A 54,451-nucleotide genomic window follows, 5' to 3' on the forward strand; every position below is an offset into this window, starting at 1 on the left:
GTCCGGGCACGACATCGACGCCGCGGCCACCATGGGCCAGCTGCGCACCCTGCTGCGCACCACCGCCCACGACCGCACCCGCACCGACCCCGCCGACGTGCTGGCCCGAGTCGATGAACAGATGACCGCCCTGGGCATCTCGGGGCTGGCCACCGTCGCCCACGCCCACGCCCACCCACCCGATGCCGCCTACCCCCACGGCAGCGGGCACTGGCGGCTGGACGTCGCCTCCGCCGGCCATCCCCCGCTGCTGCTGCGCGCCCCCACCGGGGAGGTGCGGCTGCTCACCGAGGCCCACGGCCGGCTGCTGGGTGTCGGGGAGCCGGTGACCCGCACCACCACCACGGTGACCGTGCCCCGCGGAACGATCCTGGTCGCCTACACCGACGGGCTCATCGAACGCTCCGGTCACGACCTCGATGAGGGCTTGGACCGGCTCAGCGCCGCGGTGGCGGCCCAGCCACGCAACGCCACCCCCGAGGGCATCTGCCGGGCACTGCTGCCCCTGGCCACCGGCCAGCCCGACGACGTCGCCCTGATGGTGATCGGCTTGACGTGACCCTCCCCGGACCGTCCCGCCACAGTCCACGGTGGCTGCTGGGCGCACTCACCAGCAGCCCGCACGGAGCCTGGCCCACCCGAGGGACACGCCTGGGCTCCCGGACCCGCTCCACTCACCCCACCGCCGCCTGCACCGCCGTCCGTCATCGGCCCCACCCGGGTGACCGTCGACGGCGACCCGATGACGGGCCGTGCCCGCGGCACAACGGCCCGGGACCTGCGTGACCTCAGCACCGGCACCCACCAGCACAGCGACCCAACCGCACAGCGACCACGCGACCGCCGGCATCACCCGGCCTCGACAGGCCCCGGCGACCGGTGACCCTTAAGGTCAACCGTTGCCGGACTACCGCATCGTCTCCGATCACGGGCACACCGGGCAGACCTTCCAGGCACCCGATGACCAGACGGCGGAGAAGATCGGGCGGGAGCAGTCGCTGGGTCTGGCGACGGCGAAGAAGACCGGCTACCGCCTGGAACGCCACCCGGAAGGCGACGGCGATCAGGTGCAGTGGGTCGTCGTGGTGGCCTGGATGCCGCGCCGCGTGCACGACCACCCCGGTGGTCTGGAGACCACCGTGCCACCGACGACGACCCACCCTGGCCCCCCGGAGGCACGCTGACCGACCGCCGACGCGGGCTGGTCACCACTCGCCCGAGAATATGATCTCCCCGCTGACCCGTCCCTGGCCTAACCGGCGGCAAGCCCCAAGGCCGCAGGGCCCCATTCTCGCAGGCGTCAGCCCCTCAGCGCCCGTCCCCTGATCGGGGGACGGGCCCGGGTCAACGAGAGCCGACCCTGCCCGTCGCTTGTCCCCAGGGAGCCGTCGCCGACCGGCCGTCTGCTGGCCGCTCCGTGACCGCCTGGTGAGACCGGCCAGGGTCACAGCTGTCCGGGCAGGGAAGTCGATCCCGGACCGGCCAGGTGCTTGGCGCTGCGCTCCTGAGGATCGGCCGCGGTGGGCGCTGCGGCGTCGTGGGCCTGGAGCAGGTCACGGATCTGCACCAGCAGCTCCACCTGGGTCGGGGCGACCGGGCCGGTCTCCTCTCCTCGTCTGCGCCGGTCCATGATCGCCTTCATGGGCAGCACGACCGCGAAGTAGACCACCGCGGCGGTGAGCGCGAAGGTGATGACCTGGTTGATGAACCGGCCGTAGGTGAACACCTGCCCACTGACGGAGAAAGTTCCCCCTTCGCTGCCCCCTCCGCCGATCAAGCCGATCAGGGGCAGCAGGAACGACTCGGTGAAGGCTGTCACCACCGCGGTGAACGCGGCACCGATGACCACTGCGACGGCCAGGTCCACCACGTTGCCCCGTAGCAGGAAGTCCTTGAAACCCTTGATCATCCCGTCCTCCTCGCTGGTCGCATCCCCCCGGGTGCTCCCGGAGGGGAACGGATGGTAGCGACTCGCCTGCCCACGGTCACCTCTAACTCCTCTCCGCCACACTCCGCACACAAGCGGCCAGGTGCGTCCATCGACCACGTTGGTCCATCGACGCCGAACTGTGCAGTCGTCTGCGCCGGTGGGTGCTTCGTGGGTGTGGCAACATCCCGGACCCCACACCGTCGACCGGGGACCCGAGATGACCACCTGCGGCAGCGTTGCCCTACTGACCCCTGAGCTCGTCATCGAGCTGGATCAGCTGCAGGCCGACTGGCCCGGCGATGAAGTGTGGGGGTGCGACTTCGACGCCGAGCACCCGGGCAAGCACTGCACCATCGCGGCCTACGCGGCTGAAGGTGAGGAACTCGACCACTGGCTGCTGTGGTCTGCGGCCTTGAGACCTGCACAGCTCCTGCGAGCCCGGTGTTGCGAGGCCACCCTGACCGCCGCCGCAGAGGTTCCGGTCCTGTGCTGCTGGATCAGTGGTCACCCGGGTCAGCATGCAGCTGACACGACCCGCTGGTAGCTCACCGCCCCACCAGCGCCGGGGCCATGCGGGCTCAAAGCCACGCACTCACCGCGCAGTCCAAGGTCCACAGTCGAGGATCCGCCGGCGCGGCGGGCCCGCCGACAGCCGGGGGCGCTGAAACCCGTCGGCGAGCCGGGCGCGTGCCGCGACGGGCACGCGGTGCCAGCGATGGACGCGCCTGCCGGCACACCCTCCATGGAAGGAGATGCTGCTGGATCCATCCAGTTCCCCTCCCCGCCGCCGATCCTCCCCCGGTGAGGAGGACGTCACCGCGAGGCCGTGGAGGGACACCACTGTGGCTGCACCTGGCCACGCTGGTCATCATCCCCTTGATCGGGGCCTCGCTGCTGGGTGCGGTCGGTGTGCGAGCACGGGTGCTGGAAGTCGACAGCGCGCTGCAGGTAGAGGTCGCCGTTGCGGCGGTGGCCGCCTTGGATGAGGCTCGCGGCGCTGTACAGCGCGAGGTCTTGCCCGCACTGTCCTCCGTTGCCCTGGCCAACACCACCTTGTCCGACACCCTGGGCATCAGCCCCGCCCTGCAAGCCCAGATCGGAGTGCAGGTCCAAGCTGCAGCCACGGAGTCCAGGTCATCGACCGATACCGCGCTGGCGCACCTGCAGACGGTCAGCGGCCAGGCAGAAGTCGGTCACGACGCCACCGAGCGGATCCGTGCCCTCCGCGAGGCCGCCGACAGCGGTGGCAACGACGTCCAGGCCATGTTCGACGGCTACCTCAGCGTCATCGCCGACCTCAGTGCCGCCCAACAGCAGGCGGTCGCAGCGGCCGGCTCCCGGCAACTGTCACCCACCGCCCAGCGCGCCGTGCACGACGTCCAACTCGCGGCCGGCCTGGCCCAGGCCGCCTCCCAGCAGATGCCTCTGTTCCTCGGCGGCCAGCTGCCCATACCCGGCGCCGACACCTCCCGCTGGCAGTGGCTGATCAGCTGGGAGGACTACCGTCTGGCCAGCCGCGCGATGCGGGAGCTCTCCCAGCCCGCGGCCATCCAGGCATGGACCGCGGTGCAAGACGTCGAGGACGTCACCGCCATCGACAGTGTCTTCGCAGCCCAGGCCGCGGCCGAGCAGCGCAGCGGACTCCCCGACCTGGGTGGGGCGGTGCCGTCCACCGGGCTGACGGCACCCCGCCCCGCCGGCGCGCAACCGTCCGGCGCGCAGGAGCCGTCGGGAGAGGTGGAGCCGTCGGGTCCCTCGGGAGGGCAGCAGGCGGCGGCGCTGAGCTTGCCGGTGGCCCAGCTGATCGACCTGTCGAGTCGGAGTCAGGCCCGTGATGAGGTCTTCGCTGACCTGGTGTCCACGGTCGTCACCCAAGCCCAGGCGGCGGTTGCCCGGGACCGGGCGACCGCCGTTGGACAACGCAACAGCACCCTGGCCGGGGTGCTGGCCTTGGTCCTGGCCACCCTGACCATCACCATGTTCCGGGCCAGGCAGGTCTCCCGCTGCCTGCAGGACCTGGCCGGTCAGGCCGAGCAGATCAGCCGCGGGCAGTTGGTGCAGGTACGCCCACAAGGACCCCGGGAGGTCCAGACGGTCTCCACCGCCCTGGATGCGGCAGTGAGCGGCCTGCGGCGACTGCAGGCACAGGCCACCGCCGTGGCCCACGGCGACCTGCACGACCCGGTGCTGGAGGACCCACTGCCCGGGCCCCTGGGTGAGGTGCTGCACGGATCGATGACCCAGCTGGTCCGCGCCGTCCGGCAACGGGAGGAGCTCAAAGATGCCCTCGCGCAGCAGGCGGCACACGACCCTCTCACGGGACTGGCCAACCGAGCCCGGGCCACGACGCTGATCACCTCCGCCCTGCACCGGGGCCAGCGGACGGGCTCGATGACCGGTGTGCTGTTCATCGACCTGGACGGCTTCAAGACCGTCAACGACTCCTTCGGCCACGCCGTCGGGGACCGTGTGCTGCACACGGTCGCCCGGCGCCTGGAGACGGTGGTCCGCGCCGGGGACGTGGTGTGCCGGTTGGGTGGTGATGAGTTCATCGTCGTCGCCGAGCACCTGCACGACGAGGCCACGCTCACCGTCTTGGCCGGGCGCGTCATCGCAGCGGTCAGCGAACCCTTCGACGGCGCCGACACCCCGGTCAGGATCGGGGCGAGCGTCGGCATCGGTGTCTCACGCGATGGCCGAACTGACCCCGACCAGCTCCTCGGGGAGGCCGACGCCGCCGCCTACCGGGCCAAGGCCAACGGCCGTGGCCGAGTCGAGATCTTCGACGAGGAGCTGCGCACCCAGCTACGTGCCCACAGCGACCTGGAGAGGGCGCTGCGCGCCGCCTTGGCCACCGGTGGCCTGGCGGTGCACTACCAGCCGGTCGTGGACACCCGCGACGGGCGGCTGACCGGCTATGAGGCGCTACTGCGGTGGAACCGGCCAGGACAGGGATGGATCCCACCTGATGTCTTCATCCCCGTCGCCGAGGGCAGCCGGCTGATCAACGAGGTGGACCGCTGGGTGTTGCAGGAGGCCACCGGCCAGCTGGCCCGGTGGCGACGGGAGGGCACCGCAGACCAGCACCTGACGATGGCGATCAACATCTCCGGTCGCCATCTCACCGAGTCCCGGATCGTCGATGACGTACACACCGTGCTCACCGAGGCCGGGCTCCCAGCCGCCTGCCTGATCGTGGAGGTCACCGAGACGGTACTGGTGGACAGCCCAGCCGCCCTGGAGCACTTGAGGCAGCTACGTGAGCTCGGTGTACAGATCGCGATCGATGACTTCGGCACCGGCTACACCTCCATCGGACAGCTACGATCCGTCCCTGCCGACGTCATCAAGATCGACCGCAGCTTCACCTCCTCCACCCAGAGCGCCGAGTCCACCCTGGTGGGCTTGATGATCCAGGCCGCGCACGCGTTCGGGCTGCGTGTCATCGCCGAGGGCGTCGAGCACCCCGAGCAGCTGGCCAAGCTGCGCGCCGCCGGCTGCGATGAGATCCAGGGGTGGGTCATCTCCCCCGCCCTCACCGCAGTCCAGGCCACCGCACGCCGCACGATGACCGGCCGCCTGCAGGACGACCCGGTCCCACCAGCAGACCCCGCCGGTTGGCGGGGTCCACCGTGAGCTGCGCGTCCTCAGCCCAGCCGCCCGCACCTCGCAACGGCGCCTGCTGCCTGAACGGGTGCGGAGCAGGCACGCAAGGTCGGGCCGGGGGCTTAGCGGCGCCTGTCCCAGCGGCAGCCCAGTGAGCAAACGGCAGTACCGCGGTGGGTGACGTAGGTTGCTCCGGTGACCTCGCTGCCCGGGCGTGCGCCCGAGAGTGGGGCCTGGACTCTGCTCACCCTGGCTGAAGCGCTGGTGGAGGCGACCAGCGCTACCCAGGTCGCCGCTGCGATAACCGAGCTAACTGCGCAGGCGCTGGGCACCCGGAGCTGCCAGGTCGGGTTGCTCGACCAGCGACGCCAGCGCATACGACTGGTCCCGGCCAGCAGCGGCCCAGGGTTCGAGGACGACACGTGGACGTGGCTGGCGCTGGCAGAGGACCACCCACAGTGCGTTGCGTTACGGACCCAGCAGCCGCTATACCTCACCGACGCTCGAGCCGCCGAGGGTCCTGCGGCCATCGCGCCCCCTGGCGACGGCTTTGACCCCTCCCACGCCTCCGCGTACCTGCCCCTGCGCGCACGTGGCCGGCTGATCGGCACCCTCACCTGCATCTGGGACACTCCCCAGGTCTTCGACACCCAGCAGCGCCGACTGCTGCAACAGCTGGCCCGTCTCACCGGCCAGGCCATGACCCGAGTGCAGCTGATCGAAGCCCAGCGGTCCACCGCGGAAACCCTGCAGCGGGCCCTGCTCACCGACCTGCCCGAACCAGACCACCTCCAGCTCACCGCCCGCTACGCGGCCAGCAACTCCCACGGGCTGGTCGGCGGCGACTGGTACGACGCCTTCCTGACCCAAGACGGGGCCACCATCCTCGTCATGGGCGACGTGACCGGACACGACGTCGGTGCCGCCGCTGTCATGGGTCAGCTCCGATCCCTCCTGCGGGGGCTGGCATTCGAGAACCAGACCGCACCGGCCCGAACGCTGCAGCGACTCGACCGGGCCATGACCGGCCTGCTCATCAACCAACTGGCCACCATCGTGCTGGTCCGCATCGAACAGCCAGCCGACGCCGCCGGCACCGGTGACCGAGTGCTGCGGTGGAGCAACGCAGGACACCCCCCACCCCTGCTACTGCACGCAGACGGTCGCACAGAACTGCTGCCCAGCAGCGGGGACCTGCTCCTCGGCGTCGACCACAACAGTGCCCGGCACGACCAGACCGTCACCATCGAACCCGACGCCACCCTGCTCCTCTACACCGATGGACTGATCGAGGACCCGACCCGAGACATCGACGAGGGCATCACACAGCTCAGCGACCGGTTGACCACCCTGGGACACCTTCCCCTGGACGATCTCCTCGACCAGCTGATGAGCGAGCTGAGCGCCCGCAACGACGACACCACCGTCCTCGCCGTGCGCTTCCATCCCGAAGACCGCCCCCGCCCCGCCACCGCCGGCCCTCGACACCTGCCCGCCGACACCATCGATCGGCCAACCTGCTCCCCAACACGGTGATGAGTCGCCCGCCAGACGCGACTCGTCATGATGGAGGCGGCACCTCCTCACCCGGTCCTGCCGCGCCTGGTCAAAGGTCGGGCGGCTCCGCAGCTCGGTGGGGCGCCACGATCACCCTTGCCGCTCCTGCCAAGCGTGGTACACCCCAGCAGCGGCATCTCTGTTCTTGAACACCATGGGTAACCGACGCTGCTGCGGAGGCAAGCCGTACTCGGTGTAGAAGGTCTCCATGCGGACCCAGCGACCGTCGTCACGGTAGTGCTTGGCCTCCTGCTCCCTGGTCACCAGGTACACGAAGCTATCGGGGGCGGAGTAATAGGGCTCATCGCAGATGAGGGTGTAGAGCCGGGCGGCGGGGCCGGCTGCGGATAGAGGTCGAGGCCTCCCGAGGATGGAAGTTCTCACACTGCCCGTCCGGAAGACCTCGACGTGCTTGACGCTACCTTCGCTGCCCTTGACCTGACGACGTTCACCCGGCTCGATGAGCTCGGTCTGGAGGTCACCGGGCAGCTGCTGGAACCTTTATCGTGCGGTGCTGGCCTGCCGGGTCGTGGCGCCCGACCCGTGGTGCCGGCGCTGCGGCTGCGAAGGCGCCGCCCGCGACACCGTGACCCGTCGGCTGGCCCACGAACCGCTGGGCTGGCGGCCCCACCACGCTGATGGTCACCGTCCGCCGCTACCGCTGCACCGGCTGCGGGCACGTGTGGCGCCAAGACACCACCCGGGCCGCAGCACCGCGGGCGAAGTTGTCCCGCGCCGGCCTGCGGTGGGCGTTGGCCGGGATCGTGGTCCAGCACCTCACCGTCGCCCGGGTCGCCGAAGGCCTCGGCGTGGCCTGGGGCACCGCCAACGACGCCGTCCTCACCGAGGGCAAGCAGGTCCTGATCGACGATCCCGGGCGCTTCGACGGGGTCACCGTCATCGGCGTGGATGAGCACGTGTGGCGACACACCCGCCGCGGCGACAAGTACGTCATCGTGGTCATCGACCTCACCGCCGTCCGGGCCGGCACCGGCCCCGCCCGGCTGCTGGACATGGTCGAAGGCCGCTCCAAGCAGGTCTTCAAGACCTGGCTGGCCGCCCGCCCCAAGGCCTGGCGCGACGCGATCGAGGTGGTCGCGATGGACGGGTTCACCGGGTTCAAGACCGCCGCCACCGAGGAACTCCCCGCCGCGGTGACGGTGATGGACCCCTTCCACGTCGTCCGCCTCACCGGCGACGCCCTGGACCGCTGCCGCCGTCGGGTGCAGCAGGACCTGCACGGGCACCGCGGCTGCGCCGCCGATCCGCTCTACCGCGCCCGCCGGACCCTGCACACCGGTGCCGACCTGCTCACCGACCGCCAGCACGCTCGACTCACGGCCCTGTTCGCCGGCGACGCGCACGTCCAGGTCCAAGCCGCCTGGAGCGTCTACCAGAAGATGATCAACGCCTACCGCGACCCCGACCGGGCCCGCGGCAAGGCCACCATGACCGCACTGATCGCATCGCTGCGCTCCGGCGTGCCAGCCGCACTCGTCGAGCTCCGCCGCCTTGGCCGGACCCTCACCCAGCGAGCCGCTGACGTGCTCGCCTACTTCGATCGCCCCGGCACCAGCAACGGCCCCACCGAAGCACTCAACGGACGACTCGAACACCCCCGCGGCTCCGCCCTCGGCTTCCGCAACCTCACCAACTACATCGCCCGATCCCTACTCGAAACCGGCGGATTCAGGAACGAACTACACCCTCGAATGCGATGAGCCGCTTTGCTCTTCCGTGGCAACGCTGGTCGGGCTGGGCGCTGTTGGCCTTCCCCGTCGTGTCCATGGCCGCACTGGTGGTCGTCACTCGGGCGGTTCCCGAGCTGGCCGGCGTGCTCGTCGGCTTCTTTGTGCTCTGCTTCGCCTACGCCGGACTGTTCCTGCCCCGTTACGGCGGCCTGGTCCTCCTGCCGCCGGCGCTGGTCGCTTACTTCGGCACGCTCGGCACCGTCACCTCCGCCCGCGTGGTCCGCACGCTGTTCGTGGCGTTGGCGTGGCTGGTACTCGCCGAGCTGCTGCACCGGCTGCAGACCCGGCAGGTCGCCCTGATCGCCCAGCTGCGCACCGACAACCTCATCGACCCCCTCACCGGGCTGGCCAACCGCCGCGGTCAGGCACGCTTTCTCACCGAGGCTGAGCCGGCGACGTCCTGATCGTGATCGACCTCGACCACTTCAAGCGGGTCAACGACGAGCTGGGCCACGGCGTGGGCGACCACGTGCTGGCCACCTTCGGCGCCCTGCTGCTGCAGCAGCTGCGCACTCGCGACCGGGCCGCCCGCTCCGGTGGTGAGGAGATGCTCGTGCTGCTGCGCTGTGGGGAGGCCCGGTGTGGAGAGCAGCTGGTCCGGCGGCTGCGCGAGGCGGTCGCCCGGGAGGAGCTCGGTATCACCTTCTCCGCTGGCCGGGCCCTCCTGCGCGTCGACCAGACCACCGACCAGGCCATCGCCGACGCCGACCGGGCGACCTACTGCGCCAAGCACGCCGGCCGCGACCAGGCGTGGATCGCCGGCGACCCGCGCAATGGCATCCCCGACGCCCGCATGGCGTGGGAGGCCATCAAGTCCACCGGATCCGTTGGCACTTGGTGACCGCCGCCGCCAGTCACACGGTGACTAGGCAGGACTTCCAGAAGCTGTCCCCCCTGCCCGTTATGACACGACTCAGACCCTCCACGGGCCTGGCATGTGCGGCCGTGAAGCCAAAGGGTGTCGCGCGACGGTCAAGCTATGAGGCCATCAGTGGGCATGGCGCCGGCGGCAAGTCCCAGGCCTGTGGCGGAGGGGACGCTGGCCGGCCTGTGCGACAAGCATGAGATCGCCTCAGCGGTCGGTCAGGCGACCACACACTTCCGAGATGACCAGTCCCCCTTGCGCGCCGTGGGCGCCTCAGCCGGCCCAATCGACCTTGGCGGATCGAAGGTGACTTCCCGGGAACAAACGCCGGGACAGCATCAGGTCCGCGGCGAGAACTACACCGAACGCCGCCTCGTCCGACTGCTGCACATCCTCAACCCGCACGCTGCCGTAGGCGACGTCCCGCAGGGTCATGCGCCCGAATGACGTCTGCTCATGGTCGACCTCCGACAAGGTCCGCGCGGCAACTTCCCGCAGCAGCGCGGAGTCCTCGATCGTGATCTCCAGCTCCACGGTCATGCGCAAGTCGCTCATGCACCGCGACCCTGCCACGGCGCGAGGACCACCGGTCGAGGACGTCCCTTCTCGGCTCGCCGACGAGCCAGCTGCCATCCCCCACCGCCCATCGCCCATCGCCCTGACCGGGGGCGTCCGCGGGCCAGGCACTGAGCAATCAGGTGCCGAGTCCGGTGTGTGTGGGAGAGGCGTTGGTGAGGTAGTCAGCGGTCGGTCACCGGCATCCTCCCCGCTCTACCGCTTCGACCGTGCCGGCCGCGGCACTGCCCCAGGCCCTTCACCGGTCGTGAGGATCACGCCGGTGGAAGGGCCTGGGACCAGCTCAGGCGTGGATGTGGGAGCGGACCTGCTCGACCAGGGCTGGCGGGACGTCGGTCAGGCCGTGGTCGCGGGCGGCGTGGTCGGCGACCTGAGTGAGGATGCCGTCCTCATCGACCGCGCTGAACGTGCGGCCACAGCCGGGGACGACGTCGCCACAGGCGAAGACCTTCATGGGTTACCTCCGTGGTGGGTTCTTCCAGGGACCCGTCGCAGGGATCAGCGGCGGGCAGTCGGTGGGGGTCAGCGGTCCATCACGTGCAGGCGTGCGTTGGCCAGCCGGGTCAGCAGCGACTCGACGCGGACGACGCCGGTCACCGCGCCGATGTCATCGACGATGACGACCGGGTCGAAACGGCACCCCTCAGGCCGGGTCACCACACGTTGTGCCACCTCGGCGACCGTGGCCGAGGCCGGCACCCGCAGGCTCACCGGCGCGGCGCGATGCCCGGCGGGGTCACCGTCTCGCCGTAGGGCGACCAGCAGGCCGATGGGGTGCCCGTAGGCGTCCACCCGGACCGCGGTGCCGCGAGTCGTGGGCTGCCCGCCGATGGAGACGAGCTCGGTCGCCTCGATGAGGCTGGCGACGTTCTCCACCAATTGGGCGGCTTGCACCGACCGCTGCAGCCGAGCAGCGGTCTCTGGGTGCAGCGTCACCCACGGCGGACCGAGCCGGCCCAGCAGGTACCCCTGGGCCAGTGGAACGCCCAGCCGTACGAAGGCGTCCATCTCCCCCCAGGTCTCCACGCCCTCGGCGAGCAGCCAGGCGTCGATGCGGCTGCCGAACTCCCCCAGCAGCTGGGCGAGAGCCAGTTTGACGTCGTCAGTGTCGGCGTCGGTGACCAGCGCCCGGTCCAGCTTGATGATCTGCGGGCGCACCATCGTCAGCTGCTGCAGCCCGGAGTAGCCCGACCCGGCGTCATCCAGGGCCACGAGCGCACCCCGGTCCCGCAGCCGGTCCCGCAGGTCCAGCAACGACCGGACGTCGACGACGTCGTGGTGCTCGGTGAGCTCCAGGACCAGCGGCGCCAGGTTCCCCGCGCCCAGCAGCAGGTCGGCCAGTTCGGGTTCGGTGAGCAGGTGGGGGCTGACGTTGACGGTCAGGAAGCAGTTCGGCGGCAGCCCCGGGCGCAGCGACAGGCAGCGCTGCAGGACCAGCGCTTCCACCCGGGCGCCGATGCCCGCCCGGTCGGCGGCGGCGAACCACACGTCAGGGGTGTGCGGACTGGGTGAACCGTCGGCGGCGGTGAACCGCGCGAGGGCCTCATAGCCGGCGACCTGCCCACGGGCGACGTCGATGATCGGCTGGAAGACCAGCGTGAGCGTGTCCGGGCGCTCCAGCAACCGCTCCAGCTCAGCCGCCCAGTACTGCGCAGGCCACGCGCGGGCCGACGGCGGGCTGGTGACTGTCATACCCGCCACATCGACCTGGGCAGCAATTGGGATGAGCTCCGCTGCCACGCAATCCCCCGTTCGGGCTCCAGTCGAACAGCCACGACACGGGCGAAGACGGCGAGAGAACAGTGACGGGGCTTGCGAGGCACGTGGACGTGCCCGAGTGCAGCGAAGTCCAGAGCCACCCTCCGCTGACGTCTCATGCGACTGCCTGTGCCGGCCAGCGCGCGTCCGGCTTCGACGTCAGCGTGCGCAATAGGGCTGCCTTTCAGATGGCCGACGTCGCCCAAGGACCGGATGCTCTAGTCACCCGCCGGGGCAGCGCCACTTGAACTGGGTGGGGCGCCCCCGTCGAGCAGCGTCCGGGCGCGTTCAAGCCTGCCCGCCTGGCCGCGGGCGCAGACGTGCACACCCGCGTCCAAGCACTCCTGATTCCTCACCTCGGTGGATCAGCCGAGACGAGAGATGGCCATGGACACCGCAACCCGCTTCGCCGCCACATTTGCGACCACACAGGCAGCTGACGATGAAAGCAGGGCCCTACCCGATCAGCTCAGTCGCGCTGCAGCTGCAGTTCTCGCCGTCGACGGGGTCGGGCTGTCCCTGGCCGGCGAGGAGCCCGTACCGCTGGGAAGCAGCGGCAACATGCCCACCACCGCCGAGCAACTGCAGTTCACCGTCGGCGTCGGGCCTTGCCTGGTGGCGGTGGACACCCGGTTCCCGCTCTTCGCCGTGGAGTCCTACCTTCAGCGGCGCTGGCCGGTCCTTCACGATCTGCTGCGCACTTTGACGCCCTATCGCAGCGTCGTGGCCTACCCCATGAGCCAGGGGCTGGCCGGTGTGGGTGCGATGGTGGTCTACCTCCGTGAACCCGCCGGGCCGCTGGCGTTCGACAGCTTCGAGGCCCACACCGTCACCGACCTGGTCTCCGGTCACCTGACCTCCTCGGCCACCTGGGCGATGCGCTACCAGCCAGACCTACAGCACTGGCTGGACACTCCCACCGCGCGGGTGCGCACGTTGACCTGGCAGGCCGTGGGCATGATCAGCCAGCGCCTAGGGGCACCCCCCGCCGATGCCCTGGACGTGCTGCGGGCCCGCGCCTACGCCACAGGACGACTGGTCGATGAGATAGCGCTGGACCTGGTCCACGGGCACATCCGACTTGATGACCTGGCCTGAGAGGCCGCACCGATCGACCCCCGCGGCGGCCCTCGCAACCCGCCCGGCAGCAGCCAGAGGGACGAGTGGCCTTCACCTCTGATGGCGCTCTACCCCGTGCGCCCCCTTCCGCACCCGCGCGGCAATGAGGAAGCTGCACGGCGTGGTCTGGGCCGATGCGCATGTTCGGTTGTGCAACGCTCATCGCGTGAGTCGGCGATGACGGAGGATTTCGAAGCGGCATGGCGGCAGGCACTGGCCGACAGCCGCGCGCAGCTGGAGTCAGCTCATGAGCACACCCGCAGTCTGCAGCGGGCCCTGATCTCCAACCGGCGGATCGGTATCGCGACCGGCATCTTGATGGTCCAGCACACCCTCACCGACCGGGAAGCGTTCGACTACCTGGTACAGGTCAGTCAGCAGCACAATCGCAAGGTCGCAGACATCGCCGAGGACGTGATCTACACCGGGCACCTGCCCGACCCGCCGGCATGATTGCTGCCTCCTTCAGCGCGCAGCCGGGCTCAGAGTTCGGTCGTGAACCAGCAGTCCTTGCCTCCGGACCAGGTCACGGCAAGGGCCGCCTCCGGTCTCACGGCTTCCCCATGGGACCTCAAGGGCACCGGAGGGGTCGATCCGGCCCACAGTGGGCATACCTCCGCACAGATGGCCGGGCACGTGAGCGGGTGACCCAGCCCCAGCGGCCTCACCCTTCTCCTCCCAGGCTCCGGCGCGTGCTCGCGCCGGACTGCCGTTGCGCACCTGGCCCAACCCGGCACGAACGCGAGGAACCCCTTCCATGAGTCAGCCCCGATGAGTCAGCCGTGGCCTGAAGCGCAGACACCCCAGGTGGCCCCACCTGCCGGTCAGCCGCTGCGCTGGGAGGTCACCAGCACGGCCGAGGTGTGCTCATCCCGGCGCGAACTCCGCACAGCCCTCCTGTCCCTGCCCGCGGGCACGGCAGCGGCCGAGTGCATCGATGAGCTGATGCTCACGTTCGAGGAACTGGTGTCCAACGGGGTGCGGCACGGCCGCGGCCCGGTCCAGGTCACCGTCACCCTCACCGTCGACGGTTGCCTGATCGACGTCAGTGATGCCGCGGCCGAGGCGCCTCCCACGCCGAGTGTCGACCGGGACCCTGGCTCGGGCGGGTTGGGCCTGCACATGGTCGCGCGCCTGGCCGCCGCTCACGGCTGGTTCCCCCGACACGGCCGCAAACACGTGTGGGCCGTCCTGCGCTGTCCGGCCTGACCGACCTGACCGACCTGACTGGCCTCACCGCGCAGCATGTTGCTGCCGCCCTGGGACGATCCGATACCGGTCGGCTCATCACGCCTGATCAGGGCATCGGTGAGGTGAACTCGGCCAGCAGCCGGCGCAGGGTGCGAGCCCGCCGCGCCCCCAGGCTGGCCTCCAGCTCAGTGAGGATGCGGTAGGCCGCAGCGCGCAGCTCCTGCCCGCGTGCGCTGTAGCGGACCAGTCGCCCGCCGCGCCGGCGCGGGTTGTCCACCAGCTCCACCAGTCCCAGGCGGTGCAGGCCGTCGATGAGTTGCCCGGTGGCCTGCCGACTGTTGCCCAACCGGCGGGCCAGCTCCGCCGGTGGCGTTCCGCCCTCGTCCAAGACGGCGAACAGCAGCGGCTGGGCTGGACTCAGCCGCGGCCAGCCCTCCTGCTCCAGCAGGTCACGGGAGCGGGCGTCGAACCAGCGGCTGGCCAGCAGCAGCAGACGCGCCAGCGGTGGGTCAGGGCTCGCGATTCCCTCATCCATTGACCTAGGCTAACGACCTGGCCTCTCACCGTCAGGGTTCCTGACAACTTATGATCTCCCCGACAGACTGTTGCCCACGATGAAGCTCTTTCAGGACACTGAGCGCCCCGCGTGCGACGGTGAGCGCATCCCTGGGAGCAGGCAGGCAGGAAGGTCGTAGTGGACGAGCCGGTCGACCCGCTGTCTCTGGAGGTCGCGGAGGCCGATCGGCTGCGCGCCGAGCTGGCCATGGACGCCGCCGGGATCGGCACCTTCGACTGGAACCTGGTCACCGGGGAGCTGGACTGGGACGACCGGCTGGTCGAGATGTTCGACTACGACCCGGCCACCTTCAACCGCACCATCGAGGGGTTCAACGTCCGCCTGCACCCCGGCGACCTGGACCGTGTCACCCATGCGCTCAGCACCGCGATCGCCACCTGCGGTGACTTCCAGGCCATCTACCGGGTGTGCCTACCCAACGGGGAGCTGCGGTGGATCTCCGCCCGCGGCCGCACCCTGTGCGACCCCGCAGGGACCGCGGTCCGGCTGCTGGGTGCCGCCTCCGACGTCACCAGTCAGCACGAGGCCGACCAGAGTGTGGCCCGGGTGTTGGAGGCCATGCCCGCGGCGTTCTACTCCCTGGACCCAGACTGGGCCTTCACCTATGTCAACGCCCACGCCCAGCGCCTGCTGCAGCCGATCAGCGGGGACCTGGTGGGCAAGAACATCTGGGAGGTCTTCCCCGACACGATCGGCAGCCCCTTCGAGACCTACTACCGCCAGGCCATGGACACCGGCGAGCACGTGACCTTCGAGGCCTACTACCCGCCCCCCTTGGACGGCTGGTACGAGCTGCTGGCCTGGCCCAACCCCGATGGGCTGGCCGTCTACTTCACCGACATCACCACCCGCCGCCAGGAGATCGAACGAGCCACCGCCGAAGCCGCGCGGGCCGCGCAGGCCGCCGCGCGGTTGGCGCTGCTGGCCGCGGTCACCGATCAGCTCACCGGCACCATGCAGGCCGAGACAGCGGTCGCGCGCCTGGCCCGCCTGGTGGTGCCCACGCTGGCCGACTGGTGCGTGGTGACCCTCGTCGATGACGAGGACACCGCAGGTGGGCGGCGCACCATCCGTGACGTCGGGTGGTGGCACGCCGAGCAGGCGATGCTGCCCGTCGTGCAGGCCTACGCCCGCGACCGGATCCCCGCCATACGCGATGACTCGTTCCTGCTGCGGGCCCTGCAGTCCGGTAAGCAGACCCTCGTGGAAGGTGACGCCACCGCCCACCTCCGTGACTTCCTACAGCCCGGCTCGGTCCGTGAGCTGCTCGAGCAGCTGGCACCGGAGTCCTTCGTGGTCCTGCCGCTGCGGGCCCGCGAGCGCACCGTGGGCCTGCTGACCCTGTTCAACGGCGCCGCCCGAGGCTCCTTCTCCCCAGCCGACCTCACCACCGCCGGCGAGGTCGCCGCCCGGGCCGGCCAGGCCCTGGACAACGCCCGCTTATATCGCCAGCAGCGCCTGTTGGCTGAGGAACTGCAGCACAGCCTGCTCACCGCACCACCCCAACCCGACCACGCCGAGGTCGCCGTCCGCTACCTACCTGCCGCCGAAGCCGCCGCGGTCGGCGGTGACTGGTACGACGCCTTCCTGCAGACCACCGGTGACACCGTGCTGGTCATCGGCGACGTCGCCGGCCACGACATCAGCGCCGCCGCCACCATGGGCCAGCTGCGCGGACTGCTGCGCGGAGTCGCCACCACCGGCGACCCCACACCAGCGCAGGTGCTCACCCGGCTGGATGCCTCCATGGACCTGCTCGACATGCACACCCTCGCCACCGCCGCGGTCGCCCGGTTCGAACAAGACCTCGACGAACGGCGGCGCGGGGTCACCCGTGTGCGCTGGTCCAACGCCGGGCATCTCCCACCGCTAGTCCTGCAACCGGATGGGACCATCAGCGAACTCGCATCCCCGCGCGCCGAGCTCATGCTCGGCGTCAACCCGGACACCCCCCGCTCCGACGCGGTCATCAGCCTCGACCGCGGCGCCACCGTGCTGCTCTACACCGACGGGCTCGTCGAACGCCGCGACGCCGACCTCGACACCGGCATCGACCAGCTCAAACAGCTGCTCCGCGACCTAGGCCACCTGCCCCTGCAGCAACTGTGCGACCAGCTCATCGACCGCCTGGTCTCCGGCCGACCCGACGACGACGTCGCCCTCGTCGCCGTCCGCCTCCACCGCCAAGACCGACCCCGCCCCGCAGAAGCCGGCCCCCAACGGCTACCTGACCCCATCCCCGACGAGCCACACCATCCAGAAACCTCCGTACACGGCTGACCGACGTTCTGTCGGTGGAGTCGGGAAAAATGCCGCGCATGGCGACACCTGAGGCCCTGGCTGACTACCGGCAACGTCTGGACCGCTACAACCAGCGGATCGACGAGATCGCCGACACGCTCCGCGGCGCGCCCCGCCCGGACATCCTCCGGGCACTCATCGAAGCCACTGCTGAGATCAGTGCCTGCATCCCGGTCCGTCAGCTGGAAGTGATGGCCCGCCGGATCTCCGACGGTGAGGACACCGACGAGCCCGCCGAGGAGTGGCACATCGCCTGACCACTCCAGGACAAGTCGTTGCCGAAGAAGTCAGACGTGACTAGAATTGTGGTCATGGTTACGCAGAGCCTGGCGTCGGTCAAGGCGTCGTTCAGTGAGGTCGTCTCCAACGTCGCGGGCACCCATGAGCGCGTCACCATCACCAAGAACGGGGCTCCGGTCGCAGTCCTCCTCGCCGCCGAGGACTACGAGTCCCTCATGGAGACCCTCGCGATCCAGTCAGACCCGCAGGCGATGACTGACATCCGCCAAGCCGAGCGCAACTTTGCTGCCGGCGAGGTGCACGACGAAGCGGAGATCCGAGCCGCACTGGCCGCGCGCCGAGCGTGATTTCCGAGCCCTACACCGTCCTCCTGTCCCCTCAGGCCAAGCGCGCCATCGAGCGCGACCTGCCCGAGGCCGTGGCCGCAGCAGTCGTCGACTTCCTGTTCGGCGCCTTAGCCCAGAACCCGCACCACGTCGGGAAGCCACTGCGCTTCGACCTCGAGGGCTACTACTCCGCCCGGCGCGGCCAGTACCGGGTCATCTACTCCATTCACGACGAGCAGGTCCAGGTCCGGGTCGTCCGCATCTCACACCGAGCCGACGCCTACAGCTGAGCGACCATTAGATAGAGAACGTTATTAGCGGATCCCGTCGGATCCCCGCCTCAACCTCCAGAGACAGGGGACCGCAGACGTGAGCGCGGCCGCAGGTTCCGATCGGGGATGGTGCCGGTGCGCGCGGTACCGGTGAACTCTGGAAGTGGGCGCGACCGCGGCCGCGGCGGTCGGGCGCCCCGGCAGTGTGCCGAGCGGCCAGGGGGCCAGGCCATGACCGAATCCTCGGACAACCCGCGGGGATGACCCGGCCGCGTGCGTAGGCCCACGGCACGGCCAGCGATCCAGCCAACCACGGTCAGCGCGAGGCGCCCCCGCCTCCATCAGCCTGGATCGGCTCGCCCGAGGGTCAATGTGGAGCGCTGATGAACTCGTTCCACCTGCGGTGGGCTTCAGCTTCGGACAGCTGCGCCACCTGCTCAGGCGGCAGCCCCACGACCTTGATCAAGGACTGGGCGAGCCAGCGGGGCAGGTCCAACACTGCCTGTGCCCCCGGGCCGTCGGGCTCGACACCGGTGGCGGGTTCGGCGCTAGCGGGATGGATGCCGGCGGCGGCCTTGCCGAGGCGTTCGATGGCCTGGGCCAGTGGCACGGTTGCCGGCGTGGCCGACAGGGCGGCCACCCGGGAGGTCATCTCGGCATGGACCTCGCTGTCGCTGCGAGCGCCCAGCGCCCACACCTCGGCGACGTCGACGACCGGGCGGCCGGCGTCGTCGTGGGTGACCCGCCAGACGATGCGCCAGTCACGGTCGCCGACGGCGAGCTTGCGGTAGCCGATCAGCGCCCCCCGCAGCGGTTCACCGGCCTCGGGGTCCCGCTCGAGCAACAGACATTTCTTCACCGCCCAGCGCACGACCTGCGGGTCGCCCTTGCGGGCCATCAGCTCCAGGTCGCCCAGCGCGGCGTCGGTGAAGCGGACGACGGTGCGCTCGGCGGCCGGGTGCCGACCCGACGCGCGGGCCGCCCCGGGGATGCTCTTCCCGCTGGCTGTGCCGGCGCGGTCTCGGGCGGGCTGTCGGGACCGAGCGGTCACCCGCGTCCGGCCGCGAGGTCAGCGTCCAGTTCGGCCTCGAGCTCGGCGCGGTCGAAGCCGAAGCGCGTGAGCACCTCATCGAGGTCGGTGCGCGCACCGGTGTCGGTGGCCGCCCGGGACAACAGGAGCGCGGTCTCGCGCAGGTCGGTCTCCAGGCGCTTAATCTCACTGAGGTGGCGCATGCTGACCACGGCAGCCACGGCTTTGCCGTGGCGCTCGACGATGACGTCCTCACCGTTCTCGGCGTCGCGCAGCAGCTTGGGCAGCCCGGACTTGGCCGCGTCGGTCACCGAGATGACGTGCGAATGCGAGTCCAGAACCGGCATACCGACGACTGTACTGCGCGCTGTGCAGATTTCTGCACAGATTCTGTGGTCGGTGCTCATCCGGGTGAGCTGGGCCTGGGCCGTGACGCGCTAGCTGAGACTGCGGCTGGGTCCGACGGTGCACTGTGTCCCGTGGCCGGCGAGCGCGCCGGGCCGACAGGCCCGCCGGGAGCTCGCTGACGGGTGTCCCGACGCGCCAACGGTGGGACAAGTGCGCGCGACCTCCGCGGCGGCCCTGGCTCGTCCTTGATCTCCGGCTGCTTCGTCCTTCAACTACTGGACTCCGGACGAAGGCGCGGAGCACCTACCCGACAACAGCATCATGCGGCGCAGCCACCGGAGCCCGCCTCAGCCACACGGGCACACGTCAACCCACCTGCCAGCGCCCCAGACAGAACGAGCTCGCCATCCGACACACCTCTTGCACCAACGGCCCGAGAACTCGTGGTGACGTGTTCCTGCACGTTCCTCCAGACGCTGAGGGCATGAGCAACAAGGGAGCCCCTGAGAACCGGGCTCGGCCCCGGGAGCGAGTGCGCCGGCGGCGCGCGGGCCTGGAGTGTGCGGAGGAGCGTCAGGATCCGGCGGCGGACGAACTACCGGCACAGCCCGCTACGGCCGGTAGTGCGAGGCGTGCGGCAGCGACCTCCTGCGCCTGGTGCCACGGCCCGATTACCCCGCGATCCCGTGGCCCCATCCCCAGGTGGTGCTCGGCGACCTGCCGGCACCGCGCCTGGGAGCAGACCCGGGCAGCCAGGTCAGGCCGGTCCGCGGTGGTAGTGGTCGAGCGGGTCGTCGTCACCCCTGCTCCCCCGGTGGAGCCGAGAGCGCCGCGGCACGACGAGTGGGCAAGCGTGCTGCGAGACCTCGCCGGGCAGATCGACCGCGGGCTCGTCTACGACCGGGAATTGTTGACGGTCGCCCGCGCGGTCGACGAGGTCATCGCCGCGCTCCGCCGTCGCCCCTACCGCAGGTGACGCCGCGCTCCGGTTGCAGGGGTGACAAGCGGGGGTGACGTAGCTGTCGGCGCCGACTGACAGCGATTGGGGCTGGTCGACGCCTGCTCTGTGGACCGGCTGCCGACATCCGCAGCCACCGTCGATCACCGGGAGACCGTCATGACCATTCGACTGCTGACCACCGAGGAGGTGGCGGCCCGGTTCCGCACCAGCCCGGCGACCGTCCGCTACTGGCGGCACATCGGGATCGGTCCGGACGGCGTCCGCGTCGGCCGACGAGTGCTCTACGACGAGCACGAGGTCGACCAGTGGTGGCAGTCGAAGGTCGGCGGGGAGAAGGCCACCCGCATCCACAGTTGACCGCGCAGCGCCGCCACGTGTCCGCTCCATCGGGCAGGCTCAGCCGGACACGCTTCGCCCGGCACCCCGATGCGACCCGGACAGGAGGTCCCCTGCCGTGGACGGCTCCATCACCCGGATCACGCTGAGCGACGGGTCCTCCCGCTACCGCGCGCGGTACCGAGACCTCGGCGGCCGCCAGCACGAGAAGCGCTTCGTCCGGAAGCTCGACGCCCGACGCTGGCTGGACGAGGCGACCTCAGCGATGGTCACCCAGACCTGGACCGCACCGGAGCGCGGCCGGGTCACGGTCTCGGCGTGGGCGGACCAGTGGCTCGCGGCGCAGACTCAGATCAAGCCGAGCACCCGGTACCGGTACCTGGGCCTGCTCCGCACCCACGTCCTGCCGGCCTGGGGCAGCCACCGGCTGGCCGACGTCACCCACGCCGAGGTCGCCCGCTGGGTCGCCGCGCTCCGCGCGAACGGTTCGGCGCCGGCCACCGTGCGCCAGGCGCATCGCGTCTTCGCACTTCTGCTGGGGCTCGCCGTCCGGGACGGGCGCATCCCGCGGAACCCGGCCGACCGGGTGCCGCTCCCCCGCGTCACCCGTGACGAGCCGCGGTTCCTGAGCCGCGAGGAGGTGGAGCGACTGGCCGAAGCGGCCGGTGCCGATGGTGACGTCATCCGGCTGCTCGCCTACACCGGGCTGCGCTTCGGCGAACTGGCCGCGCTGCGGTGCCGCTGCGTCGACTTCCTCCGCCGTCGGCTCACCATCGCCGAATCGGTGACCGAGGTGGCCGGCCGATTGGAGTTCGGGACCCCGAAGACACACCAACACCGCAGCGTGCCTCTGCCCGCTGCGCTGGTCGGTCCGCTGTCGCTGCGATGCGCGGACAAGCCGGGCGACGCCCTGCTGCTGACGACGTCCGCCGGCACCGCACTCCGGCTTCGAAACTGGCGTCGCGTGGTCTTCGACCCGGCCGTCCGCGAGGCCGGGCTGGCCGACGTCACCCCACATGACCTTCGGCATACGGCCGCCTCACTTGCTGTCGCCAGTGGCGCGACCATCAAGAGCGTCCAACGCATGCTCGGACACGCCTCGGCGGCCATGACGCTCGACGTCTACGCCGGCCTGTTCGACGACGACCTCAGCGATCTGGCTGCCCGGATGGACGCCGCGGCGCAGGAGGCCGCGGCGGATCGTGTGGGCGTCTTGTGGGCGCGACCTCCAGCCGACCACCCCAAGAGCGGGAAACGTGCAGGCCAGCGTGGTGGGCCCCGTGGGGATCGAACCCACAACCCGCGGATTAAAAGTCCGCTGCTCTGCCAGTTGAGCTAGAGGCCCGGCCTGCTCAGTGTCCCAGAGTCACAGCAGGGTGATCAGCAGGACGACGACCGCGGTGAGCACCAGGCTGAGCAGCAGCGAGCCCAGGCAGCCGAGCCGGTTGGAGAAGAAGAGGAACACCACCCCTCCCTGCCCGCCGGGCGGGGAGGGCAACCGGTCAGCCCTGGCACACCCGGCTGAGCAGGTCCTGCAGCAGCGCCCGCTGCCCGTCGTCCAGCGGCAGGGGCACCGGCACGGGCGCGCCCTCCCCCACCGCGACCAGCAGCGGGAAGACGAACGGCTGCTTGGTCTCCGCCAGTGCGTGCGGGTCGCAGGTCGCCGGCCGGAAGGTGACGGACATCCGCAGCTCGCCGCCGGACATCCTCGCGGGCAGCCCATCGGACAGGACGGGCTCCAGCACCACGCTGCGCTGCAGCGCGGACACCACGACGTCGCCCTCGGTGCCTGCGCCGCGGGTGAGCACCACCTCGCCGGTCACCGCGTCCCCGGTTGCGGTCAGCCCCACCACCGAGACGCCGGCCGCGTCGGTGACCGCCTCGACCCGGCACAGCTCGGCGTGCACGTCGCCGAGCACCGGACCGGCCAGCGGCACCCGCACCCGCTCGGCCGGCGCCCCGTCCCGGACGACGGTCAGCAGCGCGGCGACCGGATCGGGTGACACGGCGCAGTCGACGGCCCCGAACCGGGCGGTCAGGTCGTACCGGCGCCCGGTGTCGAACTCCTGCACCCGCTCACGGGCCGGCAGCCCCGCGAACCCGGGCGAGTCCAGCTGCACCGACGTGACGGTGAACGGCGTCGTCCCGGTGTTGGTCAGGCGCACCTGGAAGCTGTCGCCGATCGCCACGTCGCTGCGATGCCGGAGCGACTCGGCGGCCATCCCCGGCACCTCGGGCAGTGCGGCGACCGACGGCGCGGGCTCGCCGTCCGGGCCGTCGCACCCGGCCAGCAGCAGGAGCGCCACCACCGCCCCTCCGCCGCCCCGCACGGGGGCAGCGTAGGGGCGGTCAGCTCACTTCTGGGTGTGCCGGTTCGGCAGCCGGCCGAATGCCCGTCCGGCCTCGTACTTGACCTCGAGCTTCTCCTGCGCCGACGCCGTCGGGCCGCGCCGCGGCTCGCCGTTGTCGAGGGAGAAGGCCGAGCCGTGCCACGGGCAGACCAGGCAGTCCGACCCGCGCACCTCCTCCACCGTCCCGCCGGACAGCGGCCCGCCGACGTGGGCGCACGCGTCGATGAACGCGTCGACGGTCAGGCCGCGGCGCACCACGGCCAGCGCGATCGGCGTCCCCTGGCCCTCTCCGGTGCGCTGCACCGGGCGGCCCTCGGGCAGGTCGTCGAGCGGACCCAGGTCGATCCAGTCGGTGGTGAGCTGGCGCGCCTCGACCACGGCGTGGTTGGCCCCCGACGACTGCGCGTAGGACATGTGGCCTCCGACCGCCGCCGAGCCGCTGGCGATCAGCAGGCCGCTGTAGGACAGCACCCGCCCGGCCGTGCCGTTGCCCTTGCCGCGCGCCACCAGCGAGCCGACGTACAGCCCCAGCGCGGCGACGTTGCTCACCGCGTGCAGCGCGCCCAGGCGGCGGACGGCGTCGTCCTGCTCGGACCAGTCGGCCGCACCGGCCAGCGCCGCAGGCAGGCTGCCGGCCACGCCCGCGCCGATCATGGCGGTGGCGGCCGGCCGGGTCGCCGGCGCGAGGTCGAGCAGCCCGGCGGACAGCCAGGTGCCCACCGGCACCATGGCCAGGATGGGGTGCAGCGGGTGGCCCAGCCACGTGCCGTGCAGCAGGTCCTTGAAGGCCTGCGGCTTCAGCACCTTGTCCACCACCGCACGGGCGGACTCCAGTTGCTTGTCGAACGACCCGACCTCGGAGAGGCGGTCCAGCACACCGAACAGGCTCATGGGCGGTCCCTTACCCGTGGTGCGGGAGGAGAACCGGACCGGTCAGGACGTCGCCGTCCAGTCGGTGCCCTCGGCCAGCAGCGCGATGGCGGCGGCGCCGATCTCGTCGACGTCGGCGGCCACCCGGGTCACCAGCTCCAGCGGGCCCACGGCCGGCGGACGGGCGCACAGCAGCCCGGCGAGCCGGTCCGCGGCCGCCGCGAGCCGCTCCCTGCCCGGCAGCACGGTGTCGTCGGGGTCGGCCTGGACGCCCGGCCACGGCAGCCCGCCCTCGGCGCACAGCACGGGCAGCCGGCGCAGCAGGGCGGCGGCCCGCGCGGCGGTCCGCCACGCGGCCCCCTCGGCCAGCGCCGGTGGGCAGCCTAAGGCCGCCTCGGCCCAGCGGAGCAGCCCGAGGACGTCGGACCACAGCACGTCGGAGACGACGTCGTCGGCCGGTCCGCCCACCGCCGACCGATGGGCGCGGACCAGGACATCTCCCACCGCGGGGTCGTAGAGCCAGGGACGCCGGGGGCTGCTGGTCATGCGGTCACCGTGGCGCACCGACCCGGCAGGGCCCTGTCGGTCACCTGCGAGCTGGCTGTGACCACGCTCCGTGAGCGACATCACCGTGTGTGCACGACGAGCAGGGGGAATGCAGAGCTGCCGCAGTAGTTTGCTGACAGCGGACGGCTGTGCCATCAGCAGTCGTCGCCGTGCCCGTCCGCCGAGGAGAACCCGTGACCTGCCCGTCCCTGATCCGCCGCGCCGGCCTCACCGCTGCCGCGCACGAGGGACGGTCCGACGTCGCCCGGCTGCTCGAGCAGGGCCGCCACACGCTCGTCGGCCTGCCGGCCCGCCTGCAGGCCGACGACGCCCGCGCGCAGTTCGCCCGCTTCGTCGTCGTCGGGGGCCTCTCCAGCGCGGTCTACGCCCTCGTGTTCATCGCCCTGGGCGGGCTCGGCGACCAGACCGCCAACCTCGTCGGGGCCGTCGGCTCCACGCTGCTGGCGAACGAGATGCACCGGCGGCTGACGTTCCACGCCGGGCAGCAGGTCACCTGGCTCACCGCGCAGTGGGAGGGCGGCGGGCTCGCCGCCATCGGCCTGGTGGCCACGTCCCTGACGCTGGCCGGGGTGCACGCCCTCATCGGCGACGTCGGCACGGTCGCTCAGCTCTGCCTCATCGCCGCCGTCACCGGTGCGATCGGCCTGGTGCGGTTCATCGCGCTGCGCAGCTGGGTCTTCACCGGCAGCACCTCGCGTCCCTGACCTCCGCAGCCTCCCCCGCCGGCGCGCCGTCCGGCCCTACGCTGCCCGCATGTCGAACACGCACCGGCGCGCCACCCGGACCGTCGTGGGCGCCGCCGCCGGCCTGCTCGCCCTCCTCCCGCTGACCGCCTGCAGCTCGCAGAACGTCTCCTGCTCGGGGCAGCAGTGCACCGCGACCCTCAGCGGCTCCGGCGCCGAGGCCAGCTTCTTCGGCACCGACCTGGCCTTCGCCGGGACGAAGGACGGCCGGGCCACCATCTCCGTGGGCAACGCGAGCTACTCGTGCGCGCAGGGCGAGAGCCTGTCGGCGGGCCCGCTGTCGATCACCTGCACCACGGTCACCGACGACTCGCTGGAGATCACCGCCGCCCTGGGCTGAGGCGCTCAGCCCTCGTCGACCACCTCGACGACCACCCGGGACGGCCCGGTCAGCGAGTACACGCGGAACGGCGCCCGCCCGTCGGTGCCGATCCAGGCGACCGCCGTCCCCTCGAACGTGCCGTCGTAGACGACGCCGGCGACGTGCTCGCTGTCCGCGGCCCCGACCGGCCCGCGGGGCACCTCCGTCGCGCCGGTCTCGTAGGGGTAGCTCACGCCCTGCAGGACCACCTGCAGCACCGCCTCCCCCGGGACGTCGACGGGGTCGCCGCTGCCCTGCGCGGACGCGCTGTCGACGTACTCCACCTGCCAGCCCGGGGTGCCGGAGCCGGCCAGCTCGAACACCACCCGGTCGTACCCCTCCTGCCGGGCCGCCCGGACGGCGGTGACGGTGAGCCCCGCGGGGTCCACGGCCTCGGCGACGTCGGCGGACGTGTCGGCGGGTGCACCCGTGGCGGCCGGGGTGCCCGTGGGCGTCCCGGACGGCGTCGGCCCGGCGGACGCGCTCGAGGAGGTGGACGCGCTCGACCCACCGGCAGCGCTCGTCGGTGCCGCCGCCGTGGTCCCCGCGTCGACGGTGTCGGTCGTGCCGCCGCAGCCGGCCAGCAGGGCGGCGGCCAGGACGGCGCCGGCGGCACGCAGCGGTCGGGAGGAACGGGAGGAGGTCACGGCCCGATGCTGACATGCGCGGGGGCTGCCCTCGGGTCCGCCGCGCGGGGCGCCGGCACCTCGGCGACGGCGCGCCCGGGGAGGGGGTGCAGGAGACCGCTCAGGACTCATGTATGGTTCTCCCTGCCTCCAGCGACCACGAGCCCCCATCGTCTAGCGGTCCAGGACGCCGCCCTTTCAAGGCGGTAGCACGGGTTCGAACCCCGTTGGGGGCACGCAGTACACAGCTCCACAGTCTGGCCCTGTAGCGCAGTTGGTTAGCGCGCCGCCCTGTCACGGCGGAGGTCGCGGGTTCGAGTCCCGTCAGGGTCGCCATCCGGCGTCCGGCTCAGGCCGGTTCACCGGGAGGGGCAGGTAGCTCAGTCGGTACGAGCGCTCGCCTGAAAAGTGAGAGGTCGGCGGTTCGACCCCGCCCCTGCCCACCCGAGGAGCACAGGAACGGCCCGCCACGCGATCAGCGTGGCGGGCCGTTCCCGTTCCCGGGCCCGGTGCAGGGCCTGGACGCTCCACGGGGCGCCGCGCGGTGTGCGCGACGCCCCGTGGACCCCACGGGCGGTCAGCGCCCGCCGGAGCCCTCACCCGTGCGGTGGCGGGCCTTGCCGGCAGCCAGCGCGAGGTCCTGGGAGATGACCGTGTACTCCGGCTTGGCCTGGTAGTCGTCGTCGAAGAGCAGGGCAGCGCCCTCACCCGGGAAGACGCCCGGGATCCAGGAGTTGCTGTCGGCGACGCCCCAGACGGTGTAGGAGACGCAGCGCTGCACGAACAGGCAGGCCTTCATCGTCTGGTCCCAGTAGGCCTGCTGCGTGTAGGCGTGCAGGGCCGACAGCGGCTCGCTGGTGAACGTGCCCTCGGTGGCGCCGGGCTTGACGGCGGTACGGACGTCGACCTCGGTCTCGGCGACGTCCAGGCCCAGGTCGGCGAACCGCTGCATGGTCGCCTGCAGGTCCGGGAAGCCGTACTGGGTGCTCAGGTGGGTCTGGAAGCCCACGCCGTCGATCGGCACCTTCTGCGCCTTGAGCTTCTTCACCAGGTCGTAGACGGCCTGGCTCTTGGGCCCGGTGTACTCGATGTTGTAGTCGTTGTAGAACAGCTTCGCCGAGGGGTCGGCCTGGTCGGCCCAGCGGAAGGCGTCGGCGATGTAGTCGGTGCTGTTGCCCCACGCCTTGTAGAAGATCGACTGCCGCGGCGTGCCGTCCTCGTTGAAGGCCTCGTTCACCACGTCCCAGGCCCAGATGCGGCCCTTGTAGCGGCCGGCCTCGGCCTGGACGTGCTTCTTGACGGCGTCCTTGACCTGCTGGTCGGTCAGCGTCGTCGTCGTCCCGCCGTTCGTCGCCATCCAGGCCGGCAGCTGGCTGTGCCACACCAGCGTGTGGCCGCGCACGAGCTGGCCGTTGGCCTGGGCGCTCTTCACAATCTCGTCGGCACCGGTGAAGTCGAAGACGCCCTGCTGGGGCTCGACGACCTCCCACTTCATGACGTTCTCGGGCGTGATGGTGTTGAACTCGCGGTTCACGATCTCGGTGTAGGCGGCGTCCTCGCCGAGCAGGTCGGTGTTGACGGCCGTCCCGATCCGCAGGCCGGTGGTGGAGGCGAGGGCACGCAGCGAGCCCTCGACGATGGCACCCGGCGGGCGCGCGGCCGCGGCGGCCTGGGCCCCCGCGGAGTCGGCCGAGGGGAGGGCCAGGGCGGTGGTCTGTGCGGCCAGGACCGTGGCCAGGCCGACCGTCCCGATGACCAGCGAACGACGAACGCTCACGTACATGCTCCTTTGCACGGTGGATGCGACGCCCTCGTCCGGCCGGGTACGACGTCGTGCTCCGGTAACTACCGGAACCGGCCGAGGACGAGGGGAACCTAAGACGGGCCTGTGAGCCCGTCAACCGCAGATGAGACCAGCGCCACACACGCCAGCACTGCGGCCCAGGTCACAGCCGAGCCACGGCTGCGGACCGATAGTTTCGGAGTCCACGACACGCCGGGGACGCGCCGAACGCCCAATCACGGCCCGACGACCCAGGTACTTCCTGTGCAGCACCCAGGGAGTTCGCAGGATCGGCAGGCAGGGTCGGGGCATGACCACGACCACCCCGCCGGCATCCGGCTCCCGGACCCAGTTGACCCGGCCCGACGGCAGCGCCCTGCGGGTGCTGGTCGTCGACGACGAGCCCTCCATCTGCGAGCTGCTGTCGATGGCGCTGCGCTACGAGGGGTGGGACGTGCGCACGGCGGCCGACGGGGCCGAGGCGGTGCGCACCGCCCGCGACTTCCGACCCGACGCCGTCGTCCTGGACGTCATGCTCCCGGACATGGACGGCCTGGAGGTGCTGCGCCGGCTGCGCGCGGACTCCCCGCTCGTGCCGGTGGTCTTCCTGACCGCCAAGGACGCCCTCGAGGACCGGATCGCCGGGCTCACCGCCGGCGGCGACGACTACGTCACCAAGCCGTTCAGCCTCGAGGAGGTCGCCGCACGGCTGCGCGGGCTGCTGCGGCGCACCAGCCGGGTCGTGGCCGACGACGGCCTGCTCGTCGTGGGCGACCTGACCCTGGACGAGGAGAGCCACGAGGTCACCCGGGGCGGCGACGACATCCGGCTGACCGCCACCGAGTTCGAGCTGCTGCGCTACCTGATGCGCAACCCCAAGCGGGTGCTGTCGAAGGCGCAGATCCTCGACCGGGTGTGGCAGTACGACTTCGGCGGCCAGGGCAACATCGTCGAGCTGTACATCTCGTACCTGCGGCGCAAGATCGACGCCGGTCGCTCGCCGATGATCCACACGCTGCGCGGCGCCGGGTACGTGATCAAGCCCGCCGCATGACGCCGACCCACCCGCGGTGAGGCGCGGTCCCACGCGCTCGCGCCGCTCGCTGCGGGCCCGGTTGCTGGTCGCGTTCGTCGTCCCGCTCGTGGCGGTGCTCGCGCTGGTCGGCGTCGTGTCCGTCACCGCGCTGCGGCACCAGCTCACCAGCCAGGTCGACACCCGCCTGGAGGCGGCCACCGACCGCTCCCGCGACTACTCGGCCGGCCCCGGCCCCGGCTCCCCGTTCCCCCGCCCGGACGGCGAGGACGGCCCGGGCCCGGCGTTCCTGGGCGCCCGCGGGCAGGGCGAGGGCACCCTGGGCGCGACGGTCACCGGCGGGGTCACCACCTCGGCCGGCGTGCTGGGCCCCCGCGGCCAGGAGTTCGAGCTCGACGACGCCCAGCGGGCCCTGCTGGCCGGGCTGCCCGCCGGCGACGGGCCGGTCACCGTCGACCTGGGCGGCGACCTCGGCAGCTACCGGGTGGTCGCCGAGTCCTCGCCCGACGGTGACGTGCTGGTGACCGGGTTGCCGCTGCGCGGGACCACCGACGCCGTCCGGAACCTGGTCCTGGTCGAGGCGCTGGCCGGGCTGCTGGCCCTGCTCGCGGCAGCCGGCGCCGCAGTGGTGGTCATCCGCCGCACCCTGCAGCCCCTGGACCGGGTCGTGGCCACCGCCACCCGGGTGTCGGAGCTGCCGCTGGCCAGCGGTGAGGTCGAGCTGGCCGAGCGCGTGCCGCCCGAGGACACCGACCCGCGCACCGAGGTCGGCCAGGTGGGCACCGCGCTCAACCGGATGCTGGACCACGTGGAGGGCTCGCTGGCCGCCCGCCAGGAGTCCGAGACCCGGGTGCGGCAGTTCGTCGCCGACGCCAGCCACGAGCTGCGCACCCCGCTGGCCTCGATCCGTGGCTACGCCGAGCTGGTGCGCCGCACCGGTGGCGAGGTCTCCCCCGACGTCGGCCGGGCGATGACCCGGGTGGAGTCCGAGGCGCTGCGGATGCAGGAGCTGGTCGAGGAGCTGCTGCTGCTGGCCCGCCTGGACGCCGGGCGGGACCTCGGCCGCGAGGACGTCGACCTGACCGCGCTGGTGGTCGACGCGGTCAGCGACGCCCACGTCGCCGGCCCCGGGCACCGCTGGCAGGTCGACCTGCCCGACGTCCCGGTCGTCGTCCCCGGCGACGCGGCCCGGCTGCACCAGGTGCTGACCAACCTGCTGGCCAACGTGCGCAGCCACACCCCCGAGGGGACGACGGCGACCGTGCGGCTGCGCGCCGAGGACGGCTGGGCGGTGCTCGGGGTCCGCGACGACGGACCGGGCGTGCCGCCGGCGCTGCAGGCGCACGTGTTCGAGCGCTTCGCCCGCGGCGACGCCTCCCGGTCCCGGACGGCGGGCAGCACGGGGCTCGGCCTGGCGATCGTCGACGCCGTGGTCAGCGCGCACGGCGGCAGGGTGGAGCTCGACAGCGCGCCGGGCCGCACGGTGTTCACCGTCCGGCTCCCCCACGCCACCGGGCTCGGCGGCTGAGCTCAGGCCGGCACGTGGTCGGCCGCCACCTGCTCGTAGACCTGGGCGTGCACCCGCCGCACCGCCTCCCGCTGCTCGGCCCGCCAGGTGCGGTCGACCCGCGCCGGCGCCGGGCGGGTCAGCGCCGCGACCACCGCGGAGGTGAGCGAGGCGGCGTCCAGCCCCTCGTGCGGGTCGGTGCCGTACACGACGACGTCGGACCACTGCTGGCCGCGCCAGCCGCCGGAGGGGACCACCGCGCGGGTGCCGGCGTCGCGGCACAGCTCGACCCAGCCCGAGTGCGACCCGCCCCACCACGGCAGCACCGACACGTGCAGCTCCTGCAGGTGGCGCACCCACCCCTCGGGCCGGGGCTCCCAGCTGCGGGCCAGCTCCAGCTCGCCGCCGTCGGCCAGCGCCAGCAGCTCGGGCAGCCGGGCGGCCAGGTCGACGTCGGGGTGGACGTCGACGCGCAGCCGGCCGCCGCCGGACACCGCGCCGGACAGCGCCGCGCGCACCAGCGCCAGCGGGTGGCGCACCTGCGGGTCGAGCCGGCCCAGGTGCAGGCCGACCAGGCGGGTCTCCCGGCCGATGCCGGGTGTGGGCCCGGCCAGCGAGGGGTGGGCCACGACGATCGCCGTCCGGCCGAACCGGTCGGCGATCTCGTCGGCCGCCCCCGGGGTCAGGGTGAGCACCACCTCGGCGGTGGCCAGCAGCAGGCGCAGGTGGTTGCGGTGGCGGGCGGGCATCAGCGTGCCGTCGGCGGCCTCGCGCGGGACGAGGTCGTGCACGGTCACCACGAGCGGGACGTCGCTGCGCCGGACGGCCGCCGTCCAGGCCTCCATCTCCGGCACGGTCAGGTGGTCGTACCCGCCGTGCAGGTGCAGGACGTCGACCTCGGCGGCGTGGGCCAGCAGGTGGTCGGGGTCCAGCCAGGGGCTCGGTGAGGCGTCGGGGCCGACCCGCACGACACCGGCGGGCAGCACCGCGTCCAGGTACGGCGTCGCGAACGGGACGGTCGCGACCCGGACGGGTCGCTGCCTGCGCTCATCGGGCACGGCACTCACGCGGTGGTACGCCTCCTGCGGTCGAGCACTGCGACGGCAGGGGCGGTGCTCTCGACGGACGGGGACAACCGGTTGTGCCCCACCGGCCTCCCTTACCCGGGCATCCGGGACCGAACCGGCGGCCGCACGACGACCACCCGTCCGGGTGGTGCGGCGGTCAGCCGGCGACCGGGACCGGCTCCGCGGCGGCCGCCCCCCGCCCGGCGCCGGCCAGGGTCGCGAGCACCCCCACCACGGCGTAGCCGGCCAGCACCAGGCAGGCCTGACCCACCCCCGCGCCACCGAAGTGGACGATCCCGCGGACGGCGTCGGTGCCCGCGCCCGGCGGCAGCCAGGGGCCGATGGCGGCCCAGAAGGGCGGCAGCAGCGGGGCGGGGTAGGCACCGCCGGCGCTGGGGTTGCCCAGCACCACGAAGAGCAGGATCGCCAGGCCGATGCCCACCAGCCCGGTCCAGACCTGCAGCGCCGTGGTGAAGGCGCCGACGGCGAGGACCAGCAGGGCGCCGAGGGCCGCCAGCGCCAGCAGGTGGCCGTCGAACACGCCCAGCACCGGCCCGGTGATCAGCGCACCGCCGACCCCGGAGACGACGGCGTAGACGGCCAGGCTGGCCAGCCGCACCGCCCCGCGGGCCCGGGTCGGCGGCCGCGAGCCGGCGCTGACGCCGATGATCGAGGCGACCAGGTAGCCGCCGACCACCCAGCCGACGGCGAGGTAGAACGCCGACAGGCCGCGGGCGTCGGACTCCCCGGCCGGGACGACGTCGTCGGTGGTCACGGTGCGCTGCTGGGCGGCCTCGACCCGGGTGAGGACCTCGGTGAGCGCGCTGCTCACCGCGCCGCCCTCGGCGCCGGCCACCAGCAGGGTGTCCTCGGTGCCCGGACCGACCAGCAGCACGCCGTCGACCTCCCGGTCGGTCAGCAGCCCGCGGGCGGCGGCCTCGGTGGCGGCCACCCGGGTGTCGAGGGGGTCGCCGTCGAGGGCGCCCAGCCGGCCGGCCACCTGCTCCGCGGTGCCGGCGGGCGCCCCGGCCGGGGCCACCACGGCCAGCGGGACGCCCCGCGGCGTGGGCGCGTGGAAGGCGCCGACGTAGCTGAGCACGAAGCCCAGCTGCAGCAGCAGGACGCCGACCACCAGCACCACCGCCCGGCGGGTCACCCCCGGCAGCAGCTCCCGGCGGGGCGCCTCGTGCTGCCCGTGCGTGGTGCCCATCGACGACTCCTCGATACTGATCGGTATCCGATACCGACGAGTATCCTCCCGACCGTGGACGACGCGCGCCGAGATGCTGCGACCTCGCGCACACCCCGGCCGGGCAAGGACGAGGTGCGCGCCCGGGTGCTGCGCGCGGCCGCCGCCGTCTTCGCCGAGCGGGGCCTCGCCGCGGCCAGCCTCGACCAGGTCGCCGCCGCCGCGGGCTTCACCAAGGGCGCGGTCTACTCCAACTTCACCAGCAAGGACGAGCTCTTCCTCGCCCTGATGGCCGACCAGGGCGCCCGCCGGGTGGACGCGGTCGAGGCCGCGCTCGCGCGCACCACCGACCTGCCCGGCGCGCTCGCGGCGGTCGGCGCCGAGCTGTCGGCGCAGGAGACCACCTGGCAGCTGCTGTTCCTGGAGTTCTGGCAGCGCGCGGTGCGCGACCCCGCCGTCCGCACCGCCTTCGTCGCCTCCCGCCGCGAGCTGCGCGGCCGCATCTCCGGCGTGGTGGAGCGGTTCCTCGCCGAGCACCCGGTGCGCACCGGGTGGGACGCGGCGTCACTGACCGTGGTGCTGGTCGCGCTCACCCACGGGCTGGCCGTCGAGTCGCTGCCCGACCCGGACGCCGTCCCGGGCGACCTGCTGGCCCGGGTGCTGGCCGACCTGGTCGATCCGGAGCCCACCTGACCGGCCGGCGGGGTCGCCCTGTCGACCGCCGTCAAGTGGCGCATGTCCCCGGAGCGCGGGGTCCAGGTTCGGTGACTTCTGCCCGGCGTCGTCGCGGACGCGGACCGGTCCCCACCAGTAGTTTCCCGTCCATGCTCTCGACGCTTCTGGTCATCGCCGGCGTGCTCGGAGGGCTGCTCGTGCTGCTCACCCTGATCGTGCACCTGTCCGCCCGGCCGGCGACCCGCGTGCAGGGCACTGCCGTCCGGACGGCGCCGTGGGTGGCCGACGCCGGGCAGCCCCACCCGGACACGTGGTCGCCGCTGTCGACCACCACCACCCAGAGCCGCGTCGTCCGCTGAGCCCCGCGGGCGCCCCCGCTACGCTCCCCGCGATGACCAGCGACGCGCCTGCGCTGCAGGTCTACCCGATCGGGCAGCTCATCGGCGTGCGCGCCGTCGTCGACCAGTTCGACGTCCGCGTCGGGGCCGGCCTGCACAGCCTGACCGCCGCCGAGTTCGGCGTGTGGGCGATGGCGCACGGCCCGGCCGACCACGTGCCCCGGCCCTGGACCCCGCAGGCGCTGGCCCAGCAGGCCGCCGCCGTCGGGCTGACCGGCTTCCCCGAGCGGCTGGCCCGGCTGGAGGCCGACGGCCTGGTCGCGCTCGCCGCGCCCGGCACCCCCTCGGCCCGCGCGCTCGCCGAGCGGGTGCGGCTGGTACCGCTCGTGATCGGGCTGGGCAACAGCGCCGAGGCGCCGGACGCCTACTCGGTCGGCCTGCCAGGCCGGCCGCTGGCGGTGCTGACGGCGGCCGCCTACGACCTGTTCGAGTGGGCGCACATGGAGAGCAGCCTGTGGCGCGCCTGCGAGGGCGCGGCGGCCACCGCGGTGCGGGTGGGCCTGTCCGACGCCGCGTCCACCGACCCCGAGGGGCTGCTGACGGCGCTGCTGGGCGACCTGCACCGGCTGCTGACCCCGAACGCGGTCTGCCTGGACACCTGGGCGGTCGACTGATGGCCGCGCCGCACGAGGAGCCGCTGGTGCTCCCGCTGGGCCACCCCATGGGGCCCTTCCACCAGCACCGCGGCGCACCGCCCAGCTACTGGGTCGTGCGGTTGGGCTGGGACAGCCCGCTGCTGCAGGACCGGGCCACCGCCGACGTGTGGGCGCTCGCGCACGGGCTCCCCGACCGGGTGCACGGCACCCCGTGGACCCGGTCGGCGGTCCGTGCGGCCGCCCTGGAGGCCGGCATCGCCGACCTGGACGAGCGACTGGACGGGCTGGTGGCCCGCGGCCTGGTCGCCGAGGTCGCCCCGGGCACGCCCGCGGCCGAGCAGTTCGCCCGCACCCACCGCGTGCAGTCGCTCCTGCTGGGCCTGGGCGCCCAGCCCGATGCGCCGGGCGTCGACGGCATCGGGCTGCTGGGCCGCCCGCCGCTGGCCCGGGTGCGGCCGGACACCTACGAGTTCTGGCAGTGGGCCCACCTGTGGCCGACGCTGTTCGAGGCCGCGGCCGGCCTGGCCGAGATGGCCGCCCAGGCCCCCGGCGCCGCCGCCGAGGACACCGACCCGGCCGCGGTGCTGGACCGGGCGTTCCGGCAGCTGCACACGCTGCTGTCGGGCAACGCCGTCTACCTCGACCGCTCGCTCGCCGTCGCCGACGCCGCCCGCACCTCCGCCGGCAGCTGAGCCCGCCTCAGGCCGGCCCGGCCCGGTCGCCGTCGACCCGCACGCGCCCCTCCGCGGCCAGCTTGACCAGCGCGGCCCGGGTCGACTGCGCCGCCGCCGGCAGCACGGCGGGCGCCACGTCGGGGTACACGGCCGCGACGAGCTCCGGCACCGTGCGCGGCCCGGCGGCCAGCAGCGCGAGCAGCTGCCGCTCCCGGTGCGCCCGGTGGTCGGCCAGGTAGCGCAGCACGGCCGAGGGGTCGACGGTCAGCTCCGGGCCGTGCCCGCAGTACAGCGCCGAGGGCCCCAGGTCGTGCACCCGGCGCAGCGAGTCCAGGTACGCGACCAGGTCGCCCTCGGGGTGGCTGACCACCGACGTCCCGCGGCCCAGCACCGAGTCGCCCACCAGCACCGCTCCGGAGGCCAGCCGGAAGGCCAGGTGGTCGGCGGTGTGCCCGGGCGTGGGGACGACGTCCAGCGTCGTCCCGGCCAGGCGCAGGCGCTCGCCGGCCGCCAGCAGCCGCCCGCCGGGCCCGGCGACGGCGGGCGAGGCCGCGGCCACCGGCGCGTCGAAGTGCCGCGACCACGGGTGGGCCGCCGCGGCGTGGTCGCCGTGGTGGTGGGTGACCAGCAGCGCCACCACCCGGGCGCCCCGCACGGCCAGCGCCGCCTCGACCGCTGCCAGGTGCGCAGGGTCGTCCGGACCGGGGTCGACCACCACGGCCTGCCCGGACCCCGGCTCCCCGACCAGGTGGGTGTTGGTGCCGTCGAGCGTCATCGGCGAGGCGTTGGGCGCCAGCACCCGGGTGACCAGCGGTTCCGGGTCGGCGACCGGCGCCATCGCCCCCGGGGCGGGCAGGTCCCAGGTGCTCCGCGGGTCCACCGGCGCGCTCACGGACGGCACGGTAGCCCCGCCGCGACCGCGGCCGCCGTCCGACCGGCCACGTAGCGTCGACCCCATGCGCGCACCCGCGACCCTGCTCAAGGCCGGCCTCACCGCCACGGCCGCCCTCGTCCTGCTGACCGCCTGCGGCGGATCGGAGGAGGAGGCCACCGACGCCGCGGCCGCCTCCGCCCCGTCCTCAAGCGCGGCCGCGTCGTCCAGCTCCGCGGCCCCCGGCTCCAGCGCGTCGTCCTCCGGCGGCTCCGACGACCCGGCGGCGCAGGCCTTCTGCGACCAGGCCGGGCAGGCGCTGAACCAGGTGAGCCAGAGCCTGCAGTCCCCGGACGCGGCCTCCGTCGGCCCCGCCCTCGACCAGGCCGTCACCGACCTCGAGGCCGTCCAGGCCCCCGCCGAGATCAGCGCCGACTGGGACGCCGCCAAGCAGCTGTTCGCCGGCCTCCGCGACGCCGTGGCCGGTGTCGACCTGGACACGCCGGAGGGCCAGGCGGCCGTGCAGGAGGAGGCGACCCGGCTGCAGGCCGAGAGCGCCGACGCGCAGACCCGGCTCGACGCCTGGACCAGCGAGAACTGCGGGGTCTGACCCAGGTGCCCGGGCGTCCCGCCGGTCGGGGCGCCCGGGGTCCGCTCAGCAGCCGCGGATGGTGATCCCGCGGGCCCGCAGCCACGGCACGGGGTCGACCTGACCGCCGTACATGAGGCCGCTCGGGTGCACCTCGAAGTGCAGGTGCGGCCCGGTCGACTGCCCGCGGTTGCCCACCTCGGCGATCCGCTCACCGGCCCGCACCCGCTCGCCGTCGGCGACGAAGTACCGGTTGACGTGGCCGTAGACGGTCACCGCGCCGTCGTCGCCGCGGATGTAGACCGCCAGCCCGAAGCCGGTGGCCGGGCCGGCCCGCTCGACGACCCCGGTCGCCGCGGCGTAGATCGGCGTGCCGATGGGGGCGGCGATGTCCACGCCGTAGTGCGTGACCCCCCAGCGGGCGCCGTAGCAGCTGCTGGTGCGGCCGAGCGCCGGACGGACGTAGCCCGAGCCGCCGTCGTCCTGGGCCGCGTCGCCCTCCGAGGTGTCCACGTCCGCCGCCGCGGCCGCCCGCGCCCGCCGGTCGTCCTCCTCGGCCTGCGCGCGGGCCCGTGCCTCCTCCTCCCGGCGGGCCGCCTCCTCGGCGGCCTTCTGCGCCTGCCACGCCTGGTAGGCGTTGCGCGCGCCCTGCAGCTCCAGCAGCCTCACCTGCGCGTCCTGCAGCTGCTGGTCCAGCTGCTGCTTCTGCTGGTCGGCCTCGGCCAGCGCGGTCTGCTGGGCGGCCAGCTGCTGGTCCGCGGCGACCTTGGCGGCCTCCGCGGCGGCCTCGGCGGCGGCCTTGTCGTCCCGGGCGTCGCGGGCGGCGGCGTCCGCGGCGGCCTGCTGCACGCGGGCGTCCTCCATCAGCCCGAGGACGTCGACCTGGTGGTCGCCGACGTAGTCGAGCATCGCCGCCTTCTCGATCAGCTCGGCCGGCCCGTCGACGTCGAGCAGCGCCATCTCGCTGGTGAGCTCGGAGCCGTTCATGTAGGTGTCGCGGGAGAAGTCGGCGATCCGCGCCTGGGCCGCGGCCACGGCCTCGGCGGCGGCCTCCAGGTCGCGGGCGGTCTGCTGGGCGGCCGCCTCGGCCAGCTGCCGGGCCTCCTCCGCCGCCAGGTAGGCGGTGCCGGCGGCCTCGGCCTGCACCTGGACCTGCTCCAGCCGGGCCTGCGCGTCGGCCACCAGCGCGGTGATCCGGTCGACCTCGGCGACCGCCGCGGCCTGGGCGGCCTGCGCGCCGTCCAGCTGCTCGTCGGAGGGGTTGACCGGCTCGGCCCACGCGGTGCCGGCGGTGAGCACCGTGGTCAGGGCGAGGGCGGCGGCCAGCCCACCGGAGACCGTCCGGGTCCGCCACCGGGACGCCCGGGGCAGCCGGCCGGGGGCCGGGCACCGGGGTGCCGGGGACGGGCGCAGCGCAGGCCGCGGCATGGTCGCTCCTGGGGAAGAGGGCGGTGCGAGGGGACTCCCCCGAGGGTCGCACCGACCTCAGTCGTCCCCAAGGCAACACGCGGCGCAGTTGTCACATGACTCTGCGCAGTCAAGATCGCGGTTCGCGCCCCAGCTCCTCGGCCAGCTCGGTGAGCTCGTCGCCACCGGCCATCATCGTCGTCAGCTCCTCGCGGCTGACCTCGCCCTTCGCGAAGTCGCCCAGGCTGCGCCCGCGGTTGAGCAGCAGGAAGCGGTCGCCCACCGGATGCGCGTGGTGCGGGTTGTGGGTGATGAAGACGACGCCCAGCCCCCGGTCGCGCGCCTGGGCGATGTAGCGCAGCACCACGCCGGCCTGCTTCACGCCCAGCGCGGACGTCGGCTCGTCGAGGATCAGCACCCGCGCGCCGAAGTGCACCGCGCGCGCGATCGCCACCGACTGACGCTCACCACCCGACAGCGTGCCCACCGGCTGGTCGACGTCCCGGACGTCGATGCCCATGGCGGCCAGCTCGCGCCGGGTGACGTCCTTGGCCGTCGCGCTGTCGAAGCGGCGGAAGGGGCCCCAGCCGGTGGTCGGCTCCGAACCGAGGAAGAAGTTCCGCCAGATGGCCATCAGCGGGATCATCGCCAGGTCCTGGTAGACCGTGGCGATCCCGGCGTCCAGCGCCTCGCGCGGGGCCCCGAAGCGCACCGGGGCACCGTCGAGCAGCAGCTCGCCGCGGCTGGGCCGGTGCACCCCGGACAGCACCTTGATCAGCGTGGACTTGCCCGCGCCGTTGTCGCCCAGCACGCAGGTGACCTCCCCGGCCCGCACGCTGGTGGAGATCCCGTCCAGCGCGATGACCGAGCCGAAGTCCTTGCCGATGCCGCGCAGCTCCAGCAGCGGAGCGCCCGCCGCACCCGATGCGGTGCTCATCGCCGGGCCGCCTCGGCGTAGCGGCGCACCGCGCGGTTGCTCAGCACGGCCAGCAGCAGCATCGCGCCCAGGAAGAAGTAGAACCAGTCGGCGTCCCAGCGCAGGTAGACGATCCCCTGCTGGGTCATGCCGAACACCAGCGCGCCCAGCGCCGCCCCGATCGCCGAGCCGAACCCGCCGGTGAGCAGGCAGCCGCCGATGACCGCCGCGACGATGTAGATCAGCTCCTGGCCGGTGCCGGTGTTGGCCTGCACCGAGGTCAGCCGGACGGCGGTGATCGAGCCGACCAGCCAGGCCGCGAACGCCGTGGTCATGAACAGCGCGATCGTGGTGCGGGCGGCCGGCACCCCCACGTTGCGGCTGGCGACGTCGTCACCGCCGGTGGCGAAGACCCAGTTGCCGAACCGGGTGCGCAGCAGCACCCAGGTGGCCACCGCGGTGGCCAGCAGCCACCACACGACGGCGATCCGGAACGGCTGGCCGAAGACCTCGAACGTGGAGGCGAGCACCAGCTCGGCCGAGTGGTAGCCCGGCGCGTCGGCGATCCCGCGCACCTGCACGGTGCCGGTGAACAGCTTGGTGAGCCCCAGGTTCAGGCCCTGGAGCATCAGGAAGGTCGCCAGCGTGATGATGAAGCTGGGCAGCCCGGTGCGGGTCACCAGCCAGCCGTTGAGGAAGCCGATGGCCAGCGCCAGCACCAGCGCGGCGCCGATGGCCACCCAGATGTTCTGCTGCAGCTCGACGGCGACGACCCCGACGGTCAGCGCGGTGGTGCCGGTCATGACGCCGGCGGACAGGTCGAAGTGCCCGCCGATCATCAGCAGCGCGACCGCGACCGCCATAATGCCCAGCGTCGAGGCGACGTCCAGCCAGTTCGCGATCCCGCTCAGCGACCGGAAGACCGAGCTCTGCGCGGAGAAGAACGCCAGGATGACGACGGCACCGATCAGCGACCCGAGCTCGGGCTTGACCAGCAGCCGGCGCCACAGCCCGACGGCCGCGACGCGCTCGTCGGCGCGCCCCGGCCGGTCGACCGGCGCCTCGCGGGTCGCGCTCAGCGGGTGCCCGCCGAGGCCAGCGAGGCGATCGCCTCGACGTTGTCGGCGTCCACGATCCCCGGCCCGGTGAGCACCGCCCGACCGCCGCCGACGGTGTTGAGGTTGGTCGCGTACAGCTTGAGCATCACGATCGGCAGGTAGCCCTGCTCGTACTGCTGCTGGTCGACGGCGAAGGAGACGGTCCCGTCCTGGATGGCGGCGATGACGTCGCCGTTGAGGTCGAAGGTGGCGATCTCGGCGCTGGACCCGGCGTCGGAGGCGGCCGCCGCGGCGACCGGGGCGACGGCGGAGTTCAGCGTCAGGACGGCGTCGACCGACGGGTCGGCCTGCAGCTGCGAGGTGATCGTCGCCTGCGCGCCCTGCAGGTCGTTGATGTCGACCTGCAGCAGCCGGACGTCGGTGCCCAGGCCCTGCGAGGCGCCGGCGCAGCGCTGCTCGAGGCCGATGTTGCCGGCCTCGTGCACGACGCAGAGCACGTTCCGGCGCCCCTCGCTGGCCAGCCGCTGCCCGGCGCCCTGCCCGGCGATCGTCTCGTCCTGCCCGACGTGCCCGATGGCGCCGAACTCGACCGACCGGTCGGCGCCGGAGTTGATGGTGACCACGGGGATGCCGGCGGTGCGTGCCGCCGCCAGGGAGTCCTGCAGCGCGTCGGGGTTGGCCATCGAGACCACGATGCCGTCGACGTCCTGGTTGACCGCGGCCTCGATCAGCTGGGACTGCCGCTGCGGGTCGCCGTCGCTCTGGTAGTCGACGCCGACGCCGAGGTCGTCGCCGGCGGCCACCGCGCCCTTCTGCACGACGTCCCAGAAGGCGTCGCCGGCCGAGCCGTGGGTGACGACGGCGAACTGCAGGTCGCCGTCGGCCGTGCCACCGCCCCCGCTGGGAGCGGCCGCCGTGGTCTCGGCCTCCCCGCCGGAGTTCTCGGTGGAGCAGCCCAGGAGCAGGAGAGGTGCTGCCAGGGTGAGTGCGAGCAGCCGCTTGCGTCGAGCCATCGTGTGCCTGTCCTCCTGTGTGGCGGCGCAACGCTGCCCCGCTGGTCCCCTCCCCCGGCCACCCTCGACTCGGGAGCCGACGGGGGGAGTGTGCGGCACCGGGGTCCGCCGGCGCCTGTCGTCAGCCCCTGATCATGCCCGGCGCGCCGGGCGATCGTGGCACGGACTCCCCGACTCGACCTGCGCGTCGTCCGCCGGTCACCCCGACGGGGGTCCTGCGCGGGCGCGGGGGCCCTCCCGGGCGGCACCTAGGCTGGCCCGGTGGACGTGATGGGCTCAGGGCACGAACAGGTCGTCTTCTGCTCCGACCCGGAGTCGGGACTGCGCGCGGTGATCGCGATCTACTCCACCGCGCTCGGCCCGGCACTGGGCGGCACCCGCTTCTTCCCCTACGCCTCCGAGCAGGCCGCGGTGACCGACGCGCTGGCGCTGTCGAAGGCGATGGCCTACAAGAACAGCCTGGCCGGGCTCGACCTCGGCGGCGGCAAGGGCGTCATCATCGGCGACCCCCGCACCGACAAGACCGAGGCGCTGCTGCGCGCCTACGGCCGCTTCGTCGAGAGCCTGGGCGGGCGGTACCTCACCGCCTGCGACGTCGGCACCTACAACGCCGACCTGGACGTGGTCGCCCGGGAGACCCGGTTCGCGCACGGCCGGTCCGAGGCGTTCGGCGGGTGCGGCGACTCCTCGGTGCTCACCGCGTTCGGCGTCTTCCAGGGGATGCGGGCCGCCGCGCAGCACCGCTGGGGCAGCCCGTCGCTGGCCGGCCGCACCGTCGCGGTCGCCGGCGTCGGCAAGGTCGGCTCGCACCTGGTCGACCTGGTCGTGGCCGACGGCGCGTCGGCGGTGGTCACCGACGTCGACCGGGCCGCCGTCGACCGCGTGCTGGCCCGCCACGCCGGCGTCACCGCCGTCGCCGACACCGCGGCCCTGGTGCGCACCCCGCACGACGTCTACGCGCCCTGCGCGCTCGGCGGCGCCCTGGACGACGAGACCGTCGCCGTCCTGCCCGCCCAGATCGTGTGCGGCGGCGCGAACAACCAGCTGCCGCACGCCGGGTCGGCCGAGCTGCTGCGCGCCCGCGGGGTCCTCTACGCCCCCGACTACCTGGTGAACGCCGGCGGCGTCGTCCAGGTCGAGGACGAGCGGCACGGGTTCTCCTTCGCCCGGGCCGAGGCGCGGACCGCGACGGTCTTCGACGTCGCGCTGCGGGTGTTCACCACCGCCGCGGCCGAGGACGTCTCCCCGGCCGTGGCTGCCGACCGGCTGGCCGAGGAGCGCATGCGCTCGGTGGGGCGGCTGGCCACCATCCGGCTGCCCCGCTGACGGAGGACCCCCTCGCCCACCGCCCTGCGAAGGGGCCGGCGGGCCGTCGATCGTGAGACGCCGGTCACCAATCACCTCCGGACGAGGGGGCTCGCGGGAGGGACCCGTGCCCGTGACCGATCCGTGTCGTAAGCTTCCTCCAGGACACAGTCACTCAGTCGGGGTCGCCACACGGGCCGTCCAGCCCAGTGCTGGACGACGACCCGCACTCCGTCACGAGGGGGTCGAGCCATGGGGCGCGGCCGAGCGAAGGCCAAGCAGACACGCGTGGCCCGTGAGCTCAAGTACAGCTCACCCAACACCGATCTGACGGCACTCCAGCGCGAGCTCGCTGGACAGCCGTCGTCGTTCCCGACCCGTGCGCCGAAGGACGACGACGACGAGGACGAGCCCCAGGCCGACAGCTGGCTGGGGGACGACGAGGACGACGACTGGGCTGCCACCAGTCGTTGACCTGACGGTCGGCACACGTACCACCGCGACACCGCTGCCTCTTCCGGGTGCAGCGGTGTTCTCGCGCGTCCGGCGGCTCCACCCGCTGGACGCGCGAGGAGCCCCGGCACCTGGGTGCCGGGGCTCCTCGTGGTGCCGCTACGAATCGTGACGCCGCTACGAGCGGTAGCTGCCCACCAGCCGGGCCGCGGCAGGGCCGCCGGAGGCCGCGAGGGTGCCGGCCGCCCAGGCGGGCACCCCGCGGGCGGTGAGCAGCGCCAGCGCCCGGTCGGCCTGGTCCGGCGCCACCGCGGCGACCATGCCGACCCCGCAGTTGAACGCCCGCTCGGACTCCGCGCGCGGTACGCCGGCGGACTCCATCAGCGACACGGCGGCCGGCAGCGCCCAGGTGCTGCGGTCCAGGACCGCCTCGAGGCCGTCAGGGACCACCCGCACCGTGTTGCCGGCCAGCCCGCCGCCGGTGATGTGGGCGAAGGCGTGCACCGCCTCCACGCCGAGCTCTGCGATCAGGGCCAGGCAGTCGAGGGCGTAGATCCGGGTGGGCTCGAGCAGGACGTCGCCCAGCGGGCGGTCCAGGCCGGCCGGCGTGCCGGTGAGGTCGAGGCGGGCGCGGTCGACGACCCGGCGCACCAGCGAGTAGCCGTTGGAGTGGAAGCCCGAGGACGCCATGGCGATGACGACGTCGCCGTCGCGCACCCGCTCGGGGCCCAGCACGGAGTCCTCCTCGACGACGCCCACGGCGGTGGCCGCGAGGTCGTAGTCGTCGGCGCCCATCAGGTCGCCGTGCTCGGCGGTCTCGCCGCCCACCAGGGCCGCGCCGGCGAGGCGGCAGCCGGTGGCGATGCCGGTGACGATCGCGGCGATCCGCTCGGGCACCACCCGCCCGCAGGCGACGTAGTCCTGCAGGAACAGCGGCTCGGCCCCGCACGCGACCAGGTCGTCGACGACCATCGCGACCAGGTCGATGCCCACCGTGTCGTGCCGGTCCAGCGCCCGGGCCAGCGCGATCTTCGTGCCGACGCCGTCGGTCGAGGAGGCCAGCAGCGGGCTGCGGTACCTGGCGACGTCGAGCCGGAAGAGGCCGGCGAAGCCGCCGAGCCCGCCGACGACCTCGGGGCGGTTGGTGCGCTCGACCGCGGAGCGCATCAGCGTCACCGCGCGCTCGCCGGCGTCGATGTCGACGCCGGAGGCGGCGTAGGTGAGGGCGGACGGGTCGGGCTGCGTGCTCACGGGGCGGGGCTCCTGCGGGTCAGGGACGGCTGAGGGCGTCGTCGGCGCCACCGGGGACGGTGGGGCTGCCGGCCTGGCGCCCGGTCCAGCCGGTGACCGCGGCGGCCTCGTCGGTCATCGCCTTGCGGCCGATGCCCTCGAGCACGTGCTTGCCCAGCACCGTGGGCTCGGCCAGCGGGATCGGGTACTCGCCGGTGAAGCACGCGGTGCACAGCCGGTTGGCCGGCTGCTCGGTGGCGGCGATGAGGCCCTGCTCGGAGACGTAGGCCAGCGAGTCGGCGTTGATCGAGGCGCGCACGCCGTCGACGTCCAGTCCGTTGGCGACCAGCTCCGCCCGGCTGGCGAAGTCGATGCCGTAGAAGCACGGCCACTTCACCGGCGGGGAGGAGATGCGCACGTGCACCTCGACGGCGCCGGCCTCGCGCAGCATGCGCACCAGCGCGCGCTGGGTGTTGCCGCGCACGATCGAGTCGTCGACGACGACCAGCCGCTTGCCGCGGATGACGTCGCGCAGCGGGTTGAGCTTGAGCCGGATGCCCAGCTGCCGGATGGTCTGGCTGGGCTGGATGAAGGTGCGCCCGACGTAGGAGTTCTTGACCAGGCCGAGCCCGTAGGGGATGCCCGAGGCCTCGGCGTAGCCGACGGCGGCCGGGGTGCCCGACTCCGGCACCGGGATGACCAGGTCGGCGTCGGCGGGGTGCTCGGCCGCCAGCCGGCGGCCGATCTCCACGCGGGCGGCGTGCACCCCGCGGCCGGAGATCGTGGTGTCGGGGCGGGCCAGGTAGACGTACTCGAAGACGCAGCCCTTGGGCTGGCTGTGCGCGAAGTGCTGGCTGCGCAGCCCGTCCTCGTCGATGGCGATCAGCTCGCCGGGCTCGACCTCGCGCACGTAGGAGGCGCCGCAGATGTCCAGCGCCGCGGTCTCGCTGGCCACGACCCAGCCCCGCTCCAGCCGGCCGAGGACCAGCGGGCGCACGCCCTGCGGGTCGCGCGCGGCGTAGAGCGTGTGCTCGTCCATGAAGGTGAGGCTGAACGCGCCGCGCAGCCGGGGCAGCACGTCCATGGCCGCCGCCTCGACCGAGACGTCGGGCTTGGCCGCGATCAGGGAGGTGATCAGGTCGGAGTCGTTCGTGGCGACGAACGCCCCGGCCACGCCCTCGTCGGCCGCGGCGCTGGCCAGCTCGGCGGTGTTGACGAGGTTGCCGTTGTGACAGAGCGCCAGGCCGGTCCCGGCACCCGTGGTGCGGAACGTCGGCTGGGCGTTCTCCCACGTGGAGGCGCCGGTCGTGGAGTACCGGGTGTGCCCGACGGCGATGTGGCCCCGCAGGCTGCCCAGGGTCGGCTCGTCGAACACCTGGCTGACCAGGCCGAGGTCCTTGTAGACCACGACCGAGGAGCCGTCGGACACCGCGATGCCGGCCGCCTCCTGACCGCGGTGCTGGAGCGCGTACAGGCCGAAGTAGGTGAGCTTCGCGACCTCTTCGCCGGGCGCCCAGACGCCGAAGACGCCGCAGGCGTCCTGGGGGCCGGGGTCCTGGGGATCGAGGTCGTGCGTCAGCCGTCCATCACCGCGAGGCACCTGGAGAGCGTACCGGCTCGCGCGCCCTCCCCCGGGTGGCAGTTCTCACCCGGAGGAGGGCGGCCGGAGTCGCGACCCCGGCCGCCCTGGGGGCCGAGAACGCGACTTCGGCCCCCAGGGGTGGGGTCAGGAGATGTGACCGGTCTCCGCGGTGATGGTCGTGTCCTCACCGTGCCCGGTGTGGACGACGGTGTCGCCGTGCAGCGTGAGCAGCCGGGACCGGATCGAGGCCAGGATCGTCGGGTGGTCGCTGAACGAGCGGCCGGTGGCGCCCGGGCCGCCGGAGAACAGGGTGTCGCCGGTGAAGACGGCGCCCAGGTCGGCGGCGTGCAGGCTGGTACTGCCCGGCGAGTGGCCCGGCGTGTGCAGCGCGGTCAGCGTCGTGCCGGCCACCCGCACGCGCGCGAGGTCGGCGAGCTCGCCGTCGGGCACCGCCACCGGGTGCACCATCTGCCACAGCATCGTGTCGGCCGGGTGCAGCAGCACCGGGGCGTCGACGGCCTCGCGCAGGTCGACCGCGGCGGTGATGTGGTCGTTGTGCCCGTGGGTGAGCAGGATCGCCCGGACCCGGCGTCCGCCGATCGCCTCGACGATGGGGGCCGCCCGGTGCGGGGCGTCGATGACCACCACCTCGTCGTCGTCGCCGACCAGCCAGACGTTGTTGTCGACGTCGAAGTCCTGGCCGTCGAGGCTGAAGACCCCGCTGACGACCGCCTTCTCGATGCGCGCGGTCATCAGAACACCACGACCGAGCGCAGGACCTCGCCCTTGTGCATCTTGTCGAACGCGGCCTCCACCTGGTCCAGCCCGATCGTCTCGGAGACGAACGCCTCGAGCGGGAAGCGGCCCTTCAGGTAGAGGTCGACCAGCATCGGGAAGTCGCGGCTGGGCAGGCAGTCGCCGTACCAGGAGGACTTCAGCGACCCACCGCGGCCGAAGACCTCCAGCAGCGGCAGGGTGATCTCCATGTCCGGCCGGGGCACGCCGACCAGGACGACGCGGCCGGCCAGGTCACGGGAGTAGAAGGCCTGCTCGTACACCGCCGGGTGGCCGACGGCGTCGATGGTGACGTCGGCACCGAACCCGCCGGTGAGCGCCTTGATCGCCTCGACCGGGTCGGTCTCCAGGCTGTTGACCGTGTGGGTGGCGCCGAGGTCCTTGGCCCACTGCAGCTTCCGGTCGTCGATGTCGACGGCGATGATCGTCGTCGCGCCGGCCAGCGCGGCCCCGGCGATCGCGGCGTCACCGACCCCGCCGCAGCCGAAGACGGCGACGCTCTCACCGCGCTGCACGGCACCGGTGTTGATCGCCGCCCCCACCCCGGCCATGACGCCGCAGCCGAGCAGCCCGGCCGCCGTCGCCGGCGCCTGCGGGTCGACCTTCGTGCACTGACCGGAGTGCACCAGCGTCTTCTCGGCGAAGGCCCCGATGCCCAGCGCGGGGCTCAGCTCGGTGCCGTCGGCCAGCGTCATCTTCTGCGCGGCGTTGTGGGTGTCGAAGCAGTACTGCGGCTGGCCCTTGCGGCAGGCCCGGCACTCGCCGCAGACCGCCCGCCAGTTGAGGACGACGAAGTCGCCGACCGCGACGTCGGTGACGCCCTCACCGATCGCGGAGACGACGCCGGCGGCCTCGTGCCCGAGCAGGAAGGGGAACTCGTCGTTGATCCCGCCCTCGCGGTAGTGCAGGTCGGTGTGGCAGACCCCGCAGGCCTGCACGTCGACGACGGCCTCACCCGGGCCGGGGTCGGGGACGATGATCGTCTCGATGGTGACGGGAGCGCCCTTGCTGAGGGCGACGACGCCCTTGACCTCGTACGGCATGCCTCCAGCCTAGGTACATCGGCAGGACGGCCGCCTGCTGCAGTCCAGGGTCCGAGTTCCCGGCGGCGTGCAACGAATTGGTCTCGGCCTCCCTCCGATGAGTGCAGTCGGCGCGCCGCCTTGCCTGGCGCGCCGTACGGTCCCACCGGTCGCGACGGAGCTCACAGGAAGTGACTCGCGCGGCTGGCTCGACCGACCGGCCGCGCCGTCACGTCACCTCGGAGGTCTCCGTGGCAGTACCCAGCTTCCTGGCCCGGGAGCGCATCATCGCGCGTCCGGGCTTCAACCGGTGGCTCATCCCGCCGGCTGCGCTCGCCGTGCACCTGTGCATCGGCCAGGCCTACGCGACCAGCGTCTACAAGGCCGCCCTGGTCGCGAACTTCGAGTCGAACCTGAAGAACATCGGGTACATCTTCTCGCTCGCGATCGTGATGCTCGGCCTCTCGGCCGCGCTCTTCGGCACCTGGGTGGACCGCAACGGTCCCCGCGCCGCGATGTTCGTCTCGGCCGTCTTCTGGTCCGCGGGCTTCCTGATCGGCTCGCTGGGCATCGCGACCGACCAGCTGTGGCTGCTCTACCTCGGCTACGGCGTCATCGGCGGCATCGGCCTGGGCATCGGGTACATCTCCCCGGTCTCCACGCTGATCAAGTGGTTCCCCGACCGTCCGGGCCTGGCCACCGGCATGGCGATCATGGGCTTCGGTGGCGGTGCGCTCATCGCGTCCCCGCTGTCGCGTCAGCTGATGAGCTGGTACGACCCGGCCTACATCCCCTCCGGTGCCGGCGCCAACGTCGCCAGCGGTGACGCGGTCGCCAAGCTGTTCCTGACCCTGGGCCTGGTCTACCTGGTCTTCATGCTCTTCGGTGCCTTCATCGTCCGGGTGCCCGCCGCCGACTGGAAGCCCGCGGGCTTCGACCCGGCGTCGATCAAGGCCAAGCCGATGATCACCACCGAGAGCGTCTCGGCCGCCAACGCCATCAAGACGCCGCAGTTCTGGCTGCTGTGGGTCGTGCTGTTCTGCAACGTCACCGCCGGCATCGGCATCCTCGAGCAGGCCAGCGGCATGATCCAGGACTTCTTCCGCGAGGGCGGCACGTCCACGGTCGCCGTCACGGCCGCCGCCGGCTTCGTCGGCCTGCTGTCGCTGTTCAACATGGGTGGCCGGTTCGTCTGGTCCTCGACGTCGGACTACGTCGGCCGCAAGGGCATCTACATGGTCTACCTGGGCGTGGGCCTGGTGCTCTACGTCCTGCTGGCCACCGTGGGCAGCTCGGCCACCTGGCTGTTCGTCGTCCTCGCCGCGCTGATCATCAGCTTCTACGGCGGTGGCTTCGCCACCGTCCCGGCCTACCTGCGCGACCTCTTCGGCACCTACCAGGTCGGCGCCATCCACGGCCGCCTGCTGACCGCCTGGGCCGCCGCCGGCGTCGCCGGTCCGCTGATCGTCAACGGCATCCTGGACTCGCGCGGCAAGGTCGGCGAGCTCGAGGCCGCCGACTACCGCCCCGCCCTGTTCATCATGGTCGGCGTGCTCGCCGTCGGCTTCGTGGCCAACCTGCTGATCCGCCCCGTGTCCAGCAAGTTCCACGAGCCGAAGACCGCCGTCGACGCCTTCTCCACCCCCTCTGACCCGGAAGCGAGCGTCACGCGATGAGCACCTCGGTCGGCAACTCCCCCCAGCAGGCCAGCACCCACACCCCCGTGGGCCTGATCGCCTTCGCCTGGACCCTCGTGGGCGTGCCCCTCGTCTACGGGCTGTACCAGACGGTGAAGACGGCCAGCAACCTGTTCTGAGCCGCACCGCACCACCCGGACGCCCCGTCTGCTCACCGAGCAGGCGGGGCGTCCTGCTGTTGCCGGACGTGCCCCCGGATCAGGTCACCTGATCGTGCGTGCGCCTGGCTCAGCGCACGAGGTGAGCCAGGAGCACGCACGGTGAGCCAGGACGACGCTGGACGACGCTGGACGACGCAGGACGCCGCAGGACGCCGCAGGACGGACGACGCCGGACGACGGGACCGGGACCGCCCGGTCAGCCGCGGCGCAGCGGCTGCAGCGGCAGGTGGGCGGAGAGGTCGGCGCGGTTGCCGCTGGCCACCACCCGGCCCTCGGCGACCGACTCGGCCCAGCTCAGCGCGCCGGTGGCCAGCCGCAGCCAGGTGGCGGCGTCGGTCTCGACCACGTTGGGCGGGGTGCCGCGGGTGTGCCGCGGCCCGGGGACGCACTGCACCGCCACGAACGGCGGCACCCGCAGCTCCACCGACCGCCCGGGCACCTGCTGGGCCAGCCAGCGCGCCGAGGTCTTCACCGCGGCGCCCAGCACCGGCCGGGGAGGCTGGTCGGCCTCCCCGGCCAGCCACCCGGCCACCGGCGCCAGGACGGCGCGCAGCTCCTCCGCCGAGATGGGCTGCACGCCGGCCATCAGCTGGTCGGGACGGTGCCCGCCGGGACGGCGCCGACGACGAGCTCCGGGTTGCCGAACAGCGCCGGCAGCGTGCCCGTCCAGGCGGTGCGCAGCTCGGCCAGCGGCAGCTCCAGCAGGCCCTCGACCACCAGGGCGTCGCCGCCCGTCGTCCCGAGCTCGGTGACCGGGACACCGGCCGCCTCGGCCGCGGCGCTCACCGCGGCGGGGTCGGCGGTGGTGACGACGACGCGGGCGCCGGACTCGGCGAACAGCGCGGCCGTGGGGTCGCCGTCCAGGTGGAGCGTGGCGCCGGTGCCGTACCGCAGCGCGGACTCGGTCAGCGCCTGGGCGAGCCCGCCGTCGGCGAGGTCGTGGGCAGAGGTGACCAGGCCGTCAGCGGAGAACCCGGCCAGCAGCTGCGCCAGGGCGCGCTCGGCCGCGAGGTCCAGCCGGGGCGGCAGCCCGCCCAGGTGGCCGTGGACGACCGCGGCCCAGGCCGACCCACCGAACTCCGGCCGGGTCTCCCCCAGCAGCAGCACGGTCTCACCGGCAGCCCGCCAGCCGGCCGGCACGCGGCGGGTGACGTCGGCGTGCACGCCGAGCACGCCGATCACCGGCGTCGGGTTGATCGCGACGTCGCCGGTCTGGTTGTAGAGGCTCACGTTGCCGCCGGTGACCGGCAGGCCGAGCTCGCGGCAGCCGTCGGCCAGGCCGCGGACGGCCTCGGCGAACTGCCACATGACCTCGGGGTTCTCCGGGGAGCCGAAGTTCAGGCAGTTGGTGACCGCCAGCGGCACCGCGCCGGAGACCGCGACGTTGCGGTAGGCCTCTGCCAGGTTCAGCTGGGCGCCGGTGTAGGGGTCCAGCCGGGAGAAGCGGGCGTTGCCGTCGAGGGCCAGGGCGATGCCGAGGTTGCTCGACTCGTCGATCCGCAGGACGCCGGCGTCCTCGGGCTGGGCCAGCACGGTGTTGCCGCGCACGTAGCGGTCGTACTGCTCGGTCACCCACGACTTGTCGGCGCCGTCGGGGCTGGAGACCAGGGCCAGCCAGTCGGCGCGCAGGTCGGCCGAGGACGACGGCGGGGCGTCGGCCTGCAGGGCGTCCAGGTCGGCCGGGCGGGCCATCGGGCGCTCGTAGCGCGGGCCCTCCAGGGCCACCGTGCGCGGCGGGACGTCGACGATCCGCTCGCCGTGCCAGTCGATGGTCAGCCGGTCGCCGTCGGTGACCTCACCGATGACGGTGGCCAGCACGTCCCACTTGGCGCAGACGGCGAGGAACGCCTCGACCTTGCCCGGCTCGACGACCGCGCACATCCGCTCCTGCGACTCGCTCATCAGGATCTCGGCGGGCGTGAGCGTGGAGTCGCGCAGCGGGACGGCGTCCAGGTCGATGGCCATGCCGCCGGAGCCGGCCGCGGCGAGCTCGCTGGTGGCGCAGGAGATGCCGGCACCACCGAGGTCCTGGATGCCGGTGACCAGGCCCGCGGCGAAGATCTCCAGGCAGGCCTCGATCAGCAGCTTCTCGGTGAACGGGTCGCCCACCTGCACCGCCGGGCGCTTGGCCGGGCCCTCCGCGTCGAAGGTCTCCGACGCCAGGACCGAGACGCCGCCGATGCCGTCGCCGCCGGTGCGGGCGCCGAACAGCACGACCTTGTTGCCCGCGCCCTCGGCCTTGGCCAGCTGCAGGTCACCGTGCTTCATCACGCCGACGCACAGCGCGTTGACCAGCGGGTTGCCGGCGTAGGTGTCGTCGAAGAGCAGCTCGCCGCCGATGTTGGGCAGGCCCAGGCAGTTGCCGTAGCCGCCCACGCCGGCGACCACGCCGGGCAGCACCCGGGCGGTGTCGGGGGCGTCGGCCGCCCCGAAGCGCAGCGAGTCCATGACGGCGACCGGGCGGGCGCCCATGGTGAGGATGTCGCGGACGATGCCGCCGACCCCGGTGGCCGCACCCTGGTAGGGCTCGACGTAGCTGGGGTGGTTGTGCGACTCGACCTTGAAGGTGACCGCGTAGCCCTCGCCGACGTCGACCACGCCGGCGTTCTCGCCCATGCCGACCAGCAGCGCGTCGCTCTTGGGCAGGTCGCCGAAGCGGCGCAGGTGCACCTTGGAGGACTTGTAGGAGCAGTGCTCGCTCCACATGACCGAGTACATGGCCAGCTCGGCGGTGGTGGGCCGGCGGCCGAGGATCTCCCGGATGGAGGCGTACTCGTCGTCCTTGAGCCCCAGCTCGGCGAACGGCTGCGCGGTGTCCGGGGTCTGGCCGGCGCGCTCGACGGTGTCCAGGTCGGGCATGGACCGGACGGCGGCGTCGGCGGGGCCGTCCGCCGGGTGCGCGGGCGTGGTCACGCGGCACCCACCAGCGAGGTCAGCACGGAGGTGAAGAAGCCCAGGCCGTCGGTGCTGGGACCGGTGAGGTCCTCCACCGCGTGCTCCGGGTGCGGCATCAGCCCGACCACCCGGCCGTCGGCGCTGGTCACCCCGGCGATGTCGCGGGAGCTGCCGTTGGGGTTGCCCCCGACGTAGCGGACGACGACCCGGCCCTCACCCTCGAGCCGGTCCAGGTCGGCGTCGGCGGCGACGTAGCGGCCCTCGCCGTTCTTCACCGGGACGACGATCTCCTGGCCGTCGGCGAACGACGAGGTCCAGGCGGTGTTGGCGCGCTCGACGCGCAGCCCCTGGTCGCGGTTGCGGAAGTGCAGGTGGCTGTTGCGGGTCAGCGCCCCGGGCAGCAGCCCGGCCTCGCAGAGCACCTGGAAGCCGTTGCAGATGCCCAGCACCGGCAGGCCGGTGCCCGCGGCGGCGACGACGTCGGCCATCAGCGGCGAGCGGGCGGCGATGGCGCCGGCCCGCAGGTAGTCGCCGTAGGAGAAACCGCCGGGCAGGACCACGGCGTCGACGTCCTTCAGGTCGTGGTCGCCGTGCCACAGGGAGACGGGCTCACCGCCGGCGAGCCGGACCGCACGCGCGGCGTCGACGTCGTCCAGGGAGCCCGGGAAGGTGATGACACCGATGCGCACGATGAGTTCCTCAGTCCGTGGGGAGGTGCAGCTCGACGTCTTCGATGACGGGGTTGGCCAGCAGTGTCTCGGCGATCTCGCGGAGCTCCGCGGCGTCGGGGGTGCCGTCCACCTCCAGCACGAAGTGCTTGCCCTGGCGGACACTGCGGACACCGGAGTGACCGAGCCGGCCCAGGGCGCCGAGCACGGCCTGCCCCTGCGGATCGGAGATCTCTGGCTTCAGGACGACGTCGACGACCACGACTGGCACGGCGACGAGGGTACCGGCACGGCGGGGCGCCCCCGACCGCCGTCCTGCGGTGGTGGGGAACGGTCCACCCCTGCCCCGAACGGGTGGGCGCCCGGGGGCGTTCCACTGGAGTTCGTCCCGGGGCTGTCGATGATGACTGCAACCAGGCCGTCACCGGACGGTCACTGCGCAGGACGGAGGCGGCATGGTCGCCGGTACGGCGAACGTCGACTACCCGGCTGTGGCGACGGGGCTCAGCGTCCTGCCCCTCGGCCGGGACGAGGCGCTCACCAGCCGGGTCCGCCGGGTCGGCGACGGCCACCTGTTCATCAGCGCCCCGCGCACGCCCGTCGGCGAGAACGCGTTCTTCATCGCCCGCGACATGCTGGACGTGTCCTGGCAGTCCGACGACGGGCTGCGCTCGGCGCCGGCGGAGTCGCTCTCGATCGCCTCGGACGGGACCTGGAAGGTCAAGCTCACCGGCCCCGCCAGCCGACTGCAGCGCCGGGACGCCGTCCGCGCACCGATCGGGCTGCCGGTGTCGCTGTCCTGGGGCCACGTCTCGCTCAACGGCAGCACCGTCGACCTCAGCGAGGGCGGCGCGCTGTGCGTCTTCCGCGGCGGCGGTGACCTGGGTGTGAAGGTGCCGTTCCCGAAGAAGGACGAGCGGCTCACCCTCCGGCTGGACCTCTACTCCGACGAGCTGTTCCTCCCGGTCGCGATCGTCCGCCGGCGGCCGCGGGAGGACAGCCTGCACGAGTGGTCGATGCGCTTCGTCGGCCTGCCCGAGTCCGCCGCGGACCTCATCCGCTCGCACGTGTTCACCGCGCTCCGCAACGCCCGCGCCCGCGGGCTCGCCGCCCTGTACTGAGCAGGACGCGCGCCGCCGGCCACCCGCCGGCGCGCGCCCGGGTCAGTCGCGGTCGACGACGACACGGCCGGCCTGCACGACCGTGCGGACGTGCCGCTCGGGGTCGGCCAGCACGCGGACGTCGGCGAGCGGGTCGGCGTCGACGACCACCAGGTCGGCGTGCGCCCCCGGGGCCACCACACCGACCTCCCCGACCATGCCGACCAGCTCCGCGGCCACGGTCGTCGCCGAGCGCAGGACCTCCAGCGGCGACTGGACCTCCGACCGGATGGCGAACTCCCGCGACTGGTGCCGCTGCATCCCGCCGAGCAGGTCCGAGCCGTAGACGATCCGCACGCCGCCGCGGGCCGCCCGCTCCAGGGCGCCGAGCCCGGCCCCGAGGACCGCGTCGACCTTCTCCCAGCTGTCGCGGGGCAGGCCGTGGTCCATCCCCTCCTCCTTGAGCGCCCAGTAGGTCACCAGGGTGGGGACGAGGAAGGCCTGC

Annotated in this window: 58 protein-coding genes, 4 tRNA genes and 2 pseudogenes (2 of these 64 cut by a window edge); 35 read left to right on the plus strand and 29 right to left on the minus strand. The window is 72.9% G+C overall.

Annotated features, from left to right (window positions below; translation table 11 throughout):
- Together ACGBYP_RS08660 and ACGBYP_RS08665 are read left to right on the plus strand one after the other, a co-directional pair.
- On the plus strand, positions 1–559 hold the 3' portion of the coding sequence (locus tag ACGBYP_RS08660; protein ID WP_411583022.1) for a SpoIIE family protein phosphatase. Its footprint begins 1,745 nt before the window's first position; 559 of the gene's 2,304 nt are visible here — the last part of the coding sequence; the start codon falls outside the window, past its left edge; the stop codon is at positions 557–559.
- Between the two features lie 340 nt (positions 560–899).
- Complete coding sequence (locus ACGBYP_RS08665) at positions 900–1,184, plus strand: hypothetical protein (protein WP_411583024.1); 285 nt, start codon at positions 900–902, stop codon at positions 1,182–1,184.
- Between the two features lie 260 nt (positions 1,185–1,444).
- Here the strand turns inward: ACGBYP_RS08665 and mscL are convergent, their stop codons facing one another.
- Positions 1,445–1,909, minus strand: a complete 465-nt coding sequence (gene mscL / locus ACGBYP_RS08670) for a large conductance mechanosensitive channel protein MscL (protein WP_411583027.1) — start codon at positions 1,907–1,909, stop codon at positions 1,445–1,447.
- 238 nt (positions 1,910–2,147) lie between these two features.
- On the opposite strand from mscL, the gene ACGBYP_RS08675 reads away from it, so the two are divergent.
- The 6 genes and pseudogenes from ACGBYP_RS08675 (at position 2,148) to ACGBYP_RS08700 (ending at position 9,685) form a co-directional block, all read left to right on the plus strand.
- Positions 2,148–2,474: a hypothetical protein gene (locus ACGBYP_RS08675; RefSeq protein WP_411583029.1), complete on the plus strand. Its 327-nt coding sequence runs from the start codon at positions 2,148–2,150 to the stop codon at positions 2,472–2,474.
- Between the two features lie 332 nt (positions 2,475–2,806).
- On the plus strand, positions 2,807–5,566 hold the full coding sequence (locus ACGBYP_RS08680) for a putative bifunctional diguanylate cyclase/phosphodiesterase (protein WP_411583032.1): 2,760 nt from the start codon (positions 2,807–2,809) through the stop codon (positions 5,564–5,566).
- A gap of 165 nt (positions 5,567–5,731) precedes the next feature.
- Entirely contained in the window at positions 5,732–7,072 is a 1,341-nt protein-coding gene (locus tag ACGBYP_RS08685; protein ID WP_411583035.1) for a PP2C family protein-serine/threonine phosphatase, read from the plus strand.
- 429 nt (positions 7,073–7,501) lie between these two features.
- A pseudogene (locus tag ACGBYP_RS08690) lies at positions 7,502–8,814 on the plus strand (ISL3 family transposase).
- On the plus strand, positions 8,811–9,248 hold the full coding sequence (locus ACGBYP_RS08695) for a hypothetical protein (RefSeq protein WP_411583037.1): 438 nt from the start codon (positions 8,811–8,813) through the stop codon (positions 9,246–9,248). The pseudogene ACGBYP_RS08690 and the gene ACGBYP_RS08695 overlap by 4 nt, the downstream one beginning before the upstream one ends.
- A 2-nt stretch (positions 9,249–9,250) precedes the next feature.
- Positions 9,251–9,685, plus strand: a complete 435-nt coding sequence (locus ACGBYP_RS08700; RefSeq protein WP_411583040.1) for a GGDEF domain-containing protein — start codon at positions 9,251–9,253, stop codon at positions 9,683–9,685.
- Positions 9,686–9,982: 297 nt separating this feature from the next.
- Here ACGBYP_RS08700 and ACGBYP_RS08705 read toward each other — a convergent pair whose 3' ends face one another.
- From ACGBYP_RS08705 to ACGBYP_RS08715, 3 genes are all read right to left on the minus strand, one after another.
- The gene (locus ACGBYP_RS08705; protein ID WP_411583043.1) at positions 9,983–10,264 is read right to left on the minus strand and encodes a hypothetical protein; all 282 of its coding nucleotides are present in this window, start codon (positions 10,262–10,264) and stop codon (positions 9,983–9,985) included.
- 304 nt (positions 10,265–10,568) lie between these two features.
- Positions 10,569–10,739 carry a DUF1059 domain-containing protein gene (locus ACGBYP_RS08710; protein WP_411583046.1) on the minus strand — a complete coding sequence of 57 codons (171 nt, stop codon included), beginning with the start codon at positions 10,737–10,739 and terminating at the stop codon, positions 10,569–10,571.
- A gap of 68 nt (positions 10,740–10,807) precedes the next feature.
- Complete coding sequence (locus ACGBYP_RS08715; RefSeq protein ID WP_411583049.1) at positions 10,808–11,977, minus strand: EAL domain-containing protein; 1,170 nt, start codon at positions 11,975–11,977, stop codon at positions 10,808–10,810.
- Between the two features lie 453 nt (positions 11,978–12,430).
- On the opposite strand from ACGBYP_RS08715, the gene ACGBYP_RS08720 reads away from it, so the two are divergent.
- From ACGBYP_RS08720 to ACGBYP_RS08730, 3 genes are all read left to right on the plus strand, one after another.
- Positions 12,431–13,141, plus strand: coding sequence for an ANTAR domain-containing protein (locus ACGBYP_RS08720; protein ID WP_411583052.1), 711 nt, complete (start codon positions 12,431–12,433; stop codon positions 13,139–13,141).
- 198 nt (positions 13,142–13,339) lie between these two features.
- The gene (locus tag ACGBYP_RS08725) at positions 13,340–13,615 is read left to right on the plus strand and encodes an ANTAR domain-containing protein (protein ID WP_411583054.1); all 276 of its coding nucleotides are present in this window, start codon (positions 13,340–13,342) and stop codon (positions 13,613–13,615) included.
- 354 nt (positions 13,616–13,969) lie between these two features.
- The gene (locus ACGBYP_RS08730; protein ID WP_411583057.1) at positions 13,970–14,371 is read left to right on the plus strand and encodes an ATP-binding protein; all 402 of its coding nucleotides are present in this window, start codon (positions 13,970–13,972) and stop codon (positions 14,369–14,371) included.
- An 88-nt stretch (positions 14,372–14,459) separates the two neighbouring features.
- On the opposite strand, the gene ACGBYP_RS08735 is transcribed toward ACGBYP_RS08730, so the two are convergent.
- Positions 14,460–14,888: a MarR family winged helix-turn-helix transcriptional regulator gene (locus ACGBYP_RS08735; protein WP_411583060.1), complete on the minus strand. Its 429-nt coding sequence runs from the start codon at positions 14,886–14,888 to the stop codon at positions 14,460–14,462.
- Positions 14,889–15,047: 159 nt separating this feature from the next.
- Here ACGBYP_RS08735 and ACGBYP_RS08740 point away from each other — a divergent pair, with 159 nt between their 5' ends.
- The 4 genes from ACGBYP_RS08740 to ACGBYP_RS08755 are packed head-to-tail and all read left to right on the plus strand — an operon-like array spanning position 15,048 to position 18,087.
- Positions 15,048–17,210, plus strand: a complete 2,163-nt coding sequence (locus ACGBYP_RS08740) for a SpoIIE family protein phosphatase (protein WP_411583067.1) — start codon at positions 15,048–15,050, stop codon at positions 17,208–17,210.
- A 38-nt stretch (positions 17,211–17,248) separates the two neighbouring features.
- Complete coding sequence (locus tag ACGBYP_RS08745; protein WP_411583068.1) at positions 17,249–17,488, plus strand: hypothetical protein; 240 nt, start codon at positions 17,249–17,251, stop codon at positions 17,486–17,488.
- Between the two features lie 54 nt (positions 17,489–17,542).
- Positions 17,543–17,818, plus strand: a complete 276-nt coding sequence (locus ACGBYP_RS08750; protein ID WP_411583070.1) for a type II toxin-antitoxin system Phd/YefM family antitoxin — start codon at positions 17,543–17,545, stop codon at positions 17,816–17,818.
- Positions 17,815–18,087, plus strand: coding sequence for a type II toxin-antitoxin system RelE family toxin (locus ACGBYP_RS08755; protein ID WP_411583071.1), 273 nt, complete (start codon positions 17,815–17,817; stop codon positions 18,085–18,087). Before ACGBYP_RS08750 ends, ACGBYP_RS08755 begins: the two co-directional genes overlap by 4 nt.
- A 349-nt stretch (positions 18,088–18,436) precedes the next feature.
- Here ACGBYP_RS08755 and ACGBYP_RS08760 read toward each other — a convergent pair whose 3' ends face one another.
- Both ACGBYP_RS08760 and ACGBYP_RS08765 read right to left on the minus strand, forming a co-directional pair.
- The gene (locus ACGBYP_RS08760) at positions 18,437–19,120 is read right to left on the minus strand and encodes a type II toxin-antitoxin system RelE family toxin (RefSeq protein WP_411583073.1); all 684 of its coding nucleotides are present in this window, start codon (positions 19,118–19,120) and stop codon (positions 18,437–18,439) included.
- A complete protein-coding gene (locus tag ACGBYP_RS08765) occupies positions 19,117–19,446 on the minus strand; it encodes a type II toxin-antitoxin system Phd/YefM family antitoxin (RefSeq protein ID WP_411583076.1) in 330 nt (109 codons plus the stop codon). The genes ACGBYP_RS08760 and ACGBYP_RS08765 overlap by 4 nt, the downstream gene beginning before the upstream one ends.
- Positions 19,447–20,300: 854 nt before the next feature.
- Here ACGBYP_RS08765 and ACGBYP_RS08770 point away from each other — a divergent pair.
- From ACGBYP_RS08770 to ACGBYP_RS08780, 3 genes and pseudogenes are all read left to right on the plus strand, one after another.
- Entirely contained in the window at positions 20,301–20,423 is a 123-nt protein-coding gene (locus tag ACGBYP_RS08770; protein ID WP_411583078.1) for a hypothetical protein, read from the plus strand.
- Positions 20,424–20,564: 141 nt separating this feature from the next.
- Entirely contained in the window at positions 20,565–20,765 is a 201-nt protein-coding gene (locus tag ACGBYP_RS08775) for a helix-turn-helix transcriptional regulator (RefSeq protein WP_411583081.1), read from the plus strand.
- A 244-nt stretch (positions 20,766–21,009) separates the two neighbouring features.
- Positions 21,010–21,816: pseudogene (locus ACGBYP_RS08780) on the plus strand (tyrosine-type recombinase/integrase); the annotation flags it as partial.
- 197 nt (positions 21,817–22,013) lie between these two features.
- On the opposite strand, the gene ACGBYP_RS08785 reads toward ACGBYP_RS08780, so the two are convergent.
- The 4 genes from ACGBYP_RS08785 to ACGBYP_RS08800 all read right to left on the minus strand — a co-directional run bounded on the left by ACGBYP_RS08785 (position 22,014) and on the right by ACGBYP_RS08800 (position 24,511).
- Positions 22,014–22,089, minus strand: a tRNA-Lys gene (locus ACGBYP_RS08785).
- Between the two features lie 157 nt (positions 22,090–22,246).
- On the minus strand, positions 22,247–23,053 hold the full coding sequence (locus ACGBYP_RS08790; RefSeq protein ID WP_411583083.1) for a hypothetical protein: 807 nt from the start codon (positions 23,051–23,053) through the stop codon (positions 22,247–22,249).
- A 45-nt stretch (positions 23,054–23,098) separates the two neighbouring features.
- Positions 23,099–23,986, minus strand: coding sequence for a Rieske 2Fe-2S domain-containing protein (locus tag ACGBYP_RS08795; protein WP_411583086.1), 888 nt, complete (start codon positions 23,984–23,986; stop codon positions 23,099–23,101).
- Positions 23,987–24,028: 42 nt separating this feature from the next.
- Entirely contained in the window at positions 24,029–24,511 is a 483-nt protein-coding gene (locus ACGBYP_RS08800) for a hypothetical protein (protein ID WP_411583089.1), read from the minus strand.
- 194 nt (positions 24,512–24,705) lie between these two features.
- Here ACGBYP_RS08800 and ACGBYP_RS08805 point away from each other — a divergent pair, with 194 nt between their 5' ends.
- The gene (locus ACGBYP_RS08805; RefSeq protein ID WP_411583092.1) at positions 24,706–25,236 is read left to right on the plus strand and encodes a GtrA family protein; all 531 of its coding nucleotides are present in this window, start codon (positions 24,706–24,708) and stop codon (positions 25,234–25,236) included.
- A gap of 49 nt (positions 25,237–25,285) precedes the next feature.
- The gene (locus ACGBYP_RS08810) at positions 25,286–25,615 is read left to right on the plus strand and encodes a hypothetical protein (protein WP_411583095.1); all 330 of its coding nucleotides are present in this window, start codon (positions 25,286–25,288) and stop codon (positions 25,613–25,615) included.
- Between the two features lie 5 nt (positions 25,616–25,620).
- Here the strand turns inward: ACGBYP_RS08810 and ACGBYP_RS08815 are convergent, their stop codons facing one another.
- Positions 25,621–26,283, minus strand: coding sequence for a hypothetical protein (locus ACGBYP_RS08815; protein WP_411583098.1), 663 nt, complete (start codon positions 26,281–26,283; stop codon positions 25,621–25,623).
- A gap of 142 nt (positions 26,284–26,425) precedes the next feature.
- Between ACGBYP_RS08815 and ACGBYP_RS08820 the strand changes: the two genes are divergently transcribed.
- The 3 genes from ACGBYP_RS08820 to ACGBYP_RS08830 all read left to right on the plus strand — a co-directional run bounded on the left by ACGBYP_RS08820 (position 26,426) and on the right by ACGBYP_RS08830 (position 26,705).
- Positions 26,426–26,498, plus strand: a tRNA-Glu gene (locus tag ACGBYP_RS08820).
- A gap of 23 nt (positions 26,499–26,521) precedes the next feature.
- A tRNA-Asp gene (locus ACGBYP_RS08825) sits at positions 26,522–26,598 on the plus strand.
- Between the two features lie 33 nt (positions 26,599–26,631).
- A tRNA-Phe gene (locus ACGBYP_RS08830) sits at positions 26,632–26,705 on the plus strand.
- A 134-nt stretch (positions 26,706–26,839) separates the two neighbouring features.
- On the opposite strand, the gene ACGBYP_RS08835 is transcribed toward ACGBYP_RS08830, so the two are convergent.
- On the minus strand, positions 26,840–28,039 hold the full coding sequence (locus tag ACGBYP_RS08835; protein ID WP_411583101.1) for an endo-1,4-beta-xylanase: 1,200 nt from the start codon (positions 28,037–28,039) through the stop codon (positions 26,840–26,842).
- Between the two features lie 316 nt (positions 28,040–28,355).
- Here ACGBYP_RS08835 and ACGBYP_RS08840 point away from each other — a divergent pair, with 316 nt between their 5' ends.
- Together ACGBYP_RS08840 and ACGBYP_RS08845 are read left to right on the plus strand one after the other, a co-directional pair.
- Complete coding sequence (locus ACGBYP_RS08840; RefSeq protein ID WP_411583104.1) at positions 28,356–29,099, plus strand: response regulator transcription factor; 744 nt, start codon at positions 28,356–28,358, stop codon at positions 29,097–29,099.
- Positions 29,100–29,115: 16 nt separating this feature from the next.
- Complete coding sequence (locus ACGBYP_RS08845) at positions 29,116–30,606, plus strand: sensor histidine kinase (protein WP_411583107.1); 1,491 nt, start codon at positions 29,116–29,118, stop codon at positions 30,604–30,606.
- Positions 30,607–30,608: 2 nt separating this feature from the next.
- Here ACGBYP_RS08845 and ACGBYP_RS08850 read toward each other — a convergent pair whose 3' ends face one another.
- Both ACGBYP_RS08850 and ACGBYP_RS08855 read right to left on the minus strand, forming a co-directional pair.
- Complete coding sequence (locus ACGBYP_RS08850; protein ID WP_411583110.1) at positions 30,609–31,643, minus strand: glycosyltransferase; 1,035 nt, start codon at positions 31,641–31,643, stop codon at positions 30,609–30,611.
- Positions 31,644–31,809: 166 nt separating this feature from the next.
- Complete coding sequence (locus ACGBYP_RS08855) at positions 31,810–32,862, minus strand: DUF3533 domain-containing protein (protein ID WP_411583113.1); 1,053 nt, start codon at positions 32,860–32,862, stop codon at positions 31,810–31,812.
- Positions 32,863–32,916: 54 nt separating this feature from the next.
- On the opposite strand from ACGBYP_RS08855, the gene ACGBYP_RS08860 reads away from it, so the two are divergent.
- The 4 genes from ACGBYP_RS08860 (at position 32,917) to ACGBYP_RS08875 (ending at position 35,202) form a co-directional block, all read left to right on the plus strand.
- On the plus strand, positions 32,917–33,534 hold the full coding sequence (locus ACGBYP_RS08860; protein ID WP_411583116.1) for a TetR/AcrR family transcriptional regulator: 618 nt from the start codon (positions 32,917–32,919) through the stop codon (positions 33,532–33,534).
- A gap of 131 nt (positions 33,535–33,665) precedes the next feature.
- Positions 33,666–33,875, plus strand: a complete 210-nt coding sequence (locus ACGBYP_RS08865; protein ID WP_411583119.1) for a hypothetical protein — start codon at positions 33,666–33,668, stop codon at positions 33,873–33,875.
- Between the two features lie 32 nt (positions 33,876–33,907).
- The gene (locus tag ACGBYP_RS08870; protein WP_411583122.1) at positions 33,908–34,528 is read left to right on the plus strand and encodes a hypothetical protein; all 621 of its coding nucleotides are present in this window, start codon (positions 33,908–33,910) and stop codon (positions 34,526–34,528) included.
- Positions 34,528–35,202, plus strand: a complete 675-nt coding sequence (locus ACGBYP_RS08875) for a hypothetical protein (RefSeq protein ID WP_411583125.1) — start codon at positions 34,528–34,530, stop codon at positions 35,200–35,202. Before ACGBYP_RS08870 ends, ACGBYP_RS08875 begins: the two co-directional genes overlap by 1 nt.
- Positions 35,203–35,209: 7 nt before the next feature.
- Here ACGBYP_RS08875 and ACGBYP_RS08880 read toward each other — a convergent pair whose 3' ends face one another.
- Positions 35,210–36,076 (minus strand): MBL fold metallo-hydrolase, encoded by an 867-nt coding sequence (locus tag ACGBYP_RS08880; protein WP_411583128.1) that lies wholly within the window; start codon positions 36,074–36,076, stop codon positions 35,210–35,212.
- A 64-nt stretch (positions 36,077–36,140) separates the two neighbouring features.
- Between ACGBYP_RS08880 and ACGBYP_RS08885 the strand changes: the two genes are divergently transcribed.
- On the plus strand, positions 36,141–36,665 hold the full coding sequence (locus tag ACGBYP_RS08885; protein WP_411583131.1) for a hypothetical protein: 525 nt from the start codon (positions 36,141–36,143) through the stop codon (positions 36,663–36,665).
- 45 nt (positions 36,666–36,710) lie between these two features.
- Here the strand turns inward: ACGBYP_RS08885 and ACGBYP_RS08890 are convergent, their stop codons facing one another.
- From ACGBYP_RS08890 to ACGBYP_RS08905, 4 genes are all read right to left on the minus strand, one after another.
- Positions 36,711–38,072 carry a peptidoglycan DD-metalloendopeptidase family protein gene (locus ACGBYP_RS08890; RefSeq protein WP_411583134.1) on the minus strand — a complete coding sequence of 454 codons (1,362 nt, stop codon included), beginning with the start codon at positions 38,070–38,072 and terminating at the stop codon, positions 36,711–36,713.
- A 109-nt stretch (positions 38,073–38,181) separates the two neighbouring features.
- Positions 38,182–38,988, minus strand: coding sequence for an ATP-binding cassette domain-containing protein (locus ACGBYP_RS08895; protein ID WP_411583137.1), 807 nt, complete (start codon positions 38,986–38,988; stop codon positions 38,182–38,184).
- Entirely contained in the window at positions 38,985–40,046 is a 1,062-nt protein-coding gene (locus tag ACGBYP_RS08900; protein WP_411583698.1) for an ABC transporter permease, read from the minus strand. Before ACGBYP_RS08900 ends, ACGBYP_RS08895 begins: the two co-directional genes overlap by 4 nt.
- Complete coding sequence (locus ACGBYP_RS08905) at positions 40,043–41,038, minus strand: substrate-binding domain-containing protein (protein ID WP_411583140.1); 996 nt, start codon at positions 41,036–41,038, stop codon at positions 40,043–40,045. Before ACGBYP_RS08905 ends, ACGBYP_RS08900 begins: the two co-directional genes overlap by 4 nt.
- Positions 41,039–41,308: 270 nt before the next feature.
- On the opposite strand from ACGBYP_RS08905, the gene ACGBYP_RS08910 reads away from it, so the two are divergent.
- Together ACGBYP_RS08910 and ACGBYP_RS08915 are read left to right on the plus strand one after the other, a co-directional pair.
- On the plus strand, positions 41,309–42,364 hold the full coding sequence (locus tag ACGBYP_RS08910; protein WP_411583700.1) for a Glu/Leu/Phe/Val family dehydrogenase: 1,056 nt from the start codon (positions 41,309–41,311) through the stop codon (positions 42,362–42,364).
- Positions 42,365–42,631: 267 nt separating this feature from the next.
- Positions 42,632–42,817, plus strand: a complete 186-nt coding sequence (locus ACGBYP_RS08915) for a DUF3073 family protein (RefSeq protein WP_411583143.1) — start codon at positions 42,632–42,634, stop codon at positions 42,815–42,817.
- A 156-nt stretch (positions 42,818–42,973) separates the two neighbouring features.
- Here ACGBYP_RS08915 and purM read toward each other — a convergent pair whose 3' ends face one another.
- The 4 genes from purM to ACGBYP_RS08935 all read right to left on the minus strand — a co-directional run bounded on the left by purM (position 42,974) and on the right by ACGBYP_RS08935 (position 47,446).
- On the minus strand, positions 42,974–44,047 hold the full coding sequence (gene purM, locus ACGBYP_RS08920; protein WP_411583146.1) for a phosphoribosylformylglycinamidine cyclo-ligase: 1,074 nt from the start codon (positions 44,045–44,047) through the stop codon (positions 42,974–42,976).
- A 19-nt stretch (positions 44,048–44,066) separates the two neighbouring features.
- Positions 44,067–45,626 carry an amidophosphoribosyltransferase gene (gene purF, locus ACGBYP_RS08925; protein ID WP_411583148.1) on the minus strand — a complete coding sequence of 520 codons (1,560 nt, stop codon included), beginning with the start codon at positions 45,624–45,626 and terminating at the stop codon, positions 44,067–44,069.
- A 126-nt stretch (positions 45,627–45,752) separates the two neighbouring features.
- The gene (locus ACGBYP_RS08930; RefSeq protein WP_411583150.1) at positions 45,753–46,361 is read right to left on the minus strand and encodes an MBL fold metallo-hydrolase; all 609 of its coding nucleotides are present in this window, start codon (positions 46,359–46,361) and stop codon (positions 45,753–45,755) included.
- Positions 46,361–47,446 carry an S-(hydroxymethyl)mycothiol dehydrogenase gene (locus ACGBYP_RS08935; protein ID WP_411583153.1) on the minus strand — a complete coding sequence of 362 codons (1,086 nt, stop codon included), beginning with the start codon at positions 47,444–47,446 and terminating at the stop codon, positions 46,361–46,363. The genes ACGBYP_RS08930 and ACGBYP_RS08935 overlap by 1 nt, the downstream gene beginning before the upstream one ends.
- Positions 47,447–47,676: 230 nt before the next feature.
- Between ACGBYP_RS08935 and ACGBYP_RS08940 the strand changes: the two genes are divergently transcribed.
- Positions 47,677–49,101, plus strand: coding sequence for an OFA family MFS transporter (locus ACGBYP_RS08940; protein WP_411583156.1), 1,425 nt, complete (start codon positions 47,677–47,679; stop codon positions 49,099–49,101).
- Positions 49,098–49,241: a hypothetical protein gene (locus ACGBYP_RS08945; protein ID WP_411583159.1), complete on the plus strand. Its 144-nt coding sequence runs from the start codon at positions 49,098–49,100 to the stop codon at positions 49,239–49,241. The genes ACGBYP_RS08940 and ACGBYP_RS08945 overlap by 4 nt, the downstream gene beginning before the upstream one ends.
- A 238-nt stretch (positions 49,242–49,479) precedes the next feature.
- Here ACGBYP_RS08945 and ACGBYP_RS08950 read toward each other — a convergent pair whose 3' ends face one another.
- Genes ACGBYP_RS08950 through purS form a run of 4 tightly spaced genes read right to left on the minus strand, consistent with a single transcriptional unit; the run spans position 49,480 to position 53,117 of the window.
- Positions 49,480–49,869 carry a sterol carrier family protein gene (locus ACGBYP_RS08950; RefSeq protein WP_411583161.1) on the minus strand — a complete coding sequence of 130 codons (390 nt, stop codon included), beginning with the start codon at positions 49,867–49,869 and terminating at the stop codon, positions 49,480–49,482.
- Entirely contained in the window at positions 49,869–52,196 is a 2,328-nt protein-coding gene (gene purL / locus ACGBYP_RS08955) for a phosphoribosylformylglycinamidine synthase subunit PurL (protein ID WP_411583163.1), read from the minus strand. Before purL ends, ACGBYP_RS08950 begins: the two co-directional genes overlap by 1 nt.
- Positions 52,193–52,867: a phosphoribosylformylglycinamidine synthase subunit PurQ gene (purQ, locus tag ACGBYP_RS08960; protein WP_411583164.1), complete on the minus strand. Its 675-nt coding sequence runs from the start codon at positions 52,865–52,867 to the stop codon at positions 52,193–52,195. The genes purL and purQ overlap by 4 nt, the downstream gene beginning before the upstream one ends.
- Before the next feature lie 10 nt (positions 52,868–52,877).
- The gene (purS, locus tag ACGBYP_RS08965) at positions 52,878–53,117 is read right to left on the minus strand and encodes a phosphoribosylformylglycinamidine synthase subunit PurS (protein WP_163609878.1); all 240 of its coding nucleotides are present in this window, start codon (positions 53,115–53,117) and stop codon (positions 52,878–52,880) included.
- A 184-nt stretch (positions 53,118–53,301) separates the two neighbouring features.
- On the opposite strand from purS, the gene ACGBYP_RS08970 reads away from it, so the two are divergent.
- A complete protein-coding gene (locus ACGBYP_RS08970) occupies positions 53,302–53,967 on the plus strand; it encodes a flagellar brake protein (protein WP_411583167.1) in 666 nt (221 codons plus the stop codon).
- A 42-nt stretch (positions 53,968–54,009) separates the two neighbouring features.
- Here the strand turns inward: ACGBYP_RS08970 and ACGBYP_RS08975 are convergent, their stop codons facing one another.
- Positions 54,010–54,451, minus strand: partial view of an amidohydrolase family protein gene (locus tag ACGBYP_RS08975; RefSeq protein ID WP_411583170.1) — the final stretch only. 797 nt of this gene lie beyond the right edge of the window; only the last 442 of its 1,239 coding nucleotides appear in the window; its start codon lies off the right edge, out of view; the stop codon is at positions 54,010–54,012.

This window comes from Modestobacter sp. SSW1-42, assembly GCF_046635825.1.
Taxonomy (GTDB): domain Bacteria; phylum Actinomycetota; class Actinomycetes; order Mycobacteriales; family Geodermatophilaceae; genus Modestobacter.

Excerpts from the sequence above, each read along its gene's own strand:
- ACGBYP_RS08840 (WP_411583104.1), top strand. The coding sequence starts at position 28,356 with ATGACCACGACCACCCCGCCGGCATCCGGCTCCCGGACCCAGTTGACC.
- ACGBYP_RS08710 (WP_411583046.1), bottom strand. The coding sequence starts at position 10,739 with ATGAAGGTCTTCGCCTGTGGCGACGTCGTCCCCGGCTGTGGCCGCACG.
- ACGBYP_RS08890 (WP_411583134.1), bottom strand. The coding sequence starts at position 38,072 with ATGCCGCGGCCTGCGCTGCGCCCGTCCCCGGCACCCCGGTGCCCGGCC.
- ACGBYP_RS08950 (WP_411583161.1), bottom strand. The coding sequence starts at position 49,869 with ATGGCCGGCGTGCAGCCCATCTCGGCGGAGGAGCTGCGCGCCGTCCTG.
- ACGBYP_RS08895 (WP_411583137.1), bottom strand. The coding sequence starts at position 38,988 with ATGAGCACCGCATCGGGTGCGGCGGGCGCTCCGCTGCTGGAGCTGCGC.
- ACGBYP_RS08715 (WP_411583049.1), bottom strand. The coding sequence starts at position 11,977 with ATGACAGTCACCAGCCCGCCGTCGGCCCGCGCGTGGCCTGCGCAGTAC.
- ACGBYP_RS08945 (WP_411583159.1), top strand. The coding sequence starts at position 49,098 with ATGAGCACCTCGGTCGGCAACTCCCCCCAGCAGGCCAGCACCCACACC.
- ACGBYP_RS08775 (WP_411583081.1), top strand. The coding sequence starts at position 20,565 with ATGACCATTCGACTGCTGACCACCGAGGAGGTGGCGGCCCGGTTCCGC.
- ACGBYP_RS08725 (WP_411583054.1), top strand. The coding sequence starts at position 13,340 with ATGACGGAGGATTTCGAAGCGGCATGGCGGCAGGCACTGGCCGACAGC.
- ACGBYP_RS08705 (WP_411583043.1), bottom strand. The coding sequence starts at position 10,264 with ATGAGCGACTTGCGCATGACCGTGGAGCTGGAGATCACGATCGAGGAC.
- ACGBYP_RS08885 (WP_411583131.1), top strand. The coding sequence starts at position 36,141 with ATGCGCGCACCCGCGACCCTGCTCAAGGCCGGCCTCACCGCCACGGCC.
- ACGBYP_RS08675 (WP_411583029.1), top strand. The coding sequence starts at position 2,148 with ATGACCACCTGCGGCAGCGTTGCCCTACTGACCCCTGAGCTCGTCATC.
- ACGBYP_RS08800 (WP_411583089.1), bottom strand. The coding sequence starts at position 24,511 with ATGACCAGCAGCCCCCGGCGTCCCTGGCTCTACGACCCCGCGGTGGGA.
- ACGBYP_RS08745 (WP_411583068.1), top strand. The coding sequence starts at position 17,249 with ATGGCGACACCTGAGGCCCTGGCTGACTACCGGCAACGTCTGGACCGC.
- ACGBYP_RS08935 (WP_411583153.1), bottom strand. The coding sequence starts at position 47,446 with ATGCCGTACGAGGTCAAGGGCGTCGTCGCCCTCAGCAAGGGCGCTCCC.
- ACGBYP_RS08695 (WP_411583037.1), top strand. The coding sequence starts at position 8,811 with ATGAGCCGCTTTGCTCTTCCGTGGCAACGCTGGTCGGGCTGGGCGCTG.
- ACGBYP_RS08875 (WP_411583125.1), top strand. The coding sequence starts at position 34,528 with ATGGCCGCGCCGCACGAGGAGCCGCTGGTGCTCCCGCTGGGCCACCCC.
- ACGBYP_RS08810 (WP_411583095.1), top strand. The coding sequence starts at position 25,286 with ATGTCGAACACGCACCGGCGCGCCACCCGGACCGTCGTGGGCGCCGCC.
- ACGBYP_RS08765 (WP_411583076.1), bottom strand. The coding sequence starts at position 19,446 with ATGCCGGTTCTGGACTCGCATTCGCACGTCATCTCGGTGACCGACGCG.
- ACGBYP_RS08855 (WP_411583113.1), bottom strand. The coding sequence starts at position 32,862 with ATGGGCACCACGCACGGGCAGCACGAGGCGCCCCGCCGGGAGCTGCTG.
- ACGBYP_RS08735 (WP_411583060.1), bottom strand. The coding sequence starts at position 14,888 with ATGGATGAGGGAATCGCGAGCCCTGACCCACCGCTGGCGCGTCTGCTG.
- ACGBYP_RS08910 (WP_411583700.1), top strand. The coding sequence starts at position 41,309 with ATGGGCTCAGGGCACGAACAGGTCGTCTTCTGCTCCGACCCGGAGTCG.
- ACGBYP_RS08795 (WP_411583086.1), bottom strand. The coding sequence starts at position 23,986 with ATGAGCCTGTTCGGTGTGCTGGACCGCCTCTCCGAGGTCGGGTCGTTC.
- ACGBYP_RS08870 (WP_411583122.1), top strand. The coding sequence starts at position 33,908 with ATGACCAGCGACGCGCCTGCGCTGCAGGTCTACCCGATCGGGCAGCTC.
- ACGBYP_RS08720 (WP_411583052.1), top strand. The coding sequence starts at position 12,431 with ATGGACACCGCAACCCGCTTCGCCGCCACATTTGCGACCACACAGGCA.
- ACGBYP_RS08970 (WP_411583167.1), top strand. The coding sequence starts at position 53,302 with ATGGTCGCCGGTACGGCGAACGTCGACTACCCGGCTGTGGCGACGGGG.
- ACGBYP_RS08750 (WP_411583070.1), top strand. The coding sequence starts at position 17,543 with ATGGTTACGCAGAGCCTGGCGTCGGTCAAGGCGTCGTTCAGTGAGGTC.
- ACGBYP_RS08930 (WP_411583150.1), bottom strand. The coding sequence starts at position 46,361 with ATGACCGCGCGCATCGAGAAGGCGGTCGTCAGCGGGGTCTTCAGCCTC.
- ACGBYP_RS08905 (WP_411583140.1), bottom strand. The coding sequence starts at position 41,038 with ATGGCTCGACGCAAGCGGCTGCTCGCACTCACCCTGGCAGCACCTCTC.
- ACGBYP_RS08865 (WP_411583119.1), top strand. The coding sequence starts at position 33,666 with ATGCTCTCGACGCTTCTGGTCATCGCCGGCGTGCTCGGAGGGCTGCTC.
- mscL (WP_411583027.1), bottom strand. The coding sequence starts at position 1,909 with ATGATCAAGGGTTTCAAGGACTTCCTGCTACGGGGCAACGTGGTGGAC.